Source organism: Actinoplanes sp. NPDC089786 (assembly GCF_040684855.1).
Lineage (GTDB): Bacteria > Actinomycetota > Actinomycetes > Mycobacteriales > Micromonosporaceae > Actinoplanes.
Genome location: NZ_JBFBGU010000001.1, coordinates 989478 through 1045564 on the forward strand (window position 1 = coordinate 989478; position 56087 = coordinate 1045564).

Here is a 56087-nt window from a genome sequence, read left to right on the forward strand (position 1 = left end):
CGTGTAGACGGGGGCTGGCCAGGCAGGTTCACCGGAGTGTCGCGCACCTCGTAAACCTCGTCATCCGGAATACGCACGGTGGGCGTAACGTGAAAGCCGCGCCGCACCATCGGGCGGCGATTGGGCCGTCGGCGGGTCCCGTGCCGACGGCCCTCCTCCGAAGTCTTCTGATGACTTCTGTTACCCGTGCGCAACGCCCTGCGCATAGATTCACTCCATGGCGGATCTATTCGAGGAGTACCGCCTCGGCCCCGGCTGGGACGAGATGTTCGGTGAGCCGGGCATGCCGCGCGAGAGCTACGAGGCGCTGCATGCCACGCTTCAGCCGCTGTCCAGCGCTGAGCTGGGCGTACGCGCCGAGGTGCTGGCCCGCGCCTTCCTCGACCAGGGCATCACGTTTGCCCTCAAGGGCGTCGAGCGTCCGTTTCCGCTGGACATCGTGCCGCGGATCATCGCCGCGGCCGAGTGGCGCGCCGTCGAACGCGGCGTCGCCCAGCGGATCCGCGCGCTCGAGGCGTTCCTGGCCGACGTGTACGGCGCCGGCCAGGTGCTCGCCGACGGGGTGGTGCCGCGCCGCATCATCGCCACCAGCGCCCACTTCCTGCGCCAGGCGGCCGGCATCAACCCGCCCAACGGGGTGCGCATCCACGTCTCCGGGGTCGACCTGATCCGCGACGAGCAGGGCGCCTTCCGGGTGCTCGAGGACAACGTACGCATCCCGTCCGGGGTGAGCTACGTGATGGAGAACCGGCGGGCGATGGCCCAGGTGCTGCCCGAGGTGTTCGCGGCGACCCGGATCCTGCCGGTCGAGTCGTACCCGGCGATGCTGCTGCGGGCGTTGCGGGCGGCCGCGCCGATCGGGGTCAACGACCCGACCGTGGTCGTGCTGAGCCCCGGCGTCTTCAACTCGGCCTACTTCGAACACGCGCTGATCGCCCGCGAGATGGGCGTCGAGCTGGTCGAGGGGCGCGACCTGGTGTGCGTGGGCAACGACGTGGCCATGCGTACGACGGCCGGCGAGCAACGCGTCGACGTGATCTACCGGCGCATCGACGACGACTTCCTCGACCCGGTGCACTTCCGGGCCGACTCGGTGATCGGGGTGGCCGGGCTGCTGAACGCCGCGCGGGCCGGTCGGGTGACGATCGCCAACGCGGTCGGCAACGGGGTCGCCGACGACAAGCTGCTCTACACGTACGTGCCGGACCTGATCCGGTACTACCTGAACGAGGAGCCGCTGCTGCCGAACGTGGAGACCTACCGGCTCGACGAGGACGGCGTACTCGATCATGTCCTGTCCCGCCTCGACGAACTGGTGCTGAAGCCGGTGGACGGGGCCGGGGGCGCGGGCATCGTGATCGGGTCTCAGGCCACGTCCGCCTCACTTGCCGCCGTGGCCGCCGAGATCAAGGCGAATCCGCGGGGCTGGATCGCCCAGCGCGAGGTCAAGCTGTCGATGGTGCCCACGCTGATCGGGAACCGGCTGCGCGGCCGGCACGTCGACCTGCGGCCGTTCGCGGTGAACGACGGCTCGAACATCTGGGTGCTGCCGGGCGGGCTGACCCGGGTGGCGCTGCCCGAGGGCGCGCTGGTGGTCAACTCCAGCCAGGGCGGCGGGTCCAAGGACACCTGGGTGTTGGCCGACGCCTCCGACGCCTTCTACGAGACGCCCCACCTGCCCGCCGAGCCGGCCCCGCTGCCCGCCGCGGCCAGCCCCGACCTGGGCCCCGGCGCCACGGCCGCCGAGGAGCAGCAGCAACAGCAACAGCAGGGGGTGGCCGAGCCGTGCTGAGCCGGATCGCCGAGTCGCTCTACTGGATCGGCCGGTACGTCGAACGGGCCGAGGACACCGCCCGCATCCTCGACGTGCACCTCCAGCGCATGCTGGCCGACCCGTGGACCCAGGAAGACTCCGCCTGCCGGTCGCTGCTCGGGGTGATGGGCAAGCCCATCCCGGACGGACTGGTCACCTCGGCCGAGGTGATCAACCTGCTCGGCCTCGACGACCGGAACGCCAGCTCGGTGGTGGGCTCGCTGGCCGCCGCCCGCGAGAACGCCCGCGGCGCCCGCGAGACGGTGTCGTCGGAGATGTGGGAGTGCCTCAACGCCACCTGGCACGGGCTGCCCAACGCGCGCCGGCGGGTCGAGCAGCAGGGGGTGCACTCGTTCTTCCGCTGGGTGCGCGAGCGCTGCGCGGTGATGGCCGGGCTGACCGACGCCACGATGAGCCGGGACGAGGGGTGGCTCTTCCTGGTGCTCGGCCGCAGCGTCGAGCGGGTCGACATGACGGCAAGGCTGCTGCGTACGCACGAGCGCGCCGGCGGCAGCATCCCGTCCTGGCTGACGCTGCTGCGATCATCCGGCGCCTGGGAAACCTTCCTGCGTACCTATCGGGGCGCTCTCGACGATCGACACGCGGCCGAGTTCCTGCTGCTCGACCGCCTCTTCCCACGCTCGGTCTTCGCCGCCCTCTCCACCGCCGAGGGCTGCCTCACCGACCTCGAGCCCGACCCCGGCCGCGCGGGCGTGGCCACCGACGCCCAGCGGATCGTCGGCCGGGCCCGCACCAACCTCGAGTTCCGCGGCGCCGACGAGCTCATCGACGACCTGTCGCCGGTGCTCACCAGCCTGGAACGCACCTGCTCGCAGGTCAACGAGGCGGTGTCCCGGCGCTACTTCCGGCAGACCTCGGCGGTCAACTGGGTCCGGGGAGTGGTGGCCTGATGGACAGCTGGCGGCTCCGGCTGCAACACAAGACCGGGTACGACTACGCCGGGCCGGTGTCGTCGTCGTACAACGAGGCCCGGATGTGGCCGCGCAACGACGCCCGGCAGGCCGTCCTGGACGCGCGGGTCGAGGTGTGGCCGCCGGCGCGCACCTACCGGTACGAGGACTACTGGGGCACCGTGGTCACCGCGTTCGACGTGCACGCCCCGCACGAGGCGCTGACCGTGACCGCCACCTCCACGGTCGAGACCCTCCCGCCCGGCGACCTGGTCGACACCGGCTCCTCCTGGGAGGACATCGCGGTGCCGGACGTCGTCGACCGCTGGTACGAGCTGCTGCTGCCCACCACACGGACGACCATCGACCAGTCGCTGACCGAGATCGCCGCGGACATCCGCGCGGCCCACGCCACCCCGCACGCGGCCGCGCTGGCCGCCTGCGAGTTCGTCCGGGCCGAGGTCACCTACGAGACCGGGTCGACCGGCGTGCAGTCCGACGCGATGCACGCGTGGCGCCAGCGCAAGGGCGTCTGCCAGGACATCAGCCACCTCACGATCGGGCTGCTGCGCTCGATGGGGATGCCGGCCCGGTACGTCTCGGGCTACCTGCACCCGCGGCCCAGCGCGGCGATCGGCGAGAGCGTGGTCGGGCAGAGTCACGCCTGGGTGCAGTGGTGGGTCGGCCGGTGGACCGCGTTCGACCCGACCAACGGCGTCCCGGTCGGCGAACGGCACGTGGTGGTCGGCCGCGGTCGCGAGTACGGCGACGTACCGCCGCTCAAGGGTGTCTACGCCGGACCGAAGAGCACCGGGCAGGGCGTCGAGGTCACCATCACCCGCTTGCGCTGACTCGCCGGCCACGCCGGCTCGGGTTCTGTTTCGCTGGTCACGTTGGCTCGGGTTCTGTTTCGCTGGCTACGCTGACTCCGGTGACCACCAAGCCCTACCACCACGGCGACCTGCGGCGGGCGCTGCTGACCGAGGCGGCCGTCGCGATCGAGGAGAGCGGCGTCGCCAAGCTCAGCCTGCGTGACCTGGCCCGCCGGGCCGGGGTGTCGCACGCGGCGCCGACGCACCACTTCGGCGACAAGGCCGGGCTGCTCACCGCGCTGGCCGTTGAGGGCTACCACCGGCTGGCGGCCGAGCTCGGCGCGGCCGAGAGCTTCCTCGACGGCGGGGTCGCGTACGTGCGGTTCGCCGTCACCCACCGTGCACACTTCGAGGTGATGTTCCGGCCCGACCTGTACCACGCCTCCGACCCCGCGGTGGTGTCGTCCATGGGCGGCCCGTCCCCTTCAGCCGCTTCGGCCGCTCCATCGGCTTCAGCTGCTTCGTCGGCCTCGGCCGCTCCATCAGCCTTGGCCGCTGTCGGCTTCGTCGGCTTCGTCGGCTTCGTCGGCGGCGGAGGAGGCGGCGCGCAGGGTGCTGCGGCAGCTCAATCAATAGTGCAGATCGTGGCGCCGGCCGTGATCGTGGCTCCCACCTCGACCGACAGGCCGTTCACGGTGCCGGCCTTGTGGGCGGTCAGCGGCTGTTCCATCTTCATCGCCTCGACGACCACGATGACGTCACCCTCGGCCACCTCGTCGCCGTTCTGGGCGGCGACCTTGACGATCGTGCCCTGCATCGGGGCGGTCAGCGCTGCTTTGCTGACGGCACCGGCCGCGGCCGCGGCGCCCGCCCGCCGGGCCGGCTTCCGGGCCGCCGCCGGGCCCGGCGCCCCGCTCGTGAAGGCCGGCAGTGTCACCTCGAGCCGCTTGCCGCCGACCTCGACCACGATCGTCTCGCGCTCCGGCTCATCGGCCCCTTCGGCCGGCGCGGCCTGGAACGGCGGCACCTCGTTGGCCCACTCGGTCTCGATCCAGCGGGTGTGCACGGTGAACTCGTCGGCGAAGGCCGGGTCGCGCACCACCGCCCGGTGGAACGGCAGCACCGTCGCGATGCCCTCGACCACGGTCTCGTCCAGCACCCGGCGGGCCCGCTCGATCGCCTCCGGCCGCGTCGCGCCGACAACGATGATCTTGGCCAGCATCGAGTCGAAGTTTCCGCCGATCACACTGCCGTTCACCACCCCCGAGTCCACCCGTACGCCCGGACCGGACGGCCAGCTCAGCGCGGTGACCGTGCCCGGGGCGGGCAGGAAGTTGCGCCCCGCGTCCTCGCCGTTGATCCGGAACTCGATCGCATGCCCGCGCGGTTCCGGATCGTCGGTGATGGTGAGTTCCTGACCGTCGGCGATCCGGAACTGCTCGCGTACCAGGTCGAGCCCCGTGGTCTCCTCGCTGACCGGGTGTTCCACCTGGAGCCGGGTGTTGACCTCGAGGAACGAGATCGTCCCGTCCGGCCCGACCAGGTATTCCACCGTGCCGGCCCCGTGGTAGCCGGCCTCCCGGCAGATCGCCTTCGCGCTGTCGTGGATCTGGGCGCGCTGCTCGTCGCTGAGGAACGGCGCCGGCGCTTCCTCGACCAGCTTCTGGTGGCGGCGCTGCAACGAGCAGTCGCGGGTCCCGACCACCACGACGTTGCCCCGCGTGTCGGCCAGCACCTGCGCCTCGACGTGCCGCGGCCGGTCCAGGTAGCGCTCGACGAAGCACTCACCCCGCCCGAACGCCGCGACCGCCTCCCGTGTCGCCGACTCGAACAGCGCCGGGATCTCCTCGATCGTCCGGGCCACCTTGAGCCCCCGGCCGCCCCCGCCGAACGCCGCCTTGATCGCCACCGGCAGCCCGTGCTCCTCGGCGAACGCCACGATCTCCGCGGCGCCACCCACCGGTTCGGCGGTCCCCGGCACCAGCGGCGCGCCGGCCCGCTGAGCGATGTGCCGGGCGGTCACCTTGTCCCCGAGATCGCGAATGGCCTGCGGCGTCGGCCCGATCCAGATCAGATTCGCGTCGAGTACGGCCTGAGCGAAGTCGGCGTTCTCCGACAGGAACCCGTAGCCCGGGTGAACGGCATCGGCCCCGCTGCGACCCGCCACGTCGAGAAGCTTGTCGATGCGCAGGTAGGTGTCGGCCGCGGTCTCGCCCCCCAGCGAGTACGCCTCATCGGCCAGCCGGGCATGAGGCGAATCCCGATCACTGTCGGCATAGACGGCGACACTGCCCAGCCCCGCATCCCGGCAGGCTCGAATGACGCGGACCGCGATCTCGCCCCGATTGGCGACCAATACCTTGCGCACGTGCCGAGCCTAGATGAGCTTTCCTCGCGGTGCGCCGCGGCTGTGGACGTGGCGTTGGCTGTGCCTGTGGACAGGCCAACAGGGGCTGTGCCTGTGGACAGCCAACAGAAACGTCACATTCGACGGCTACCGTGACGCCCACCCAGTGCCGGGGTGGGGGAGGCGGCGGCCCGTCTCGCAGCGCAGCCCACCCCCCGGCGAGGTGGGCCGCGCGAGCGGCCGGAGGTGGGCCGCGTCAGCGGCCGGAGGGTGACCGCTTACGCAGGTGGAGCGGAGCGACCCTCGGCGGGAGCAGCGGTCTGCACCACCCACCCGGCTGCGACCGGCCCTTGATCTTGGTGTTTGGTCAAACTTGTCTAATAAACTTGTCGGCATGTCGGCAACTCGCATGATGATCCTCGGGCTGGTGCAGTGGATGCAGCCGGTGCACGGCTATGACGTGCGGCGGGAGCTGCTGAGCTGGAGTGCCGACAAGTGGGCGAATGTGCAGCCGGGGTCGATTTATCACGCTCTGCGCAAGTTGGCTGATGAGGGGCTGCTGCATGAGGTGGCCACCGAGCAGGTGGGGGCGCGGCCGGCTCGGACCACGTATGGCATCACGGAGCGGGGGGCGGCGGAGTTTCAGGCGTTGCTGCGGAACGAGTGGTGGAACCTGACCGGGCCGGCCGATCCGTTCATGGCGGCGTTCTCGTTTCTGCCGGCGCTGCCGCGTGATGAGGCTGCGGCTGCGCTGCGTAATCGGGCGACTCAGTTGCGGGCCGGGATCGAGCAGCTTCGGGCGGCCAACGAGGCCGACTGGGTGAAGACCAAGCCGGTCTTCGTGAGCTGGATGTGGGAGCGGTCGATCGACATGGGTGAGGCGGAAATTCGCTGGTGCGAGCGTACGGCGAAGCTGATCGAGGACGGGACGCCGTACGTGCCGGAGAGCTTCACGCCGCAGCGGCCGGGCGAGGCGCCGGCGGGCTGGGTCGAATAATCAAGTTTGACTAGTCCAGCTTGAGAGGCCTAGCCTCCTTCGTATGATCCAGACGAAGGGGCTACGTAAGTCGTTCACGTCCCGGCAAGGCCGGGAGAAGAAGGTGGTCGAGGCCGTCCGCGGCGTCGATCTCGAGGTCGCCGCGGGGGAGATCTTCGGCTTCCTCGGCCCGAACGGCGCCGGCAAGACCACCACCCTGCGGATGCTCGCCACGCTCATCGAGCCGGACGGCGGCTCCGCCACGATCAACGGCGTCGACCTGCTGCGGGACCCGGGCGAGGTGCGCCGGCGGATCGGGTACGTCGCGCAGGGCGGCAGCACCTGGGACGAGTCGACCGCGCGCGAGGAGCTGGTTCTTCAGGCGCGGCTGTACGGGGCTTCGAAAAGCGCCGCCCTCGAACGGGCGGCCCGGGTGCTGGACGGCTTCCAGCTCGCCGAGTACGCCGACCGCAAGTGCAAGACGTACTCCGGCGGCCAGCGGCGCCGGGTCGACATCGCGCTCGGGATCATCCACGAGCCGAAGGTCGTGTTCCTCGACGAGCCGACGACCGGGCTCGACCCGCAGAGCCGGGCCCACATGTGGGACGAGGTGCGCCGGCTCCGGGACGAGGGGATGACCATCTTCATCACCACGCACTACCTCGACGAGGCGGACGCGCTCTGTGACCGGATCTCCATCATGGATCACGGAGTGGTGGTCGCCTCCGGGTCACCGGCCTGGCTGAAGCGTGACATTTCCGGCGACGTGGTGCGGGTGTCCACGCCGGTCGTCTCGGCGGCCGCCGAAGCCCTCGACTCGGCCCCGTTCGTGACCAAGATCGAGACGCATGACGACAGCGTGCGGCTCTACGTCGACGACGGGGCCGCCGCGATCCCGCTCATCCTCCGGGCCCTCGACGCCGCGTCGGTCGAGCTCAGAACCATCGAGCTGCACCGGCCCAGCCTCGACGACGTGTTCCTGACCAAGACCGGCCGATCGCTGCGGGAGAGCTGAGCGATGAAACTGCTGCGCGACATCTCACTGATCTTCAACCGTCAGATGCAGCTGCTGCTGCGGAACCCGGTGTGGATCGCGGTCGGGCTCTTCCAGCCGGTGATGTATCTGCTGCTGTTCGCCCCGCTGCTCAAGCCGGCGCTGGGCGTGCGCACGGACGCTGAGGCGTACGAGATCTTCGTGCCCGGCCTGCTGGTGCTGCTCGCCATCTTCGGCGGGCTGTTTCAGGGCTTCGGCCTGATCGCCGAGTTGCGGGCCGGGGTGATCGAGCGCTCCCGGGTCACCCCCGTCAGCCGGCTCGCCCTGCTGCTCGGGCGCTCGTTGCGGGACACCGTGTCGCTGATCGCCCAGGCGGTGATCATCACCCTGCTGGCGTTGGCCTTCGACCTGCGGGTGTTCATCGGGAACCTGCTGTTGGCGTACCTCATGCTCGCGCTCATATCACTTATGACGTCGGCAGTGAGCTATGGCGTTGCATTGGCCGTGAAGAGCGAGGACGCGCTGGCGCCGCTGATGAACACGGTGGCCCAGCCGGTGCTGCTGCTGTCCGGCATTCTGCTGCCGCTGACGTACGCCCCCGGCTGGCTCCAGGGCATCGCGAACTGGAACCCGTTCTCCTGGGCGGTCGACGGGACGCGGGCGCTGTTCCGAGGCGATCTGGGCTCACCCGACGTGTGGCAGGGGCTGCTCATCATGGCGCTGCTGGCGGTGCTGGCCGTGACCTGGGCGGCGCGGCTGTTCGCCCGCTCGGTCCGCTAGAGGTTCCGGGCCGGTTCCGCTAGAGCTTCCGGGCCATCGTGATGCCGTCTCCGATGGGGACGATCACCAGCTCGACCCGTGTGTCCGCCACCGCCGCGGCGTTGAAGTCGACGACGCCCCGGTCACGCTGGTCCCGCGGGTCGAGCACGCGGCCGCTCCACAGGACGTTGTCGACCAGGACAAGGCCGCCCCGGCGCATCCGTGGCACGAGCGCGTTCCAATAGGTCGTGTAGTTCTCCTTGTCGGCGTCGATGAACACCAGGTCCAGGTGTTCCTCGGCCGGCAAGGCGGTGATCCCGTCGGCCGCCGGCCCGATGCGTAGCTCGATGCGGTCCTGCACGCCGGCCCGCCGCCAGTAGCGCTGGGCGATGTCGGTCCACTCGGTGGAGACGTCGAAGCAGATCAGCTTGCCGCCCTCGGCCATTCCCCGGGCGATGGCCAGCGACGACAGCCCCGTGAAGGTGCCGATCTCGACGGCGTTCCGGGCCTGCGTGACCGCGGCCAGGATCTTGAGGAAGGCGGCCTGCTCCGGTGCGACCTGCATGCCGGCCGCGTCGGGCAGGTTGGCCCGCGTCTCGGCGATCAGATCGGCCGTGATGGCGTCGGGCGGCGTCGAATGGGCCAGGAGGTAGGCGTGCAGGTCCGGGGTGAGCTGAAGCGGTTCGTACGTCACTCTTAGTCTCTCCACAGCTGCGTGATGGACACGTTGAGTTCGCCGAGCAGGCGGCGCATCAGCGGCAGCGACAGCCCGACCACGTTGCCCGGGTCACCTTCGATCCGCTCCACGAAGGCCCCGCCACGCCCGTCGATCGTGAACGAGCCGGCCACGTGCAACGGTTCCTCGGTCGCCACGTACGCCTCGATCTCCGCGTCGGTGATGTCCGCGAAGTGCACCACAGTCGTGCCGACATCCTCGGCCTGCCGCCCCGTGACCAGGTCGGTCAGGTGATGCCCCGTGTGCAGCACCCCCGACTTGCCCCGCATGGCCTGCCACCGCTCAACCGCCTCACCCGCGTCGGCCGGCTTGCCGAGAATCTGCCCTTCGAACGCCAGCACCGAGTCACACCCCAGCACCAGCACCCCCGGGTCAGCCTGCATCCGCGCCGCGACGGTGCGAGCCTTCATCCGAGCCAGAGCCAAACTCAGCGTGTACGCGTCCTCGGCCTCGACAACAGACTCGTCCACGCCGCTGACCAGCACATCAACGTCAATCCCGGCAGCCTTGAGCAGAGCGCGGCGGGCCGGGCTGGCAGAGGCGAGAACAAGACGGTACGAAATGTCGGTCAGCACAGCCTGCACGCTACAGACCACAGCTCACAGTGACCCCCCACTGCACCGATGTGTCTCCGAACTTCACCGCACACGCCGCCGCCGAGCGACAAGCAGAGCGATCAGCCCTCCGACGAGCACCACGCCGCCCCCGACAACGGCGGCAATTGCTCCGACGGGTACCCCGTAAGAGTCCGTCTCGGGCGAGGCTTGACCGGTGCCGGTGCCGGTGCCGGTGCCGGTGCCGGTGCCGGCGGTGGACGTGGCCGGGGGAGCGTCACTGGCCTGACCGGTGGCGGGGGCGTCGGCAGTCAATGCTTTGACGATATTGAGCACCCCAAACCCACACTCATCATCCCGCCCGGATGGACCGATGTCAGTCGCAGTTGACGTAAGTCGCTCTACGACCTGTTGCGCTGACAGATCCGGGAACTTTGCTCGAACGAGCGCAGCAGCCCCTGACACGATTGCCGTCGCAGGCGATGTCCCGTCGAAGGTTGCATAGCGGTCTTTGGGCTCAGTGCTGGTGATGTCCATTCCTGGGGCACAGATCTGGACAGGCGATCCCTTCATTGAGATCGCGGCGTGTTTACCGCTTTTGTCGATCGCGCCGACCGCTAAGACGCCGTCTAGGGATGCGGGATTTCCAAAGGTGACCATCCGCGGCCGATTCCCGCTGCCGGCGACGATAAGTTTATCACTGGCGAGCGCCTTCTGGACGGCGTCTTCGAGCGCGATTGAAGGGCCGGCCGCTGACGATATGTTAATGACCTGCACCTCTTGGGAAGAAAGCCAATCGAGGCCCTTGGCGATCGTCGCGCTGTTACCGTTGTCCTCCGCGTTGGATTCCTTGACGGGCAAGATTTTCGCTTCGGGCGCGATGCCGACCACGCCCGCTTCACCGGACCGGCCGTGTCCCGCGATTAGCCCAGCCATCTCTGTTCCGTGTCCGTCAGTATCGGTCCTGCCCGTGCTGTCGCCTCCGGATACCACATCGTGGCCCGACAGCAAGTTACGGCGCAGGTCGGGGTGAGGCGCGACGCCCGTGTCAATGACGCCAACCGTCACACCTTTGCCGGTGCTGATCGCGTTGGCTTGGGCAATGTTGAGATAGCCGAGATGCCACATCGACTTGCGAATGTCATCTGCCCGCGCGGGTGTTGAGGGTAAAGTGATCGTGCCGGCCAGAGCGGCTATGGCGGCGATAGTTAGAGCTTTTCGCATGACTTCTAGTCGAGTCCGATTGCAGGGCCGGGATCGACAGGCTGCTCTTTCGAAGGCATCAGGACAGGTGGTACTCCCTCGGCCGTAGCCCATGGGTTATCGGGATCCCAACGCCGACCCTGCGAGCCCGAATTATCATCGGCCGAGTTGGGTGATCCCATCGGCATAACCGAGTTCCCGGCACTCTGTCCAATTACGCCCCCAACGGGATTCACGCGCTGCGGCGCAGTCCGCGAGACCGGCCCCTGAGGTGCGCCAATGACTCCGCCCGGCGGGATTGCGCCGCGCGGCCCCGCTGGCGCTGCACGTGACAATCCAGAGCTAACACCGCCTTGCGCGCCACCGATCGGACCTGGTCCTGCGGGGGCTTTCCCGATAGGCCGGATCGGTGCACCGGGCAAGCCAGGTACTGCGCCGATTGTCGGACCGGGGAGGCCCGGTGACGGCGTTACGATTGGTGACTGAGGCTGTGGTCCAACAAGGGGCGGCTGGTTCCCCCCGAGCACAAGCCCAGGATGACCGGGTGCCGTCGGTGTCACGCTGCCCACACTGGCCGGAAACTGCTGACTAGGTCTCGCGAGGTGAGACGGAGACGACTGCGCGCCTGTGTCAGGGTCGAACGGGACGACAGGAGGAAGCGGAGGTGCGGAATATTCGCTGCCGTTCCTAATCTCTTTGTCGTCACTGACGCTCTTGGACGGGTCATATGGCTTCGGCTGGCGGAGTTGGGACTTTGCTTCGATTAGGTCGATGCTCAGGTTGGACATTAGGCCGCGGGCGCGGGTCTCCAGTTCGGCCTGGCGGCCTGTGGGCACCGGGTTCCTCGGTGTGGGACGCGGCATTGCGCCTTTGCCGCCGACCGGCATGGCCGCGACTTCTTTAGCGTGTTCGTAGTCGACGAGCTTGGACTCGTTGGCCAGGTACTCGGTGACCACCCGCTCCAGCTCGGTGCGGGTCGAGCTGATCGACAGGGTCGCGCTGCTCAGGGCGCTGTGGTTGGCGATCGCCGCATCGTAGGTTTCCTTCAGGTGGCCCAGCAGCTCGTCCAGCCGGGCGACATACGCGGCGGCCGCCGGGCTCTTGCCGGGCGGCCACGCCGTGGCGAGGTTCTCCCGGTAGCTCCGGACTGCCGACATGTGCTGCAACGTCAGCTCGTAGGACTTGCGCCAGCCGTCGACCAGCTGCCAATGCGGCGTGGTGTCCTGGTTCTGCAGGGTCATCCACATGTCGACCATTGACGCGTTGGCCCAGTTCGTGCCGCCGTAGCCGCCGCCTCCGCCGGGATCAAGCATCGGGGGCCACCTCGCCCATCGGGGTCACCGCGCTGTGGAAGGCGTTGTCGACGTCCTTGACGCGGGCCTGGGCGAACGCGTCGCTGCCGTCGTACTCCCGGCTGATCTCCTGCGCCGCCGTCGCGAAGGTGTTCGTGCCGTTGGCGAAGTTGTAGACGTTGATGTGGGTCGCGTCCTGGACCCTCAGGTGCTCCTCCATGAAGCCGACGAGCTCGGGGAACGTTGCCGCCGGTGGGGGCAGCTCGGTGAGCATCTTGTCGGTCACGCTCGTGAGGTGGGGGACGTAGTTGGTCTCCACATCGGTTCGGAGTTTTTTCGCGAACTCCTCCATGGCCGCGATGTCGGCCTCGATCGTGCCGAAATCTGTGTAGCCGTAGTCGCGGAGCCAACCTGGCCCGCGGTCCTCCTCCGCCAGCATCGCCGCTCCCTCCCCGGACGGAACACCGTGAAGATCCGTTCACGTACGTCGATGTGTTCGGATCCACCGCGAGAGTAGCGGCTCCGAGCGCCCCTCAGGACGCCCTGTGGACAAAGCCCGACGCGCGCCAGGAGGAGGGCCCTTTTACCGGGCGGGCGCTGCGGGCCCACTCCGACCGGGGCGGATGTGAGACCGCGTACATGGAGGATCTTGAGGCCCGGGCGGCGACCACCGCGAGCAGCGCGGCCAGCTCTTCTTCGGTCGGTGTGCCTCGGACGACGCTGACCTGCGGTTCCGCATCCATCGACAGAGCCTACGACAATCTCGGGGAGGGCTCGGTGACACGAATCCCACACTCGGCTGATCGATTAGCTGCGCCTAGACATGACCGGGTATTTTCTGCGTGATGTCTACTTCCCCCCCGCTCATTGTCGCTGACCGTTACCGGCTCATCGCGCCGCTCGGTCAGGGCGGGATGGGTCGTGTCTGGCGGGCGAACGACGTGGTGCTTCACCGCGAGGTCGCCATCAAGGAGCTCGTGCCGCCGCCGGGGTTGACCCATGACGAGCGGCAGGAGATGCGCGAGCGGTCGCTGCGTGAGGCGCGTGCGATCGCCCGGCTCAACAACGTCAACGTGGTGCGCGTCTTCGACGTGCTGCGTACCGACGCCGACCCCTGGATCGTGATGGAGTACGTCCCGTCACGTTCGCTCCAGGACAAGCTGGCCGCCGACGGGCCCTACCCGGCCGTACGCGCCGCTGAGATCGGTCTTGGGGTTCTCAACGCCCTGCGCGCGGCGCACCGCAACGGCGTCGTGCACCGCGACGTGAAGCCCGGCAACGTGCTGATCGGGTTGGACGGCCGGGTCGTGCTCACCGACTTCGGGCTGGCCACGCTGCCCGGCAACCCCGATGTCACCCGGACCGGCCTGGTGCTGGGCTCGCCGGCGTACATCGCTCCGGAGCGCGCCCGCGACGGCACCGCCGGCCCGGCCGCCGACCTGTGGTCGCTGGGCGCCACGCTGTACGCCGCGGTGGAGGGCTCGTCGCCGTTCGCGCGGCCGTCCGCGATCGCCACGCTGGCCGCCCTGGCCACCGAGAACCCGCCGCCCGCCCGCAACGCCGGCCCGCTCAAGCCGGTGCTCAACGGCCTGCTGCGCAAAGATCCCGCCCACCGCATCGACGCCATCGAGGCCGAGCGCCTGCTCCAGCGGGCCACCGGCCGCCGCTCGAAGCTGTCGTTCCCGATGAGCCCCACGATGCGCCGCCCCGGCGTCGGCCGTGAGCGCTCCGGCCCGCCGGTCGTCCCCGGCCCCACCACCGGCGCGGCTCCGGTCGTCCCCGGTCCGCGCCCGCCGGTCTCCCGCCCGCAACAGCCGCCGGCCGCCTCGGGTGGCACTCCGCCCCGTGGCCGCCCCGTGCCGCCTCCCGTCACTCCCGGTCCGCCGCCGGCTACGGGCCGCCCGGTCTTCGCGCCCGGCAAGGCCTCGGTCGGCCGCCCCACGCCCGAAACTCCCACGCGCCTTGACACCCCGCCGGTAAGAGAAGATCAAATTCCAGGCGGGGGTACGCGCTCACGAGGCTCGACAGGCGCAACAACGGGGCGAGATGGCTCTGCGGCGACACCGGGTCCCGACCCGTCGAGCGCAAATGGCGCGCTTGCTCACGGCACCCGGGGCACGTACGGAACGGTCCCCGGCCCGCAGAGTCCCGCCCACCCCGGTTCCCCGCAGCCCTCGGCGGCCCAGGGTTTCGCCCCCGCGCCGAACCCCGCCGACCAGACCAGCAGCGGCCCACCCCTCTCCGAGGCTGAGGCCGAGGCCCGTCTGGCCGCCGCCTCCCAGCAGTACCTGGCCGCCCAGGAGGCCCGCCGAGCCGCCCGCGGACTCCCACCGTCCCGCCAGCGCCCGACCGCCGAACCGACCACGGTCGTCCACCCCACCCCGTCCCCGCCGGCCACCCCGCAGAGCGCTGCCACGGCCCCCGCGCCCGCAGCCCCGCAGAGCGCCCCCGCGGCCCCGCAGCGCCCGTCGTCGGCCCAGCCGCCGCTGACCACGTCGCCAGCCGGCGCATCAGTCGACACCGGCGCCACCTCAGTGGTGCGCCGCCGCCCCGAGGCGACCCCCACCGACGACCGCACCGCGGTGGTCAGCAGCAGGCCGCCCACCCGCAAAACTCCCGCGAGGGGCGCAGGCGGCCCTCTGGCCGACGAGCCCAACACCCCCGTGGCACAGCCCTCAGAAGCCGCCACGCCCACCAAGCCCGAATCCGCGGACAAGCCCGGCCACCCCGACCCGTCGACCGGCCGAGCCGCAACGCCCGAAGCCAAATCCGCCGCTCCTGCTGCCGACACGGCCGCCCCGGCCGCTCCCGCCGAGACGGCCGCTCCCGCCGAGACGGCCGCTCCCGCCAATAGGGTCGCTCCCACCGTCGGGGCGGAAAGTCCCGGAGTTGAGTCGGCTGCTCCTGCCGCCGAGATGGACGGTCCCGGAGCCAAGTCGGCGGGTTCTGCCGTCGAGGCCGCCGTCGAGGCAGAGGCGAAGCCCGCCGCGGCGACCAAGGCCGATCAGGCAAAAGCGACCACAGCCAGCGCTCAGCCGGCGGCCGAGACGAGCACGAGGTCGGACGCCGACGCGCTCACCGAGACCAGCGGCAAGGTGGCGGGTAAGGCTGGGCCAGCTGCTGCGACCAGCGCCGAGCCAGCTGCTGCGACCAGTGCCGAGCCGGTGGCCGCGACGGCGGCGGATGTCGTCGATGCGAAGGGCTCGTCGAAGGCCGGCACTCCGACCAAGGACACATCTGAGGCGACAGCGGGCGCTAGCTCAACGACGGAGGCCCCGTCGGAGGGTGTTGTTGGGTCGGAGGGCGTGACTGAAGCGGCATCGCAGGACGTGGCTGGGTCGCAGGGCGGCGGGTCCGCCTTGGCGGGTCAGGCTCAGTCCACGGATGAGGCCTTGTCGGCCAAGGCTGCGATCGACCCCAAGACTGCCGACGCCAAGACGACCGGCCCAAAGGCGACTGACGCCAAGACGACCGGCCCTGAGACGACCGCCCCCACGACGACCGACGCTGAGACGACCGGCGCGGAGCAGCTCGGTGCCAAGGCGACCGGCGCCAAGACGACCGAGACTACGGGCGCTGACGAGGGCGGCGTCGGTGCTGCCGGCTCATCGCAGGTCACCAGCGGCGCCCAGGCGGCGAAGGTCCCCGAGACGGCGACGGCCGGCTCGACGACGGCCAAGGGCGCTCGGGCGAAGAAGGGGCGTGGCCGCACCGCCGCGGCGAAGGCTGCCGCCACCGCCGGGGCGGCCGGATCCGACGCGACCAGAACGCCCGCCAGCGACAGTGACGTGGCGCAGACGGGCGAGCAGGGCACGGTCGCCGCCGATCCCGCGAAGGCTGCCGCGACCAAGGCAGACAGTGACGGCTCGCCGACGGCCGAAGCGGGCGGGAAGGCTTCTGCCCCCGCGGAGTCCAGGCCGTCCGCAGCCGCGCAGACCGACGCGACGTCGGCCGCTGCATCAGCGGCCGCCGAGCTCGAGACCGCCGAATCCAAGGCGGACCAGTCTGACGCAGCGCAGACCGATGCCGACCTGTCCGACGCGGCGCAGACCAAGGCCGACCAGTCCGACAAGGCGCAGGCCAAGGCCCAGCAGGCCAACGCTGGGGAGACCAAGGCAAATCACGCCGAATCGGATGCGGGGTTGGCCGACACGCCCGGCACGGCGGCCGAAACCGAGCCGACCACGCACGCCGCTTCAGCGGCCGGGCCAGCGGTGGCAGCGGGCGCGACGACCGAGAGTCCGACGGCAGGTCAGACCGGCACGGACCAGGCCAAAACGAAAGCCGAGCCGGGGACGGCGAGTACCCCTCAAACGCCCGCCGATACCAACGCCAGGCTGGCCGCCGCCGAGGTCGCCGCTCAGATCAACGAGCGGAGTGGCGCCCAATCCGAGATCTCCGTGCCCGCCGCCCGCAAGCCCGCGTCGGCCGTTGATGGCAAGACGACCGGCAAGCCCGGGTCGGCCGTTGATGGCAAGACGACCAGCGGGCCCGCGTCGGGCGCCGATGACGCGACCACCCGCACGCCGGTGTCCAACACCGAGGACAAGACGGCCCGGGTCACCACCGCCGCGCTGGCCAACGCCACGCGTAGTGATCTGAGCGGGCTTCCGGATGAGCCGGGTAGCGCGAAGACCGCCGCCGGCACCGCCGTCATCGGGGTGCGGCCGGATCAGACCAGTGACACGCCCTCGTTCCCGCGGTCGAACCGGCCGGCCTGGCAGCCGCTGGTTCCGCCGACGATGCGGTCGCGAGGGGTGACGATCTTCGGCACCACGTTGACGCGGAAGCAGACCGCGATCGGCATCGCCATTCTGGCCGTGATTCTGCTGCTGGTCGTCGTACTCGTGCCGCTTGCCATGGCTGGTGACGAGGAGCCGACCGGAGCGCCGGAGCCGCCCGCGGCGACGGGGAACGTGGCGCCGCCGGCCGGGAACGACGGTGACGCCGAGAACAAGACGCCGCCGGCCACCGGGAAGCCGAGCACACCGCCCGCCACCAAGCCGTCGGCGCAGGTCGTGGTGCCGGCGGGCTGGACCGTCTACAACGGCGACGGGTTCTCGGTGGCGTTGCCCAAGGGGTTCAAGGCGCAGCAGCGTGGCTCCGAGGTCTACTTCCAGGACGACACCGAGCACCGCCTGCTGATCATCGACCAGACCGATCAGCCGAAGCCCGACCCGGTCAAGGACTGGGAGGAGCAGGAGGAGGACCGCCGCGGCAACCAGTACCGCGACTACCAGCGGATCCGGCTGGGCGCGATCTCGGGCTACTTCCAGAAGGCGGCCGACTGGGAGTTCACGTACACGACCACGTCGGGGAACCCGCAGCACGCCCAGAAGCGCGGCATCATCGTGAACTCGAAGAAGGCGTTCGGGATCTCGTACTACACGTCGCCGGACAACTGGGACGCCAACAAGGCCGTGCTCCAGCAGATCTACAAGGGGTTCAAGCCGGCGTGATGCGAGTGAACGTCCGATTCAAGGGGTACTGATCCGTCCGGACACGGATGGAGGTGCACCATGGTTCGCAGAAAACACGGCAGCATGCCCACACTCGCGTTGTGGATGCTCGTCGCCGTGGCCGACGTGGCAGTGCTTGCCGCGGCTGCCAGTCCGCTGGTGACCGTCCTGGTCATCGCCGCTCTGGTGATCGTGGCCGGCGGCTTCGCCGCTATGCGGTTGATCGGCAATCGCGAAGCCAGCGTGCGCTTGATCGGCAGTCGCGAGACCGGCGTGCGGTTGATCGGCAGTCGCGAGACCGGCGTGCGGTTGATCGGCAGTCGCGAAGCCGGTATGCGGATGATCGGCAACCGCGAACCGGCGAGGGCCGTGGCCCGGAGGCGAGCCTGACCCCACCGCGTCGGAGCCGACACCCAAAAAGGTGGGAAGCGGTCAGAAAGTGGATAGCGGTCAGAAGGTCGCACAGCTGGGACCCGGACAGATCGACTACGCTCGCGGGCTGTGTCGATCGACGGTGTGACAAGCATCTGGGACGAGCTGTTCAGCGCCCAGCCCGACCCGCCCGCCCTGCTGGCGCTGATCACCGCGCTGGTGGCGTTGGCCGCGGTGGCCATTCGTCCGGTGTGGCGGATCGCCCGCAACGCGGTGACCATCGCGCACGAGGGTGGCCATGCGCTGGCCGCGTTGCTCACGGGGCGCCGGCTGCGGGGGATCCGGCTGGAGTTCGACACCTCCGGCCTCACGCTGTCGGCGGGGCGGCCGACCGGGCCGGGCATGATCTTCACGCTGCTGGCCGGTTACATCGCGCCGTCGCTGGTGGGGCTGGCCGGCGCCTGGATCCTGGGTGGGAACCGGATCACGCTGCTGCTGTGGCTGGCCATCGTGCTGCTGCTGCTCATGCTGATCAACATCCGGAATGTGTTCGGCGTGATCTCGCTCCTGGTCACCGGCGCGATCGTGTTCGCCGTGTCCTGGTACGCGTCGCCCCAGGTGCAGGCCGCGTTCGCCTACGTGGGGGTGTGGTTCCTGCTGGTCGGGGGCGTGCGGCCGGTCGGTGAGCTGCAGAAGTTGCGGCGGCGGGGGCGGATGCCCGAGTCCGACGCCGATCAGCTGGCGCATCTCACGCGCGTACCCGCGGTCATGTGGGTCGGGTTCTTCTATCTGGTGACGATCGCGGTGCTGGTGGTCGGGGCGTTCATGCTGGCCGGGCAGTGGTTGCCGGAGCTATCGGCGAGCTGAGGGGGACGGTGACGGCGCCGGCCTCTCGGACGATGCCGGCGCGTCGCGGGCGCTCCAGGTGACCAGCACGAAGAGGATCGCGGCGGCCACGACGCCCCACTTGATCAGCTTGCCGAGGTTTCCCCAGTAGAGGGCGCGCGCCTTGGGGACGCTACCCTTCGCTCCCTTGAGGAGGACACGCGATGCGCGGAAGCCGCTCCACACGTAGCCGAGTCCGAACACCGCGATGCCCACGAGGATGGCCGTGAGCAGGGACATCGAGCTCAAAGACATGCGGTATAGGGTGCGCGCGTCCTAACGCATTGTCACTAGCCCGAATGGTCGGTCACAGTGGGATGTTTCCATGTTTCTTCGGCGGTAGCGTCTCGCGCTTGGTCCGGAGGGCCCGCAGCGCCCGGGTGACCTGAGCGCGCGTCCGGGCCGGGGCGATGACCGCGTCCACATAGCCGCGTTCGGCCGCGATGTAGGGGTTGGCCAGCGTGTCCTCGTACTCCTGGATGAGCTCGGCGCGCCGGGAGGCGGGGTCGTCGGCGGCGGCCAGCGTGGAACGGTAGAGGATGTTCACCGCGCCCTGGGCGCCCATCACGGCGATCTGCGCGGTCGGCCAGGCGAAGTTCATGTCGGCACCGAGGTGCTTGGAACCCATCACGTCGTACGCGCCGCCGTACGCCTTCCGGGTGATGACGGTGACCTTGGGGACCGTCGCCTCGGCATACGCGTAGATCAATTTGGCCCCGCGCCGGATGATGCCGTCCCACTCCTGGCCGGTCCCGGGCAGGAAGCCGGGCACGTCCACGAAGGTCAGCACGGGCAGGTTGAACGCGTCGCAGGTGCGCACGAACCGCGCCGCCTTCTCGGACGCCGCGATGTCCAGCGTGCCGGCCAGGTGCATGGGCTGGTTGGCCACGACGCCGACCGGTCGCCCCTCGACCCGCCCGAAGCCGACCACGATGTTCTGCGCGTACAGCGGCTGCACCTCGAGGAAGTCTTCCACCACCGCCTCGATCACGGTCTTGATCTCGTAGGGCTGGTTGGCCGAGTCGGGGATCAGGGTGTCGAGGGCGAGGTCGGCGGGGGACGGGTCGAGGTCGGCGTCGAGGGGGTAGGTGGTCGGTTCGTCCAGGTTGTTGCTGGGCAGGTACGACAGGAGCGCGCGCACGTAGTCGATGGCGTCCTCTTCGTCCGACGCCAGATAGTGCGCGTTGCCGCTGCGGCTGTTGTGGGTACGCCCGCCGCCCAGTTCCTCCATGCCGACGTCCTCGCCGGTGACCGTGCGGATCACGTCGGGACCGGTGATGAACATGTGCGAGGTCTGGTCGACCATCACGGTGAAGTCGGTGATCGCCGGCGAGTAGACCGCGCCGCCCGCGCAGGGGCCCATGATCAGGGAGATCTGCGGGATGACACCGCTGGCCCGTACGTTGCGGAAGAAGATGTCGGCGTACAGCCCGAGCGCGACCACCCCCTCCTGGATGCGCGCGCCGCCCGAGTCGTTGATCCCGATGATCGGGCAGCCGATCTTCATGGCCAGGTCGAGCACCTTGACGATCTTCTCGCCGAAGACCTCGCCGAGCGAGCCGCCGAAGACCGTGAAGTCCTGGGAGAACACGCACACCTGCCGGCCGTCGATGGTGCCGTGGCCGGTGACCACGCCGTCGCCGTACGGCCGGTTCTGCTCGAGCCCGAAGGCGGTCGACCGGTGCCGGGCCAGCTCGTCCAGTTCCACGAAGGAACCCTCGTCGAGCAGCAGCGCGATGCGTTCGCGGGCGGTCTTCTTGCCGCGGGCGTGCTGTTTCTCGATCGCGCGTTCCGAACCGGCGTTCGCCGCCTCCTGGATGCGCCGGTCGAGGTCGGCGAGCTTGCCGGCCGTGGTGTGCACGTCGATCTGCTGCTCGCCCGGGGTGGGGGCGTCCTGCTGGAGGGTCACGAGGTGATCGTATCCAGACCGTTCGGAGGATGGGACGGTGGCGTTTCGTACCGAATGCCCTATTCGTTACTCCACCCGTGACGAACTGGATGACCACGGCCGGCCTCGCCCTGATCGCCGGGGGAATCGCCACCCTGATCGGGTTCCGGCACGTCCTCTGGGGTGGCGGCGGGGTCGAGGCCCGGGGCGAGCGGCGACGGGGCGGGTCGACGATCACGGTGCCGGCGCAGATCCGGGCCCGCCGCCGGCGGCAGGTGCTGGCCGCCCTGCCCGCGGCGCCCACCCGAGCCGCGATCGAAGCGCCGCCGGCCCCGATCGACGTGCCGAGAGTCCCGATCGAGCTGCCGCGGGAGGGAAAGCGGGAGGGAAAGCGGCCGGGAGTCCCGACCGGGCTGCCGCGGGAGGCAAAGCGGGAGGGAAAGCGGGAGGGAAAGCGGCCGGGGAAGGACGGACCGACCCACGCCGTCAAGGGCCGCTTCCGGCCGCGCAACGGGGTGGTCGACGAGCCGACCAGCGCGTTGGCCGCCATGCCCGCCGCCGAGCAATCGGCGCCGAAGCAGCGCCCGATCCGCGAGGGCGACCGGATCGAGGGCTGGGTGCGCCCGGAGTACCAGGACGAGGAGCCGGCGTCGGGCGACTACTGGACGCCGATCCCGGACGAGTCGTACGGCTGGCCGACCCCGGTCGAGCGCCTGCCCCAGGCCCCGGTGCACCCGTCCCGCTTCGACCCGATCGACGAACCGGAGCCGACCGGAAGCCTGCGGTTCGGCCCCGTCGACCAGCCGGAGCAGCCGGAGCAGCCGAGGGTCGTGCCGCAGTGGCCGCCGGCGCAACCGGCCGGTCGCATCGAGCTGCCGCGCCACTGGTCCACGCACAACGTCCAGCCCCGGGCGGTAAGGCGGGCCGGAACTGAGCCGGGCGAGCCGGAGACCCCGCCACGCAGCCGCCCGCGGCCCCGGCCCCGCCCGTCGGCGAACACCCAGCCGGAGCGCAGCAACGTCTACCGGAGCAGGCACGCCGCCGACCCGGGCTGAGCCGGCGACGCCCCGGAGCTAGCCTGAGCGGATGTCCTCGCCGTACCGGGATCTGGAGCGCCCGCCGCTCAGCCAGCGCAGCCTCGAGCGCGCGCTCGTCGTGCCCGGCGGCCTGTGGCGCCGCCTGGACATCCGGGCCCGGACCGGGTCGACCAACGCCGACGCCACCGAGGCCGCCCTGGCCGGCGAGCCGGAGGGCCTGGTCGTGGTGGCCGAGGAGCAGACCGCCGGGCGTGGCCGGCGGGACCGGGGCTGGGTCTCACCGCCGCGGGCCGGGCTCACGCTCAGCGTGCTGCTGCGCCCGGGCGACGTGCCCAGCCGCAGCTGGGGCTGGCTGCCGCTGCTGGCCGGGGTCGCGCTGCGCGAGGCGGTCCACCGGATCACCGAGCTGGACGCCGACCTGAAGTGGCCGAACGACCTGCTGGTGCATGATGCGAAGTGCGCCGGGATCCTGGCCGAGGTGGCCGGCGACGCGGTCGTGGTCGGCCTCGGGCTGAACGTGACCACCCGGGTCGACGAGTTGCCGCCGGTCACCGGGCTGCCGGCCACCTCCCTGCAGATCGCCGGGGCCAAGAGCGCCGACCGCGATCCGCTGCTCAAGGCCCTGCTGCGGAGCCTGGCCCAGTGGTATTCGGGCTGGCGCGAGGCCGGTGGCGACGCCGAGATGTGCGGGCTGCTGGCCGCGTACCGCCGAGGGTGTTCGACGATCGGGCGGGACGTCCGGGTGTCCCGGCCGGCCGGGGGCGACCTGGTCGGCGCCGCGGTGGACGTGGACGCCGACGGGCAGTTGGTGGTCCGTTCGGCTGACGGCGCCGAGAACCGTGTCTCGGCCGGTGACGTGCGACACGTACGCTGACCGCGTGCCTTTCCCGGACGACGTCCTGACCGAGGAGGAAGAGGTCGTCCTCCACCTCCGCCCCCATGCCAAGGCGGCCGTGCCACCGGCCCTCGCGCTGCTGTTCTCGCTGGCCGTGACCATCGTCGCGTGGGTGATGCTGCCCGACAACAACGGCGGGCTGATCGGCGTCTGCGTGGTCGGCGCGCTGGCCCTCTTCATCGCCCTGACCAAGGGCGTCGCGCCGCTGGTGGTCTGGCGGTGCACGCATTACGTGTTCACCGACGAGCGGGTGCTCACCCAGGAGGGCGTGCTGACCCGGGAGCGGCGGGACGTGCCCCTGGCCCGCGTGAACGACCACGTGGTGCGGCAATCACTGTGGGACCGCATGTTCGGGTGCGGCACGATGACCGTCGACTCGATCGGCGACACCGCGCTGGTGCTGAAGTCGGTGCCGCGGGTGCAGGAGTTGCAGACCACCCTCTACGAGCTGATCGAAGAGGACCACCTGCGCGAGGACGAGGAGGACGACGAGCTCAGCGACGCTCCGCCCGCTCCTGCTCCTCCAGCTCAGAAAGCTGCGCGTCGAAGTCTTCCTCGGCGCTGAGCTCGGCCAGCCCGGCGGCCACGTCCATCTCGGCGATCGCGGCCTCGTGGCCGTCCACCGGCGGCTTCAGGAACACGAACGTGCGGTACGCCCAGAAGCGGAACAGCGTCGCCACCCCGGCCGCGAACAGGGTCACACCCATGAGCAGCCACCGGTGGTCGGTCTCGGTGAGCCCGAAGCCGTACTTGGCCACCGCCACCGACCCCGACTGGATCACCATGCCGACCAGGTTGAAGCCGAAGAACAGCGCGTACTCACGCCGGAGCGCGGTCTTCGTGTGGTGGCGGTAGGTCCAGTACCGGTTGGCGAAGTAGGCCAGCGTGGTGGTGACCACGGTGGCGATGACGGTCGCCTTGACGGCGCCGATCGGCATCGCGACATAGGTGATCGCGAAATACAGGGCGGCGTTGGCCGCGCCGATGACCCCGAAGGCGAAGGCCTCGGGAGCGATCCGGCGCAGTCGTTCCGTCAGCATGCGGGCTGAAGGCATTCGGCAACCTTACGGGGAAGGGGACGCGGGAGAGGGGTCACGATCGCGTGACTGAAGCCGAAGTCACAGGCGAGGCGCCGTCATCGACATCGGCCGGGAAGACGAAACGGCGGTACGACCAGAAGCGGAACAGGGTGCCCAGCGCCGTGCCGACCAGCTGGCCGGAGATGTTGTCGGCGGCCTGGGTCCGCAGAACCGGCCAGACGTCGCCGAGCAGGTTGTGGGTGATCGTCAGGCAGGCCAGGCTGATGCCCAGCCCGACGCCGTTGATCACGAAGAACAGGGTGTATTGCCGGGCCATGTGGGTGTGCCGGCTGTTCCGCCAGGTCCAGAACCGGTTGCCCAGGAACGCGACGGTCGTGGCGACCAGCATCGAGATCGTCTTGGCGACTCGGCTCTCGGTGTCGGCGCTGAGCAGCAGGTTGAAGATCGCCAGGTCGATCAGGAACGCGACGCCGCCCACCGCGCCGAACTTGCCCACCTCGCGGATCAGGCCGAGCAGCCGTTCTCGCAGCGTGTACTGCGGCTGCGGCGAGGTCTCGGGCACGCGTTCGAGAGTACCGGCGGTCGTCAGGGGTCGCCGTTGTCGTGAGCGACTCTTAACAGGTCGGTGCTGAATGGTGACGTTGCCTATACGGGGGGTAGCGAACCGTGTCCACCTCTGTCAGTTCGGCGGCCTTCGATCGGCACGACGCGCAGCCGTTCAGATGGGCAGCGACCCGCACCGCCTCGCGGGGTGCGAGCCGCCCGCGGACGTGCCCGCTGAGCCGTTCGCCGGTGAACCGGCACTGCGGATGATCGGCGACCGCGACGTGTTGTTGCAGGTAGAGGCCGCGCAAGCCCTCGCGGGCACGGTGCGCCAGGACGGCCACGGCATTCGGGGTGAGGCCGAGCCGGGGAGCGATCTCGGCCGGGCCGGCGCCCTCGACCTCGGTCATCCATAGCACGTCCCGCCAGCGCGCGGGCAGCTGCTGGAAGGCCTGGGCGGCGTAGGTGCGCTCCAGCCGTTCCAGGGTCGGGTCGAGGAACGGCTCGCCGGCGTCGTACCGGGTCAGGTCGTCGGTGAACTCGAGGCGGCGGTCGCGCCGGGCGCGGTGGTAGCAGACGTGCCTGAGGGTGGTGGCCAGGTACGCGCGGAAGGCGGCGAGCGGGCCACGGCCGGCCCGCAGGGTGGCGAAGACCCGGGCGAAGGTCTCGGCGACCAGATCGTCGGCCTCGGCCGGATCGCGGGTCAGCGAGTACGCGAGTTGCCGGGCCGCGTCGCGGTGCCGCTGGTAGAGCGTCCCGTACGCCGCGGTGTCGCCACCCCGCACCGCCGCGAGCAGATCGGAGTCCGTGTCGTCCATGCCCGCGATCGTCATTCCTGCCTCCTGAGCCGGGAGCGAGAGGAAAGCCCGATTAGCAGACAGCTTAGGGCGTTAAGTCCGATTTGTGAAAGTGCCCTCGGCGAGGCGAAATGAACGGCTTGTTGCGCGGAACTGCGCTCAGCATTGAAGGAACGATAGGTAACGAGCACGGACGCCGAAGATTGTGTGGTTATCCACAGCTACAGCCGATGAACTGAACGTGTTAGCGGCTTAGTCTGACGTGACTCCAAGAACGCGGCCGCCCACACGGCCCGCTTCGCCATTGGTCAGAGCCGACCGAAGGAGATCACGTGCCTGATGCGCCGACCGCCCACAAGAGACTCCTGAGCTGGATCGACGAGGTAGCCGCCCGCACCACCCCCGACCGAGTGGTCTGGTGTGACGGCTCCGACGCCGAATGGACGAGGATCACCGACGAGCTGGTCGAGAGCGGCGCGCTGGTGCGGCTCGACCCGAGCAAGAAAGAACGTTCTTTCTGGGCCCGCACCGACCCCGGTGACGTCGCCCGGGTCGAGGAGCGCACGTTCATCTGCTCCGCCGACGAGGCGGACGCCGGGCCGACCAACAACTGGATGGCGCCGGCCGAGATGAAGTCGGCGATGACCGAGCTCTACACCGGCTCCATGACCGGCCGGACGATGTACGTCGTCCCGTTCTGCATGGGCCCGCTGGACGCGCCCAACCCGATGTTCGGCGTCGAGCTGACCGACAGCCCGTACGTGGTCGCCTCGATGAAGATCATGACCCGGATGGGCAGCGCGGTGCTGGAAGCGATGGGCGACGACGCGCCGTTCGTCCCGGCGCTGCACTCGGTCGGCGCACCGCTCGCGCCCGACCAGCAAGACGTGCCCTGGCCCTGCAACGAGACGAAGTACATCTCGCACTTCCCGGAGACGCGGGAGATCTGGTCGTACGGATCGGGCTACGGCGGCAACTCGCTGCTCGGCAAGAAGTGCTTCGCGCTGCGGATCGCCAGCGTGGCCGCCCGGGACGAGGGCTGGCTGGCCGAGCACATGCTGATCATGAAGCTGACCTCGCCCGAGGGCCGGGTCCGGTACATCGCCGGCGCCTTCCCCTCGGCCTGCGGCAAGACCAACCTGGCCATGCTCGAACCGACGCTGCCGGGCTGGAAGGTGGAGACGGTCGGCGACGACATCGCCTGGATGCGGTTCGGCGCCGACGGCCGGCTGTGGGCCACCAACCCGGAGTACGGGCTGTTCGGCGTCGCCCCGGGCACCGACTTCCACACCAACCCGAACGCGATGCGGACGCTGGCCCGCGGCAACTCGGTCTTCACCAACGTCGCCCTGACCGACGACGGCGACATCTGGTGGGAGGGCATGGGCGAGCCGCCGGCCCACCTCACCGACTGGCGTGGCCAGGACTGGACGCCCGCCTCGGACGCGCCGTCCAGCCACCCCAACAGCCGGTTCTGCACGCCGATCGAGCAGTGCCCGATCCTCGCGCCGGAATACGACGACCCGCGCGGCGTACCCATCGACGCGATCCTCTTCGGCGGGCGCCGCCGCACCACGATCCCGCTGGTCAGCGAGGCCCGCGACTGGACCCACGGGGTCTACCTGGGCGCGACGCTGTCGTCCGAGACCACCGCCGCCGCGGTCGGGCGGACCGGCGTGGTGCGCCGCGACCCGATGGCCATGCTGCCGTTCATCGGCTACCACGCCGGCGACTACTTCCAGCACTGGCTGGACATGGCCAAGGGCGCGTCCGGCGACGAGGCCAAGCTGCCCAAGGTGTTCTACGTCAACTGGTTCCGGCGCGGCGACGACGGCCGCTTCCTGTGGCCCGGCTTCGGCGAGAACACCCGGGTCCTGAAGTGGATCTGCGAGCGGCTCGACGGCGGCGGCGAGGCGGTCGAGACCCCGGTCGGCCACGTGCCCACGCCCGAGGCGCTCGACCTGACCGGCCTCGACGTCCCGCGCGCCGACGTGGCGGCCGCGCTGGCCGTGGACCGGGCCGAGTGGGAGGCCGAGCTGCCCCAGATCACCGAGTGGTTCGAGCGCTTCGGCGACAAGCTGCCGGCCGTGCTGTGGTCCGAGTTGGACGCGCTGCGCGCCCGGCTCGCCTAACCAGCAGTGGTAGCCCAGGGCGGCTTTCGCTCGCCGAATACCGCTCTGGGCTACCACTACTTACGCTGGCGGGCATGACGGTCGAGAGCAGCGTGCGCCCGGTCGCGGTCCGTGCGCTGACCTGGTTGCTGGCGGCGACGGCGGCGGCCACGGTGGTGGTCGAGCTGCTCAACTTCTGGTACGCCCCGGAGCCCGGCCTCGGGCTCTGGGTGCGGACCGGGTGGGCGCTGCTGCGTACCCTCGGATGGTTGATCTTGATCGCGCAGGTCCGCCGGGGCCGGGCCGGCGCCCGGCCGTTCGGGCTGATCCTGGCCGTCACGACCATCTTCGCGGTGGGCCGGCTGGTGGTGCCCCAGACCGGCGCCCCGGTGTTCGCGGGCGTCGTCGGGTTCGGCGTGCTCGTGGTGCTCTGCGTGAGCGTGGTGGCGCTGCTCTACCGGCATCCCGCGGTCGGCGAGCACCTGGTGCGGCACCCGCGCAAGGTGACGTTCGGGCGCGACGGCCTCACCTGGGACGAGGGCGCGCCACGCCGGGAGGTCAGCGGCTGGCTGATGACCGCGCGGGTGTCGGCCTTCACCTACAGCCCGCTGATGCTGGTGCCGTGCCTGATCTCGGTCGGTGAGCTGGGCGACAAGCCGGAATACCTGCTGGCCGTGATCTTCTGGTTCGTGGCCGGGTTCGGTGTCAGCTACGTCGTGCTGCTGACCACGTTCTTCCTGCTCCGGGGCAAGCGGTTCGCGCGGGTGGTGCTGGCCTGGGCCGGCGCCGCGGTGCTGCTGATCGACCTGCCGCTGTGCTACCTGCTGCTCGGCCTGGACGGGCTGGTCCGCGACGGCGCGCCCCTCGTGGTGGCGGTCGCCCTGTCCTCGTACGCCTTGATCCGGACGAGAAACGACCGGCCCTAGACCCGGAAGGTCCCGACCAGGTTCTGCAGCTCGGCCGACATCCGGGCCAGCTCCTCGGCGGCGGTCTGGGTCTCGGACACGCTCTCGGTGGTGACCCGGGTGGTGGTGGCCAGCGTGTCGATGCCGGTGGCGATCTCGCCGACGCTGGTGGCCGCCTCGCCGACGCCACGGTTCATCTCGGCCGTCGTGGCGGTCTGCTCCTCCACGGCCGCCGCGATCGTGGTCTGGTAGTCGCTGATCTTGGTGATCACCATGTCGATCTCGCCGATCGCGGTGATCGCCGTGCCGGTGTCGGCCTGGATCGCGGTGACCCGGGCGCCGATGTCCTCGGTCGCCCGCGCGGTCTCCTGGGCCAGGTCCTTCACCTCGGACGCCACCACCGCGAAACCCTTGCCCGCGTCGCCGGCCCGGGCCGCCTCGATGGTGGCGTTCAGGGCGAGCAGGTTGGTCTGTTCGGCGATCGCGGTGATCAGCTTGATCACGTTGCCGATCTCGGCCGACGACTCGCCCAGCTTGGTGACCGTCTCGTTGGTGGTCTGAGCCATCTGCACCGCCTGACCGGCGACCGCGGCGGCCTGGTTGGCGTTCTCCGCGATCTCCCGGATCGACGCGCCCATCTCCTCGGCGCCGGCCGAGACCGTGTCGACGTTGCGGCGGATCTCCTCGGCCGCGGTCGCGATCCGGGTCGCCTGGTCGCTGGCCCGGCCCGCGCTGCCGCCGATCTGCGTGCTGGTGGCCGAGAGCTGGGTCGCCGCGCTGGACAGCGACTGCGACGCGGTGCCGAGCGTCTGCACGGTCTCGCGCATGCTGCTCGTGGCCCGGTTCAGCGAGCCGGCCATCCGGCCCACCTCGTCGTTCGAGCGCACCTCGACGACGCCGGTCAGGTCGCCGTCGGCCACCTCGGCCAGCGTGGAGTTGACCTCGCTCAGCGGCCGGGTGATCCGGATGATGGTCAGCGCGCCGAGCCCGACGGCGAGCAGCAGGCCGGCGAGCATGCTGATGATCACCAGGTTGCGGCTCACCGTGTAGGTGCGGTGCGCGCTGGCCGCGGCGTCCGACGCGTACGACTCCTCGATCGACCGCAGGTCGGCGAATGCCTGCTTGACCCCGACGACCAGCGGCGCCGCGCTCTCGTTGTAGGCCCGCTCGAACCGGGGGTGGTCACTGTCCAGGGCGGCCGGGATGAGCTGGTCATCGCGGACCTGACGGTACGACTGAAGGGCCTGCCGCAGCCGGTTCACCGCGCCCTCCTGGGCGGGCTCCAGCCCGAGCGCCCGATAGGCCGCCATGCCGGCGTCGACCTGCTTGGCCGCCGCCAGGGAGGCGTCCCGCTGCCGCTCGGCGCCGGCCCTCGTGGTCGCGATGTTCGACAACGCCAGCGCGAAGAGCGCGTCGTCGAACGACCCCTGGGTCGCCGCCAGCTGCATCGCCGGCTGGAGATTCTCGGCATAGATGGCGTTGGCGTTGGTGTCGACCCGGCTCAGGCCGACGATGCCGAACGTGCCGGCCGCCAGCCCGGCGAGCAGGGCCAGGCCCAGGGCCAGGCCGATCTTGACGCCGACCCGGAGGTTCCCGAACCATCGACCACCAGTCAAAGAAGCCACCGATCAACTATCGGACAAGGGCCGGGTGGGACGGGGCGATATGGCGATGATTCGTGGGTATCCGAGGCGGGTGGACTTCGACGTGGTGGTGGTCGGCGCCGGACCGGCCGGCGCCACCGCGGCGATCGCCGCCCGCCGGCGCGGCGCCGGCGTGCTCCTGCTGGACCGGGCCGATTTCCCGCGGGACAAGCCGTGCGGGGACGGCATCGCCGCCGAGGCGCTCGACGTGCTGGCCGGCCTCGGCGTCACCGGCCTGGACGAGGGCTATTCGCCGGTCGAGCGGCTGCGGCTGATCGGGCCGGGCGGCGCGGCGGTGGAGCGGCCCCTGCCCCGGCCGGCGCACACCGTGCCGCGCCTGGTCTTCGACGAGCGGCTGGTGCGGGCGGCGGTGGCGGCGGGCGTCGAGTTCCGCCGGCACACCGTGCGTGAGCTGCGGCGGGAGGGCGGCCGCACGGTGCTCGACGGGCTGATAACGGCCGGGACGGTGATCGGGGCGGACGGCGCCGGCTCGACCGTGCGGCGGCTGTGCGGGCGGCGGCCCAACCCGCCGGGACACGTGGCGTTCGCGATCCGCGGCTACGCGCCGGCGACCGGCGCCGAACAGGTGATCATGACCACGGAGGCGCGCTGGCCGGCGTACGCGTGGTCGTTCCCGATCGGCGACGGCACCGCCAACGTCGGGTACGGCGAGGTCCTGCGCGGGGCGCCGCTCAGCCGCGCATACCTCCTGGACCGCCTGGCGACGATGCTCGGCGTGACCGGAGCACAGCACGTGCGCGCCCACCACCTGCCGCTGTCGACCCATCGGCCGCCGCCCGCCGACGGCCGGGTGCTGCTGGCCGGCGACGCCCTCTCGCTGATCAACCCGCTGACCGGCGAGGGCATCTTCTACGCCGTGCTCTCCGGCGCGCTGGCCGGCGCGGCCGCCACCACCGCCGACCCGGGCCGCGCCTACACCCGCGCCCTGCGCGCCCGGCTCGGCCGTCACCTGCGTCACTCCGGCTTCGCGACCTTCCTCACCCGGCGGCCGTCGATGGTCGACGCGGCGGTCCGGGCGGCGGCCAAGGACCAGGCGGTCTTCGCCCGGATGACCGATCTGGGACTCGCTGACGGTCTTTTCGACTTTCGCACGATCGGTCGGATCGGCCGGGAACTGTACCGCCCCACTTGAGCGCTGGCGCGGGATGACTAGGCTTTGGGGCGATGAATCTGCGGTCCCTCATCTACTCGTTCTACGAACGGCGGCTGGCCAGGAAGCTGGCAGGCATGCCGGTGCCGCAGCATGTCGGCGTCATGTGCGACGGCAACCGTCGCTGGGCCCGCGAGATGGGCTTCGTCGACCCCAACGACGGCCACCGGGTCGGCGCGTCCCGCATCAAGGAGCTGCTCGCGTGGTGTGACCAGGCGACCATCAAGCACGTCACGCTCTACCTGCTCGCCACCGACAACATGCGCCGGCCGGCGGCCGAGCTCGACCCGCTGCTGACCATCATCGAAGACCTCGCCACCGAGCTGGCCGAAGAGGGCAACCCCTGGCGGTTGCGGATGGTGGGGGCGCTCGACGTGCTGCCCGCCACCACGGCCGCGGCGATGAAGGCGGCGCAGGAGAAGACCCGCAAGCGCACCGGCGGCGTCGAGGTGAACATGGCGGTCGGCTACGGCGGCCGGCGCGAGATCGCCGACGCCGTGCGGTCGCTGCTGCACGAGCAGGCGGCGGCCGGCCGGACCATCGAGGAGATGGCCGAGATCCTCGACGTCGAACACATCGCCGAACACCTCTACACCCGCGGTCAGCCCGACCCTGACCTGGTCATCCGCACCAGCGGCGAGCAGCGGTTGTCCGGCTTCCTGCTCTGGCAGTCGGCGCACTCGGAGTTCTACTTCCACGACGCCAACTGGCCCGACTTCCGCCGCATCGACTTCCTGCGGGCCCTGCGGTCCTACGGCACCCGCCAGCGCCGCTACGGCGCTTAGCCCGATCTAGAAGTGCCGCAGGCCCTCGCGGAGGAAGTCGGCCACCGCGACCGGTGACTCCAGCGTCAGGTCGGCCGCGCTGGACACCTCGGCGCCCGTCTCGGGGTTGGCCACGGCCACACACATGCCGAAGAAGCCGGGGTCGACCGCCTCGCGCGCGCGCAGCGCGTCGAACGCCTTGATGTCGCTCATGTCGTCGCCGAAATACCAGGCGCAGCCGGCCGCCTTGACACCCTCGCTGATCACCATGCCCTTGTCCTGGTCGACCGGGGGCTTCAGCTCGGACACCATGCGCCCGCCCTGGATCCGCAGGCCCAGCGCCTCGGCCTGCTCGTGGGCCCAGCGCCCGACCGCGGTCGCGAGCTGGGGCGCCGTGCGGTAATGCAGGGCGACCGAGAGCCGCTTGTACTCGACCAGGATCTGCGCCGGAAGCTCGGTTCGCGCGCGCTCGGCCAGGTCGGACATGGCCGGCACCCAGGGCAGGGCGGCCGGCTCGGTGACCACCTCGCCCTCGTGCCACACCTCGAGCCCGTAGAGCCCGTAGAGGTCGACCCGAGCCAGCCGCTCGAAGCGGGACCGCAGGAAGCTCACCGGGCGGGCGGACACGATGGCCACCCGGTCGACCACCCCGGCCAGGTCGTCGAGCACCGCCAGGACGGAGGGGACCGGCTGGGAGGCGTCGGGGTCGTCGGTGACGGGGGAGAGGACACCGTCGAAGTCGAAGAAGAAGGTGGAGTCCTTGGCGCGCTCGGCGGTGAAGCGCCAGGCATCGTCGGGGGCTGGTGGATGAGAGGGACGTGCGGTCTCTGCCACGACCCTCAGACTACCCGTACAGCCGGGTGGTTCATGCACGTGAAGTTCTCAACATCCACCGTCCGGCGCGGCGTGTGATCGTGCCACTACCGCGTTGCGCGGATGGACGCTAGCGTTTCAGGTATGGCCGGGGGTCAACCCCAGCCAGCCGGCCGCCCGGACCTGCGACAGAGAGCGCCACGGGGCCCGCATCCCGACCCCGTGCTTAGGCGATGGGCGCCGGAGGTGGCGGACCGCGGGCGTACCGGGTTGCACGCCCGCTGGAGCAGGCCTGTGACATCTCGCCGTACTGACGCCGGGAGCCCCTCCCTCGACCCGGCCGCCAAAGTCTCCGGCACTCGAGCCGCATCGGGCCGACGTAGGGCCCGTGACCGGCACACCGACCAGGAACCCGCCCCCACCGGGCGGGTTTTTGTGCTGGACACCTCGGTCCTGCTGTCCGACCCGGCGGCGTTCCGCCGGTTCACCGACCACGAGGTGGTCATCCCGCTCGTGGTGATCTCCGAACTGGAGGACAAACGGCACCACCCCGAGCTCGGCTGGTTCGCCCGTCAGTCCCTGCGCATGCTGGACGAGCTGCGCATCAAGCACGGCCGGCTCGACCAGCCGGTCCTCTGCAACGACGAGGGCGGCACGCTGCGCGTCGAGCTCAACCACGCCGACCAGAGCGTGCTCCCGCTGGGGTTCCGCAACGACTCGAACGACACCCGGATCCTCTCGGTGGCGCTCGGGCTGGCCGCCGAGGGCCGCGAGGTCACGCTGGTCAGCAAGGACATGCCGCTGCGGGTGAAGGCCGCCTCGGTGGGCCTGACCGCGGACGAGTACCGGCACGGGCAGGCGAGTGACCCGACCTGGACCGGCATGGCCGACCTGAAGCTGGCCGAGGACGACGTGAGCCGGCTCTACGGCGGCGACGAGCTCCAGCTGGAGGAGGCCGAGAACCTCCCGTGCCACACCGGCCTGGTCATCCACTCGTCCAAGGGGTCGGCGCTGGCCCGGGTCAACCCCGACAAGACCGTCAAGCTGGTACGCGGTGACCGCGAGGCGTTCGGCCTCCGTGGCCGCTCGGCCGAGCAGCGCATCGCGCTCGACCTGCTGCTGGACGAGTCGATCGGGATCGTGTCGCTGGGCGGCCGGGCCGGCACCGGCAAGTCGGCGCTGGCGCTCTGCGCCGGCCTGGAGGCGACGATGGAGCGCAACCGCCACAAGAAGGTGGTCGTGTTCCGCCCGCTCTACGCGGTCGGCGGCCAGGAGCTCGGCTATCTGCCGGGCAGCGAGGCCGAGAAGATGTCGCCGTGGGCGCAGGCGGTCTTCGACACCCTGGGCGCGGTGGTACACGCCAACGTGATGGAAGAGGTCATGGCCCGCGGGATGCTCGAGGTGCTGCCGCTGACCCACATCCGCGGCCGGAGCCTGCACGACGCCTTCGTCATCGTGGACGAGGCGCAGTCGCTCGAGCGGAACGTGCTGCTGACCGTGCTCTCCCGGATCGGCCAGGGGTCACGCGTCGTGCTCACCCATGACGTGGCGCAGCGGGACAATCTGCGGGTCGGCCGGCACGACGGTGTGACCGCGGTCATCGAGGCGCTCAAGGGCCACCCGATCTTCGCCCACGTGACGCTGACCCGATCGGAGCGTTCGCCGATCGCCGAGGTGGTCACCGATCTGTTGGAGGACATCCCTCAGTAGGCGGGTCTGTGCTCTCGGTAGTGACCCTCGAATGGGGGAATCTGCCCGCTTTTGATGCGTAACGACCTGTGAGCTACTTCACAAGAGCGCGCCGTCGTTTCACATCGACTTCACCTTGGGCCATGGTGTCTGGCGAGCGCCATCGCGTGGCCCACCTGGTTGAGATCGACTTCGTGGCCACCGCCTCGATCGACCCTGGTCGAGGCGACGGCCCTGGAGGGGGTCGCGGTGCTCGCGGCACGGTCCGCCACCGACGTGCGTCGTCGGTGACTCTCCGTGTCGCGCCATTGCCCCCTACGAAGGGATCCACTTCGTGAATCGGCTCTGGAGCCGGGTCGGAGTTCGCGTCATCTCGGTCGGACTGCTCGTCCTGGGCATCGTCGGCGGCGTGTACTTCGGGCAGAACCGGGTCACCCAGCAGCAGGGTTCGAAGGCGCGCCTCGTCGTCCAGGCGACCGTGGACGAAGAGCACCTGCTGAAGCAACGCCAGTCCCAGCACGCCGCCGCCCGCGCGTGGCAGCGCCAGGCCGAGAGCGACGCCGCCGCCAAGGCCGCCGCCGAGGCCAAGATCGCCGCCGGCAAGGCGCGGACGCTGGAGAAGAAGGCGATCGACAAGAAGGCGGCCGACAAGAAGGCCGACGAGGAGAAGGCCGCCGAGAAGGAGTCGTCGTCGTCCGGCGGCAGCGGCAAGGAAGTGCCGTTCACCGGCGACATCCCCGCTTCCTGTGACGAGTTCTCCGGCAACCGCGCGATCGGCTGCGCGCTGATGCTCGACAAGGGCTTCAAGATCGACCAGTTCCCCTGCCTGAACAAGCTGTGGCAGAAGGAGAGCGGCTGGAGCGTCAAGGCCTACAACTCGAGCTCCGGCGCCACGGGCATCCCGCAGGCGCTGCCGGGCAACAAGATGGCCTCCGAGGGCGCGGACTGGAAGACCAACGCGGCGACCCAGATCAAGTGGGGCCTCGGCTACATCAAGGGCCGCTGGAACACCCCGTGCGGCGCCTGGTCCCACTCGCAGAGCGCGGGCTGGTACTAAACACTCGACACGGAGAGGGAGGTACGCGGGCGCGTACCTCCCTCGTTTCTGCCCGGACTTTGGTCAAATGTCCACATGGTCCGGAAATTGATGGTGCTCCTGGTCGCCCTGCTCCTCGCCCCCGCCCCGGCGTCGGCCGCCGATGTGGTCGTCGGTGGTGACGCCGCGCCGCAGGGCAGATTCCCGTGGATGGTCCGGCTCTCGATGGGCTGCGGCGGCGCCCTGATCGCGCGGCAGGTGGTGCTCACCGCCGGGCACTGCGTCACCGGCAGTGGGCCGAACACCGACATCAAGGTCACCGCGGGCGCCACCGACCTCAAGTCGTCCAAGGCGGTCACCGCGCGATCGGTCCGGGTGATCCGCGCGGCCGGCTTCAAGGGCGAGACCAAGGGCGACGACTGGGCCGTGATCAAGCTGGACCGGGCGCTCGACCTGCCGACGCTCGAGCTGGCCGGCGTGGCGACGCCGGACGGACCGTACACGGTCATGGGCTGGGGTCTGACCAGCGAGGACGCCGACAAGCAGCAGCGGAAGCTGCGCTATGCGACCGTGCCGTTCATCTCGGACGACGCGTGTGCCAAGGCGTACCAGAAGGCCGACGTCGACCTGGTCAAGGACGAGTCGATCTGCGCCGGGCGCAAGGGCGTCGACACCTGTCAGGGTGATTCCGGCGGTCCGATGGTCGCCAAGTCCGGCGGCAAGTGGGTCCAGGTCGGCATCGTGAGCTGGGGCTACGGCTGCGCCCGCGAGGGCTATCCGGGCGTCTACACCCAGGTCGGAACCTTCCGTGCCGCGATCGGCGCGGCCGTCCACAAGCTGGGCTGAGCGGTGGCCGTCCGTGCGACGGCCTGTCACCATGGGCGACATGGCTATCGGGTGGGGCGACACGACCGACGACGCCGCCGCGACCAGATTCGGCACGGTGGCGTTCTACGCGTCGCTGGGCCGCGCGTTCGTGACGATGTGCGGGGTGATCCCGTTCCTGTTCCTGGTCGAGGTGCTCGACATCGGCATGGGCGGCCAGCTCGACGTGGCCGGCGGCATCATCCCGCACCAGATCGAGGGCCTCGACGGCGTGCTGTTCAGCCCGTTCCTGCACGCGGGCTGGGACCACCTGTACGGCAACGCGGTCCCGCTCATCCTGGTCGGCACGTTCGCGCTGGCCGGCGGGGCCAAGCGGTTCATCTGGTCGACGTTCCTGATCATGCTGATCAGCGGGCTGGGCGTGTGGTTCATCGGCGACCCCGACAGCGTGGTGGTCGGGGCCAGCGGCGTGATCTTCGGCTACCTGGGCCTGCTGGTCGCCCGCGGCTTCGTCGAGCGCAGCTGGTGGAACCTCGGCGTGGCCGCGTTCATCGGGTTGCTCTACTGGTACCAGCTCTACAACGTGTTGCCGACCGACCAGCCGATCTCCTGGCAAGGACACCTGCTCGGCCTGCTCGGCGGCGCGATCGCGGCCGTCGTCTTCCGCCGCCGTCGCCCCCGGGCGGCCCAGCCGCTCCTGCCCGGCCCCAACCTCTACGGCGACTGACTCTCCACAGTCCCGCGATCGGGGTGTGATCTGAACCACGGATCGTGAACCTCGTGAATACACGGGGGAATCGTCTCTGGTCGTGGCTGGGGCATCCGGCCACGCTGATCGCCTTATTGGTGCTGGTCGTCAACGACCATCTGCTCAAGGGCCTCTGGCCCGGCCCGGTCACCGGCAAGCTCAGCGACGCCGCCGGCCTGGTCCTGGCGCCGCCGCTGCTCGCCCTGCTGGTCCGGCGCCCGGCCGCCGCGCTGTGGTCCGTCGGGGTGGGCTTCTTCCTGGTCAAGACTTTCCCGTACGGTGCCGAGCTCGCCTCCGCGGCCTGGAGCCTGGCGCACGGGCCGTCGATCGTCCGGGCCGACCCCACCGACCTGCTGACGCTGCCGTTCCTGGGGGTGGCGTGGTGGGCGTACCGGACAGCCGTTCCGGCCGCGCCCCGATGGCTGCGCGCCTTCCGCGTCGCGGTCGTCCTGCCGCTCGCCCTGGTCGGGGTGGCCGCCACCAGTGCGGTGCAGTGGCCCGAGGCCACGCGGGTGACCAGCGACCCGGACGGCATCCACCTCTACACCGAGGAGACCGTGCCGGCCGAGGTGGTCAGCCGCGACAACGGCCTGACCTGGACGGAAGTGGTTCGCCCGGCGGCCTCGCCGGTGCACGCCCCGGTCACGCCACCGGTGCGGCAGACGCAGAACTGCTCCGGCGCCGAGCCGCTGGTCTGCTACCGGGTGGTGCCGAAGGCGCTGGGGGTCGAGCGCAGCGTGGACGGCGGCCGCACCTGGTCTACCGACTGGTTGGTAACCAAGGACGACCGCGCCCTGCTGGCCCGGCACTACCCGGACCTCGGCCGCCTCGACGACGAGCTGGCGTCGGTGGCGCTCGCGGTGCACGACCGCCGGTCGGGCGGGCACGTGGTGCTGGTGGCCGACGGACGCGACGGCTTCGCGATGCGTGAGCCGGGTGGTCGCTGGCAGCGGATCGGGTTCCCGGCGTCGTCGGCCGACCCGCCGCCGGCCCTGGGCGAGAAGACCGGATCCCAGCGGGTCTTCGAGCTCGGCACCATGATCGCGGTGATCGTCCTGCTCGGCGGCCTGGTGATCCTGACCGGCGGCGCGGTGGCGGCCGGCCGCGGCTCGAACGGCCGCAGCGTCTGGTGGCTGGCGCCGGGACTGGTCGCCGGCGGAGCGGTGATCATGATCGCCTTCGCCTACGCCGGCCTCGAGGAGTGGCCCCTGTCGATCTTCCTGGTGGTCGGCCCGGCGGTGACCGGCGTGGTCACGATCGGCCTGGCGATCACGGTGACGGCCCAGGTGAACGGCCGCGGCCCGGACCGTGGCCGCTGGACGCTGATCACCTGGGCGGCCGGCCTGCTCACGGCCCTGCTGGCGCTGGGGGTGTGGTTGGCGCCGGGATCGGTCGGGTCGCACCTGCTCGTCTCGGCGCTGTGCTGCCTGCCGGGCGCGGTGCTCGCGGTGCTGGCGGCTCGCCGGATCAAACCCGCTCCGCCGATGACCTCGAGCCCGATGCCGTACGGCGAATGGTCGTCCTCCCACTTCAAGGTATAGCGGAGTGCCCGTCTTGCGGCAAGACCCCGGGTTTGGCGCACAATCTCCCGCGTGACCAGCGAAATCATGGATCTGACGGACATCGGCTCGAACCAGATCGCCCGGGCCGGCGGCAAGGGAGCACACCTGGGGGAGCTTTCCCGGATCGAGGGCGTCCGGGTGCCGCCCGGCTTCTGCGTGACCACCGCCGCCTTCGAACGGATCGTCACGCCGCTGATCGGGGAGCAGGCGGGCGCGGAGATCCGCCGGATCGTCGAGGCGGTGGAACTCCCGGACGACCTGGTCGCGGCGATCACCGACCGGCTCTTCGCGCTGGGCGACAAGGCCGCCTGTGCCGTCCGGTCCAGCGCGACCGCCGAGGACCTGCCGACCGCCTCCTTCGCCGGTCAGCACGACTCGTACCTGAACGTGATCGGGGCCGACGCGGTCCTCGACGCCGTCCGGCGGTGCTGGGCCTCCCTGTTCACCGACCGGGCGATCAGCTACCGCGAGCACCAGGGCATCGACCACCGGACCGTGCGGATGGCCGTCGTGGTGCAGCGGATGGTCGTCCCGCGGGCGGCCGGCATCCTGTTCACCGCCGACCCGGTGACCTCGAACCGGACCATCGCCACGGTGGACGCCGCCTTCGGCCTCGGCGAGGCGCTGGTCTCGGGCATCGTGAACGCGGACGTCTACCGGGTGCGGTCCGGCGAGATCATCGCCCGGACGGTGTCGGCCAAGCGACTGGCCGTCCAGGCCCGGCCCGAGGGCGGTACGGAGGAACGGGCGGTCGAGCCGGAGCGTCAGGAACAGCCGGCGTTGACCGACGCCGAGGTGCTCCGACTCGTCCGGCTGGGCCGGCACATCGAAGCGCACTTCGGCCGGCCCCAGGACATCGAGTGGTGCCTGGCCGGTGACGAGTTCCAGATCGTGCAGAGCCGCCCGATCACCACGCTGTTCCCGGTGCCGGTGGCCGGCGACGACGGGAACCACGTCTACGTCTCGGTCGGCCATCAGCAGATGATGACCGACCCGCTGAAACCCCTCGGGCTGGCGTTCTGGCAGATGACCACGCCCCGGCCGATGGCCGAGGCCGGCGGGCGGCTGTTCGTCGACGTCACCCCGATCCTGGCCGTGCCCGCGTCCCGGGACGCGCTCATCGACGGCCTCGGCACCCGGTCGGACCCGCTGATCGGCGACGCGCTGCGGACCATCGTCGAGCGCGAGGGCTTCCTGCCGCCGCCGCCGGCCGAGGGCTCGCCGTGGACGCCGCCCGGCAGCACCGCGGCCGACCCCATCGAGGACGGTCCGGCCCTGGTCACCGAGCTGACCGAGCGGGTCCGGGCGTCGCTGGCCGAGCTGGCGCGCGACATCCGTACCCGGACCGGGGTTGATCTGCTCGACTTCATCCGGGCCGACGTCCAGGAGCTGCGCCGGATCCAGGCCGAACCGCGCAACATGCAGGCGATCATGGCCGGGATGGAGGCCAACTGGTGGCTGAACGACCACCTGCTGGAGTGGCTGGGTGAGAAGAACACGGCCGACACGTTGAGCCAGTCGGTGGCCGGCAACGTCACCTCGGAGATGGGGCTGGCGCTGCTCGACGTGGCCGACGCGATCCGGCCGTACCCGGACGCGGTGAACGCCCTGGAGCGCGGGTCGATCGAGGAGCTGCCGACGGTGGTCCGTGACGCCGTGCGGGCCTACCTGGACCGGTACGGCATGCGCTGCGCCGGCGAGATCGACATCACCCGGCCGCGGTGGAGCGAGCGACCGGCCGAGCTGGCGCCGATGATCCTCAGCAACATCCGGAACTTCGAGCCCGGCGCCCATCAGCGGCTCTTCGAGGAGGGCCGGCGGCAGGCCGAGGAGAAGCGCCGGGAGCTGGTGGCGCGGCTCCGGGAGCTGCCCGACGGGGAGAGCAAGGCGGCCGAGACCGAGCGGATGATCGACCGGGTACGCACGTTCAGCGGCTACCGCGAGTTCCCGAAGTACCACATGATCAGCCGCTACTTCCTCTACAAGCAGGCCCTGCTCGAGGAGGCCGACCGCCTGGTGCGGGCCGGGGTGCTGGCCGACCGCGAGGACATCTACCACCTGCGGTTCGACGAGCTCCGCGAGGTCGTGGCGACGCGGACGGTGGACGACCGGCTGATCGGCGAGCGCAAGGACGCCTTCGCGACCTACCGGACGCTCACCCCGCCCCGGGTGCTCACCTCGGACGGTGAGGTCGTGACCGGCAGCTACCGGCGCGGCGACCTGCCGCCCGGCGCGCTGGTCGGGCTGCCCGTCTCGGCCGGAACCGTCGAGGGCCGGGCCCGGGTCGTCCTGGACATGGCCGGTGCCGACCTCGAACCCGGGGACATCCTGGTCACCGCCTACACCGATCCCAGCTGGACGCCCGCCTTCCTGGCCGTGGCCGGGCTGGTCACCGAGGTGGGCGGCCTGATGACGCATGGCGCGGTGATCGCCCGGGAGTACGGCCTGCCGGCCGTCGTCGGGGTCGAGCACGCGACCCGGCTGATCCGGGACGGGCAGCGGATCCGCGTGCACGGGACCGACGGGTACGTCGAGATCCTCTAGCTGAGGGACGCGGCCAGGGCTTCCAGGTGTTTCGGGTCGGTGTTGCCGGTGACGATGATCGTGCGGGTCGGGTCGCTCAGGACCAGCGCGGTCTCGCCCGGCCGGGCCAGGTAGCTGCGCCAGGCCGCGTTGCCGGCCCGGACCGTGCCACGCGGCTTGGCCTCCTTGCCCAGCTCGGCCGGGAGCAGCTGGGCGGCCGGGACGTTGCTCTCGATCAGCAGGGCCGAGTCGTCGTCGGGCGCCACGTAGCCCAGGCGGAGGGTGGCGCCGTTCGGGTCGTCGCGCCAGGTGGCCGAGATGGTGTGCCAGTCGTCGCCGAGGTCGCCGGGGACCGCCACCGGGAAGACGGCCGCCGTGCGGGCCTGCTGGATGGCGTCGGCCGGGTCGACCGTGACCGGGGAGTCCCCGCCCAGCACCAGGCGGTAGAAGGCGAGCAGCAGCACGATCGGGATCAGCAGGACGATCAGGGAGATGGCCATGTCGCGGGGCGACCGGCCCTCGCGGCGGCCCAGCCGCACCGGCCTGTCCGCCGGCTCGACCGGCTCGGCCGGTCGACCGGCCTGCTCCTCATCCACGGGACCATTGTTAACCATGTCGCGTGCACGGGACTTTGCGGCTCGGCTCGTGTGAGGATCGGGACATCCACAATCGCAGAGTCGCGAGGAGGCCCTCCGTATGCCCGGCGCCCGTGTCCCGCAGGATCTCGACCGCAACATCGCCCTCGATCTGGTCCGGGTCACCGAGGCCGCGGCCATGGCCGCCGGCCGCTGGGTCGGTCGCGGCGACAAGGAGGGCGGTGACGGCGCCGCCGTCGACGCCATGCGCAAGCTGATCAACTCGATCCAGATGAGCGGCGTCGTGGTGATCGGCGAGGGCGAGAAGGACAACGCCCCGATGCTCTACAACGGCGAGCGGGTCGGCGACGGCACCGGGCCCGAGGTCGACGTCGCGGTCGACCCGGTGGACGGCACCACGCTGATGTCCAAGGGCATGCCCGGCGCGGTCGCGGTGCTGGCGGTCGCCGAGCGCGGCGCCATGTTCGACCCGAGCGCCGTCTTCTACATGGAGAAGATCGCGGTCGGCCCCGACTGCGCCGACGTGATCGACATCAACGCCGGGGCGACCGAGAACCTCCGCCGGATCGCCAAGGCGAAGCGCTCCACCATCGCCGACGTGACGGTCTGCATCCTCGACCGCCCGCGGCACGCCGACCTGGTCAAAGAGGTGCGGGACGCCGGGGCGAACATCAGGTTCATCTCGGACGGCGACATCGCCGGCGCGATCTCGGCGGCCCGGCTGGAATCCGACGTCGACGTGCTGATGGGCATCGGCGGCACCCCCGAGGGCATCACGGCGGCGTGCGCGCTCAAGTGCCTCGGCGGCATGATCCAGGCCAAGCTCTGGCCGCTCGACGAGTCGGAGCGCGAGAAGGCCATCGCCGGCGGCCACGACCTCGACCGGGTGCTGACCACCGACGACCTGGTGACCGGCGACAACTGCTTCTTCGTGGCCACCGGGGTCACCTCCGGCGACCTGCTGAAGGGCGTCCGGTACCGGGCCGGCGGCGCACACACCCAGTCGATCGTGATGCGGTCGAAGTCGGGCACCATCCGGGTCATCGACTCGTGGCACCGGCTCGAGAAGCTGGCGCTCTATTCCGCGGTCGACTTCGACGGCCACCTGCCGACCGTGGCCCTCGGCGCCGAGTCGGAGATCCCCTAGCCGGAGATCTCCTAATCGGTGTCGCGGGCGGCCCGCGCTTCCTCGATGCGGGTGCGGGCGCCGTCGAGCCAGGTCTGGCAGACGTCGGCCAGTTTCTCGCCGCGCTCCCACAGGGACAGCGACTCTTCCAGCGAGCTGCCGCCGGTCTCGAGGCGTTCCACCACGCCGGCCAGTTCGGTGCGGGCCTGCTCGTAGGTGAGCTGCTTGTCGTCGGTCATTCGGGCTCTCCCACCGTCACTTGCACCTCGCCGGCGGCCAGGCGTACGCGGAGCTGGTCGTCGGGTTTGACCTCATCGGCCGCGCGGACCACGTGGCCGTCGGCCCGCTGCACGATCGCGTAGCCGCGTTGCAGCGTGGATCTCGGGGACAGCGCGCGCAGCCGGGCCACCGTGTGGCGCAGGTCGTCGTCGGCGCGGCGGAGGCGGTGTTCCAGGCTGCGCACGGCGCGGTCGCGCAACCCGGTCACCTCGGTCGCGCGCTGATCGATCAGGGTCTCGGGGCGGGCCAGGACCGGCCGCGAGCGCCACGCGTCGAGCCGGTGCTGTTCGCGGTCGAGCAGGGTGACCACGGCGCGGTCGAGGCGGCGCCGGGCCGAGGCGATGAGCTGGCGTTCCTCGTCGAGGTCGGGCACCAGCCGCTTGGCCGCGTCGGTCGGGGTGGACGCGCGGGCGTCGGCCACGTAGTCGAGCAGCGGCGCGTCGGTCTCGTGGCCGATCGCGCTGACCACCGGCGTACGCGCGCCGAACACCGCCCGGCACAGCGCCTCGTCGGAGAACGGCAGCAGGTCTTCCACGCTGCCGCCGCCGCGGGCGATGACGATCACGTCGACCGTGTCGTCGCCGTCGAGCACCTTGAGCGCGTCGATGATCTGTGGCACCGCGGTCGGGCCCTGCACCGGCACGTTGATCACCCGGAAGTCGACGGCGGGCCAGCGCCGGCGGGTGTTCATCAGCACGTCACGCTCGGCGGCCGACGCCCGGCCGGTGATCAGCCCGATGCGTTGGGGCAGGAACGGCAGCCGCCGCTTGCGTTCCCGGGCGAACAGGCCCTCGGCCCCGAGCAGCTTCTTCAGCCGTTCCAGCCGGGCCAGCAGCTCGCCCAGGCCGACCTGGCGGATCTCGTCGGCGCGCAGGCTCAGCGTGCCCCGGGCCGGATAGAACTCGGGCTTGGCGTGCAGCGTGACCCGGGCGCCCTCGGCCAGCTCGGGGGCGCCGGCGTCGAGCACGTCGCGGTGGGAGGTGACGGTCAGGCTGAGGTCGGCCGACGGGTCGCGCAGGGTGAGGAAGACCACCGTGGACCCGGGCCGGCGGCTGATCTGGGCGACCTGGCCGTCGACCCAGACCCAGCCCAGCTTGGCCACCCAGGCGCCGACCTTCTGGCTGACCACGCGCACGGGCCACGGCTCGTCGGCGGTGCTCCTGGGCTCCTGGGTCACGGCATCAGGGTACGGAAGTGGTCCGACAGTTCCGCGCGCCCCGGGTTCGGTCATACTTCGTCGATGGCTGACGCGGCACCGGACGAACGGGAACAACCCGGCGATACCGCCCCTGGAGACGACGAGCGCGGCGGTGGCGGCCGGTTCTGGAGCTGGGTGCTGGGCGCGGTGAGCCTGGTCGGCGGCCTGACCTGGATCCTGCTCAACCTGGGCGCGCCGATCCCGCCGGTCGACATCGCGGTGGGCGCGGTGGTCGCGCTGGGCGGTCTGGTCCTGCTCATGCCCCATCGGGTACGCCTACCGCTCCGTCCCGCCGGGCTGACCGGGCTGGGTGCGGGCGTGGCGGGCACGGTGGCCGGTCTGGCGGTGTCGGCGACGGCGGTCTGCTGCCGGTACGCGTACGTCGAGGGCCGGGGTTTCCCCTTCAAGTGGCTGTCCCGCGGTGGGGCGGCCGACGACCCCGAGACGGCCCGCCGGGTCGCCACGGGCGCGGGCTGGGACGTGGACTGGCCGACGCTGCTGATGAGCGTGTTCGTCTGGGCGTACGCCGGCCTCCTGATCCTGACCGTGATCACGCTGGTCCGGCGCAGGCGGTAAGTCCGTTTCGCCCCATAGCTTGGCTCTTCGGGGCGATACTCGGGCCGTGAGCAGCGCGGCGAACACCCAGGTGGACGAGTTCGAGGACGAGGCGCCCGGGCTCTGGACGTCCTTCGCGACCGCGCTGCGCCTGATCGTCGGCTGGTTCTGCCTCGCCATCGGGGTGCTGAACCTGCTGGTCGAGGTGGACCGCAATATCGGCGACCCGCCGGACACGGCGTACTTCTTCTTCCACGTGATGCTCATCGTGGGCGGGATCACCCTGCTCGCGGTCAGCTGGCTGGGACGCAGCCCGGGCCTGTCCGGTTACCTCACCGGTGGCCTGGTCCTGGTCGCGGGCATGGTCGTGTCCGGGGTGCCCGTCTCGTCGTCGGTGTGCTGCATGACCGCCTTCGACATCCGGCACGGCTGGCCGTTCACCTTCGTGGCCCGGGACGAGGGCGTGGGCGCGGCGGCCGGCTGGCACATCGACAGCCAGCACCTGCTCGCCGACCTGCTGTTCTGGGGGTACGTCGGGCTGATCGCCCTGGTCATCGTCGCCCTGATCGGCCGGGCCGGGTCGCCCGAGCCCGACCCGGCCGGCGCCGAGCCCGCCTCGGCCCCGCCCACCCACGCCGAGCACCGCGCGCTGGCCACCGAGGCCGTCGACGACCCGGCCGAGCCCCGGCCGGGCGCTCAGTAGGCCGGTCCTGTGCAGGCTGTGTGCAGGCCTGTGGACAACCAGGCTCCGTACCACCAGGTCTGGCTACCATGGTCGGGTGACCGAATCTCGTAAGCGTGTGCTGCTGGCCAAGCCCCGGGGCTACTGCGCCGGCGTCGACCGGGCCGTGCAGACGGTCGAAGAGGCGCTGAAGCTCTACGGCGCGCCTGTCTACGTGCGCAAGCAGATCGTGCACAACAAACACGTGGTGACCACGCTCGAGGCGGCCGGCGCGATCTTCGTGGAGGAGAACGAGGAGGTCCCCGAGGGGTCGACCGTCGTGTTCTCCGCCCACGGGGTGGCCCCCGAGGTGCACGAGCAGGCCCGCGAGCGCAACCTCAAGTCGATCGACGCGACCTGCCCCCTGGTGACCAAGGTCCACCAGGAGGCGAAGCGATATGCCGCCGACGACTACGACATCCTGCTCATCGGCCACGAGGGCCACGAAGAGGTGGTCGGCACGGCGGGCGAGGCGCCGGCCCACATCCAGCTGGTCGACGGGCCCGACGGGGTCGACCAGGTGACGGTTCGCGACCCGAACAAGGTCGTGTGGCTGTCGCAGACCACGCTGTCGGTCGACGAGACGATGGAGACCGTGGCCCGGCTCCGCACCAAGCTGCCGATGCTCCAGTCGCCGCCGAGCGACGACATCTGTTACGCCACGTCGAACCGCCAGCAGGTGGTGAAGCAGATCGCCCCGGAGTGTGACGTGGTGATCGTCGTGGGCTCGACGAACTCGTCCAACTCGGTGCGCCTGGTCGAGGTCGCGCTGGGCGCCGGGGCGCGGGCCGGCCACCTGGTCGACTTCGCCTCGGAGATCCAGGACGAGTGGCTCGCCGGGGCGACCACGGTCGGGGTGTCGTCCGGCGCGAGCGTCCCCGAAGACCTGGTCATGGAGGTGCTGGTCCATCTGGCCGAGCGTGGCTTCGGCGAGGTGACCGAGTTCACCACGGTCGAGGAGCGCCTGACCTTCTCGCTGCCCAAGGAGCTGCGGCGCGACATGAAGGCGGCCGCGGCGGCGGCCCAGGGCTAACCGCTGACCAGTTTCTCCAGGTGGGGCACGATCGCGGCCGGTGCGGGCATGGCCGCGATCTCGGCCGCGACCTCTTGCGCCGCGGTGCGCACGGACTGGTCGGTCAGCAGGCGGTTCAGGTGGTCCGCGGTGATGGCGTCGGCGGGCACGGCCAGGCCCGCGCCACTCCGCGCCAGCATCTCGGCGTTGTGCTTGCGGTCGCCCGCTCCGGGCACGGCCAGCTGGGGCACGCCCGCGGCGAGACCGCCCAGCACACTTCCCGCGCCCGCGTGATGGATGAAGGCCGCGGCCCGCGGCAGCAGCTCGTCGAGCGGCACGCGGTCGACGGCCCGCACGTTCGGCGGCAGCCCGCGGGTGCCGGCCGGCCGGACCAGCACGAACTCGGCGTCGATCCCGCCGGCCGCGGCGATCACGGCCGGGCCCGGATCACCGTCGTTGGGCCCGGTCAGGGTGCTGCGGCTGACCAGCACCCGCGGCTTGCCGGCCGGTTCCCGGAGCCAGCCGGGAATGGCGCCGCCACCCGAGAAGGGGACCGGCCGCATCGGCAGGGCGCCGGCCGGGGCCGGGCGCATCGAGGGCGGCGTCACCGCGATGGTCAGCTCGGGCGCCGGGACGTCGAGGCCGGCCAGGGCCGAGCTGGTGATCACCGCCTGGAACAGGTCGGGCGCCGGCCACAGCGTGTTCTCCTGGAGCACGGACGGGATGGCGAGCCGCCCGGCCACGATCGCGCCGGCCTCGCTCAGTGACTCGAAGACGATCAGGTCGGGGCGTTCCCGCCGGGCCAGCTCCATCAGCGGGTCGACCAGGGCCAGGTTGGCCCGGCCGAAGAGCTCGCCGACGAAGCCGTGCCCGGCGGTGCCCTTCATCTCGGACCGGGCCAGGCCGGGGCGTCGCAGCGAGACCCGGATGGCCGCGCGGGCCAGGCTGAACGACCCGCCGATGTCGGCGGTGCGCAGGCCCCGCACGTCGGGCACGTCGACGCCGCTGGCCAGGATCACCTCGTGCCCGGCGTCGCGGCAGGCCGCGGCGAGCGGGATCAACGGCAGGAGATGGCCCTGGAGCGGGGCGGCGACGAACACGATGCGCATGGACGCGTTGTATCACGGGGTGACTGAGCGGTCGCTGAGGTTGGCGACCGGCTCCAGAAGCTCGGGGGCCTGCGGCTGGCGCGGAGTCAGCTCGACCTGCGCGGGCGTGGCGATGTCACGCTCGGCCACGCCCATCTCGGCCAGCTTGCGCGCGCTCACCAGCACCCGCGACTCGAGCGAGCCGACCGCCTTGTTGTACGACGTGACCGCGCTGCCCAGCGCCGCCCCGAGCTTGCCGACGTGATCGCCCAGAGTGGACAGTCGCCCGTACAGCTCACGGGCCAGCCCGTGCACGGCCACGGCGTTGCGGGCCAGCGATTCCTGGCGCCAGCTGAACGCGACCGTACGCAGCAGCGCCACCAGGGTGGCCGGCGTCGCCAGCACCACGTTGCGCCGGAAGGAGTGTTCCATCAGCGTCGGATCGTGTTGCAGGGCCGCGTCCATGAACGCGTCGGCCGGCACGAACAGCACCACGAAGTCGGGTGTGGACTCGAAGGCGGTCCAGTAGCGCTTGGCCGCGAGCTGGTCGACATGCGTGCGGAGGGCGCGCGCGTGCTGGTCGAGATGATTGTCACGGGTACGTTCGTCACGCGCCTCCATCGCCGACAGATAGGCGTCGAACGGCGCCTTGGCGTCGACGACCAGGCTGCGGCCGCCGTGCAGCCGGACGACCAGGTCGGGGCGTACCCCCTGATCGTCGGTCGTGGCCGTGACCTGCTCGGCGAAGTCGCAGTGTTCGAGCAGCCCGGCCGCCTCGACGATCCGGCGCAGCTGATGTTCGCCCCAGCGCCCGCGCACCTGTGGGGCCCGCAGCGCCGACACGAGCTGGCGGGTCTCGGTGCGGAGTTCGCCGGACACCGCACCCATCGCGCGCACCTGCTCGCGCAGTTCGGAGTAGGCGTCGATCCGCTCGTGTTCCAGCTCGGTGACCCGCTGCTCGTAGCGGCGCAACGCGTCGTGCAACGGCGCGACGGCCCGGGCCACGGCCTCTTGCGACTGCGCGGTCGACTCGTAGGTCAGCGCCCGCATCGACTGTTCGAGCCGGGCCTCGCCGTCCCGCCCGGCCTGCAGCGTCGCCTCCAGCCGGGCGATGTCGGCGGCGGCGCGCAACCGGGCGGCCAGCCAGCCCAGCGCGGCGCCCACCGCCAGGCAGATCACCACCACGGCCAGCGTCGGGAATGTCACGTATAGCACTTTGCCACACGTGTACGACAAGATTTCCCCGGGTACCTTTGTGACATGAAGGCGTTTCTGCTGGTCATCGTCATCCTGATCGCGATCGCCCTGTATTTCACGTGGCGGCGTGGCCAGGCCGGGCAGGTCACCCGTCTGGAGGACGCCCGGGCCGAGGCCCAGCGGTGGTACGAGCGGCTCGGCGGCCAGGTGCTCAACCTGCACGGCGACGACGCGGCGGCCCGGCAGGCCCTGGCCGACGCCGGCGAGCGTTACAACGCGGCCGGCGGCCAGCTCCAACAGGCCCAGTCGATCCGGCAGTACGAGCTGGCCAAGGAGACCGCGCTGGAGGGTCTGGCCTACGTCCGCGCCGCCCGCCTGGCGATGGGCATCGACCCCGGTCCCGAGGTCCCGGCGCCGGCCGGTGCGCAGGGCGTCGGGCAGCTCACCAAGGAGCGTGAGGTCGACGTGCAGGGCACCCACTACAAGGCCGGCCCGCAACCGGGCGCCGACACGCCCTACTACTACCCGGGCGGGCGCGTGCAGGGCCGCCCGGTGCCGGCCGGCTGGTATTCACAGCCGGTGTGGCGTACGGCGCTCGGCGCGGCCGGCGGCGCCCTGGCCGGCATGCTGATCTTCGACGCGCTGTTCTCGCCGGGCTTCGGCGACATGGGCTACGGCGGCGGCGACTTCGGTGGCGACATGGGCGGCGGCGACATGGGCGGCGGGGACTTCGGCGATTTCGGGGGCGATTTCTAGTCCCGGACGGGAGCATGGGGTCATGTCGGTAGAGCCGGACGAGGTCGCCGCCCCGGCGGACGACACGATCGTCTTCCACTCGTCCCCGGTTCGAACCTTCCTGGTCATGACCGGCCTGTTCATGCTCGCCTACCTGGTCGTCTCCCCGCTGGTCGACCTGCTGCTGGGCGCCGACGACGACCCCTGGTGGCTGACGCTGGTCCAGGCGGCCGTGATCTCGCTCGTCGTCGCCGGCGCTTTCGCCTTCTCCTCGAGAGGCTCGCTGTCCACCTGGGTGCGGGTGTCCAGCGCCGGTCTGGAACTCGCCGCCCAGGGCAGCGACCCGGTCTTCCTGACCTGGCCCGACATCGAGCACGTGGTGGTGCGCCGCTCCGGCACCCGCACCGTCCTCGAGGTCACCCCGGTCGACCTCGACCGCGTCCACCCGGTCGAGAACGCGGACGTGGGCGGGCCGGCGATGGACGGCAAGGCGTTCACCGCCGACCTCACCCAGCTCTGGCCTTCGCCCCGCACATTGAGGCGTGAACTGGAGCGCCGGATGCACTAGAACGCGCTGGCTATGACCAACTCAGGCGTCCGCTCGGGCAGGTAGTCGAGCTTGGTGATCCGCCCGGCCGCCTTCAGGTCGCCCTCGATCAGCGCCAGCCGGTCCAGCACCGCCGCCGGGCCCAGCGCCTCGGCCAGCGGCACCTCGGCCTTCATCGACAGCTTCCGGTCCGACTTGGCCCGCCGGATCTGCCGCAGCGCGTCACCGGCCAGGTCGATCAGCTCGGCGTCACCCTCGGGCGCGACCCGGGTCAGCTCGTACTTGGTCGGCCAGGTCGCCTTGTGCACCGACCCGTACCGCCACCACGACCAGACCTCTTCCGTCACGTACGGCAGGAACGGCGCGAACAGCCGCAACTGCACCGACAGCCCGGCCGCCAGCGCCGCGCGGGCCGAACCGGCGGCCGGCCCGTCGGCGTACGCCCGGTCCTTGACCAGCTCGATGTAGTCGTCGCAGAACGTCCAGAAGAACGCCTCGGCCGCCTGCAGCGCGTCGGTGTGCTGGAAGTTGTCCAGCGCCTTGGTCGCCGTCTCGACGACCGTGGCCAGCCGGGCCAGCGCCGCGCGGTCGAGCGGCTCGGTCACCGGCTGTCGTAGCGCCTCCTGCGCGCCCAGCCCGAGCGCGAACTTCGAGGCGTTGAGCAGCTTGGTGCCCAGCCGCCGGCCCACCTTGATCTGCGCCGGGTCGAAGGCCAGGTCGGTGCCGGGGCGCCCGTTCGCGGCCCAGTAGCGGACCGCGTCCGAGCCGTTGTCGACCAGCAGGCCCATCGGCGTGACGACGTTGCCCTTGGACTTGGACATCTTCTTGCGGTCCGGGTCGAGGATCCACCCCGAGAGGATCGCGGTACGCCAGGGCAGGACGCCGCGCCGCAGGTGGCTGCGGACGACCGTGGCGAACAGCCAGGTCCGGATGATCTCCTGGCCCTGCGGCCGCAGGTCCATCGGGAACACCTTGTCGAACAGCTCCGGGTCGGTGCCCCACCCGCCGACGATCTGCGGGGTGAGCGACGACGTGGCCCAGGTGTCCATCACGTCCGGGTCGGCCATGAAGCCGCCCGGCTGGTCGCGCTGCGACTCGTCGTAGCCCGGCGGGCACTCCGAGGACGGGTCGACCGGCAGCGACGACTGGTCGGGGATGAGGAAGTCGTCGTGGATCGGCTCGCCCGCGTCATCCAGCCGGTACCAGACCGGGATCGGCACGCCGAAGAACCGCTGCCGGCTGACCAGCCAGTCCCCGGTCAGCCCGTTCACCCAGTGCTCGTAGCGGTGCTTCATGTGCTCGGGCACCCAGCGCAGCTCGCGGCCCTTGGCCAGCAGCGCCTCACGCAGCTCGGGGTCGCGGCCGCCGTTCCGGATGAACCACTGCCGGCTGGTGACGATCTCCAGCGGGGAGTCGCCGTTCTCGTAGAACTTGACCGGGTGGGTGATCGGCTTCGGCTCGCCGAGCATCCCGCCGGTCTCGGTGAGCAGCCGGACCGTCTCGCGCCGGGCCTGGTTGACGTTGCGGCCGGCCAGTTCGGCGTACAGCTCGGCGGGGACGCCGGCCGGGGCGTCCGGCCGGAAGCGGCCGTCGCGCCCGATGACCACGCGCGTGGGCAGGTTCAGGTCACGCCACCAGACGACGTCGGTCAGGTCGCCGAAGGTGCAGACCATGGCGATGCCCGTGCCCTTGTCCTTCTCGGCGGCCGGGTGGGCGTACACCGGAACCTCGACCCCGAAGACCGGCGTGCGCGCCGAGCGCAACCCGGCGAATCGCTCGTCGTCCGGGTGATGGACCAGGGCGACACAGGCCGGCAGCAGCTCGGGCCGGGTCGTGTCGATCTCGATCGGCCCGTCCGGCCCTTGGAAGATCAGCCGGTGGTACGCGCCGGCACGCTCCCGATCCTCCAGCTCGGCCTGCGCGACCGCGGTCCGGAAGCCGACATCCCACAGCGTCGGCGCCTCGGCCGTGTACGCCTCGCCGCGCAACAGGTTATCCAGAAAGGCGCGCTGCGAGACGAGCTGCGACTTGCGGCCGATCGTGGTGTACGTCATTCCCCAGTCGACCGACAGCCCGAGCCGGACCCACAGCGCCTCGAACGCCTTCTCGTCCTCCTCGGTCAGCTTCCCGCAGAGCTCGATGAAGTTGCGCCTGGAGATGTTGATCGTCTCCTTGGCTTTCACCGACGGCGGTTCCCATGACGGGTCGTAGGGCAGCGATGGATCGCACCGGACCCCGTACACGTTCTGGACCCGCCGCTCGGTCGGCAGCCCGTTGTCGTCCCAGCCCATCGGGTAGAAGACCGACCTGCCGCGCATCCGCTGGAACCGCGCGATCAGGTCGGTGTGCGTGTACGAGAAGACGTGACCCATGTGCAGCTCGCCGGATACGGTGGGCGGCGGCGTGTCGATGCTGAATACATTCGTCCGCTCGGCCTGCCGGTCGAACCGATAGGTTCCGGCCTCCTCCCACCGTGCGGCCCACTTGTCCTCGAGGCCGTCCAGGGAGGGGCGATCCGGCATGCGGCCACGCCCAGGGTCAGTCATGCACCTCAGGGTAGGACCGCGCCGACCTCCCGGGCACCCGACTTACGTCTAACCGCCTTGCCCCGCCTGCGACGATGGCGACGTGAACAAGATCCCCACCGTCTTCCTCCGCGACCCGGCCGACCGGAAGCGCACCCTGCCCGAGGTCAACCCGGTCTGCCAGTGGGTCCTCGACGGCGAGGGCGTGCCCACCCGCAAGTACGACGGCACCTGCGTGCTGCTCGACGAGGACGGCGTGTGGTGGGCGCGCCGCGAGGTCCGGCCCGGCCGCACCCGCCCGCCCGGCTACCGCCCCGTGATGACCGACGAGGCAACCGGAAAGACCGTCGGCTGGGAGCCGATGGCCAATTCCGCCTACGCCCGCTACCACGCCGAAGCCGTCCCGGCCGGCCACCCTCGGGCCCCCGGCACCTACGAGCTGATCGGCCCGAAGGTCAACGGCAACCCCGAGAACGTCCCGGCCCACACCCTGGTGGCCCACGCCGAGGCCGAGGTCTTCGACACCCCGCGCGACTTCGAGGGCCTGCGCTCCTGGCTCCTGGCCCACCCCGCCTACGAGGGCATCGTCTGGCACCACCCCGACGGCCGCCGAGCCAAGCTCAAGCACCGCGACTTCGCCCCGTGACGCTCGCCCGCGAGAAGTCGGGCGAGCGTCACGGAATGCTACGGTGAGGTCATGACTGCGGTGCCCGACTGGATGCGGCCGCCCCGCCTGGAGGGGTGGTTTGCCGACGACCTCGACCACCTTCCTGAAGCGCCGCGGCACACCGAGCTGATCGATGGAGCACTCGTCTTCATGATGTCCCCCCAGCGTTCCTGGCACGGTCGGATTGTCACCGCGTTGGTGGTCGCCCTCAACGAACAGACGCCATCGGGTATCGAGGTTGAAAGAGAGATGACGATCAGGCTCGACGAGCGGAACCGCCCCGAGCCAGACCTCGTCGCGACGACGGCGCCTTATGAGCCGGACCGCACCTTTTACGTCCCTGACGAGGTTCTTCTGGTCGTCGAAGTCGTCTCGCCCGAGTCGGCGCACCGCGACCGGACGGTGAAACTGCGCAAGTACGCGGACGCCGGCATCGCGCACTACTGGCGGATCGAGGACGAGGACGGATCGCCGGTAGTCCACGCCTACGAGCTCGACCAGCCCACTAGGTCGTACGTACCGACCGGAATCCATCGACACGAGCTGGACATCACGATGCCGTTCGCCATCAAGCTCGATCTGGATGGGCTGGTGCCCGGCCGCAAGAGCTGACCGGGCGCCACTTTCCGTGATCAGACGTTGAAGCGGAACTCCACCACGTCGCCGTCCTTCATGATGTAGTCCTTGCCCTCGATGCGGACCTTGCCGGCGGCCTTGGCGGCGGCCATGGAGCCGGCGGTCATCAGGTCGTCGTAGCTGACGATCTCGGCCTTGATGAAGCCGCGCTGGAAGTCGGAGTGGATCACGCCGGCGGCCTCGGGGGCGGTCGCGCCCTTGGAGATCACCCAGGCGCGGGCCTCCTTGGGGCCGGCCGTCAGGTAGGTCTGCAGGCCGAGCGTCTCGAAGCCGACGCGGATCAGCTGGTTGAGGCCGGGCTCGGTCTGGCCGGTCGACTCGAGCAGCTCCTGCGCCTCGTCCGGCGGCAGGTCGATCAGCTCGGACTCGATCTTCGCGTCCATGAAGACGGCGTCGGCCGGCGCCACCAGGGCGCGCATCTCGGCGAGGAAGGCCTCGTTGTTGAGCTCGTCCTCGTCGACGTTGAACACGTAGATGAACGGCTTGATGGTGAGCAGGTGGAGTTCGGCCAGCAGCGCGATGTCGATGCCCGCGGCGGCCGCGCCCTTGTGGAGCGTCACGCCCTCGTCCAGCAGCTTGAACGCGGCCTCGGCGGTGGCCGCCACCGGCGCCCGGTCCTTCTTGAGCTTGGCCTCCTTCTGCAGGCGGGGGATCGCCTTCTCGACCGTCTGCAGGTCGGCCAGGATCAGCTCGGTGTTGATCGTCTCGATGTCGTCGGCGGGCGAGACCTTGCCGTCGACGTGCAGCACGTTCGGGTCGGAGAAGGCGCGGACGACCTGGCAGATGGCCGAGGCGTCGCGGATGTTGGCGAGGAACGCGTTGCCGCGGCCCTGGCCCTTGGACGCGCCGCGGACCAGGCCGGCGATGTCGACGAACGACACCGGCGCCGGGATGATCTTCTCGCTGCTGAACAGCTCGGCGAGCTTCCCCAGCCGATCGTCGGGCAGGCCGACCACGCCGACGTTCGGTTCGATCGTCGCGAACGGGTAGTTCGCGGCGAGAACGTCGTTCTTGGTCAGGGCGTTGAACAGCGTGCTCTTGCCGACGTTGGGCAGGCCGACGATCCCGATGGTGAGGCTCACAGCGGGCCAGTCTACGTGTCGGCCGGCAAGCCCAGCGCGATCATCCGCTCCGCCGGGTTGCGCCACAGCGACCGGACCGTCTTACCACTCATCGCCATGTCCGAATCCCGCCAGCCAGGTGACCCTCGGCCGGGGCAGACTCGGTGTCATGGAGTTGGACTTCGAGCGCTGTTACCGCGCCGTCAGCAGCCGCGACCAGCGGTTCGACGGCTGGTTCTACACCGCCGTGCGTACCACCGGCATCTACTGCCGCCCGTCCTGCCCGGCCGTCACGCCGAAACGCGAGAACGTCGAGTTCCACCCCAGCGCCGCCGCCGCTCAACGGGCCGGCTTCCGGGCCTGCCGCCGCTGCCGCCCCGACGCCGCGCCCGGCTCACCCGAGTGGGACGTGCGCGCCGACGTGGTCGGCCGGGCGATGCGCCTGATCGGCGACGGGGTGGTCGACCGCGAGGGCGTGCCCGGCCTGGCCGGCCGGCTCGGATACACCGAGCGGCACCTGCACCGCATGCTCACCGCCGAGCTGGGCGCCGGACCACTGGCCCTGGCCCGCGCGCAGCGGGCGCAGACCGCCCGGATCCTCATCGAGACCACCGACCTCGGGCTGGCCGAGATCGCGTTCGCCGCCGGTTTCGGCAGCGTGCGGCAGTTCAACGACACGATCCTCGAGGTGTACGCGCGTCCGCCCGGCCAGCTGCGGGAACGGCGGCCGAAGGCGGCCACCGAGGCCGGCACGATCTCGCTGCGGCTCGCCTTCCGGGCGCCGCTGCACATCCCGTCGCTGCTCGGATTCCTGGCCGCCCGCGCGCTGCCCGGCATCGAGGAGGTGACCGGCACCGCGTACCGACGGGGTCTGAACCTGCCCCACGGAAGCGCGACCATCACGCTGCGGCCGGGTGATCGCTGGGTCTCCGCCGCGCTCAAGCTCACCGACGTGCGGGATCTCGCGCCCGCGGTGGCACGCTGCCGGCGGCTCTTCGACCTCGACGCGGACCCGATCGCCGTCGACGGCACGCTGGGTGA

At 70.8% G+C, this 56087-nt stretch carries 52 protein-coding genes and 3 pseudogenes (1 of these 55 only partly in view); 33 read left to right on the top strand and 22 right to left on the bottom strand.

Annotation, left to right across the window (positions count from 1 at the left end; translation table 11 throughout):
• The first annotated feature begins 217 nt into the window (after positions 1 to 217).
• From AB0O15_RS04790 to AB0O15_RS04805, 4 genes and pseudogenes are all read left to right on the top strand, one after another.
• Positions 218 to 1792: a circularly permuted type 2 ATP-grasp protein gene (locus AB0O15_RS04790; RefSeq protein WP_364314049.1), complete on the top strand. Its 1575-nt coding sequence runs from the start codon at positions 218 to 220 to the stop codon at positions 1790 to 1792.
• Positions 1786 to 2724: an alpha-E domain-containing protein gene (locus tag AB0O15_RS04795; RefSeq protein WP_364314051.1), complete on the top strand. Its 939-nt coding sequence runs from the start codon at positions 1786 to 1788 to the stop codon at positions 2722 to 2724. The genes AB0O15_RS04790 and AB0O15_RS04795 overlap by 7 nt, the downstream gene beginning before the upstream one ends.
• Positions 2724 to 3575, top strand: coding sequence for a transglutaminase family protein (locus AB0O15_RS04800; protein ID WP_364314054.1), 852 nt, complete (start codon positions 2724 to 2726; stop codon positions 3573 to 3575). Before AB0O15_RS04795 ends, AB0O15_RS04800 begins: the two co-directional genes overlap by 1 nt.
• A gap of 71 nt (positions 3576 to 3646) precedes the next feature.
• Positions 3647 to 4174: pseudogene (locus AB0O15_RS04805) on the top strand (TetR/AcrR family transcriptional regulator); the annotation flags it as partial.
• Here the strand turns inward: AB0O15_RS04805 and AB0O15_RS04810 are convergent.
• A complete protein-coding gene (locus AB0O15_RS04810; RefSeq protein ID WP_364314057.1) occupies positions 4162 to 5904 on the bottom strand; it encodes a biotin carboxylase N-terminal domain-containing protein in 1743 nt (580 codons plus the stop codon). The pseudogene AB0O15_RS04805 and the gene AB0O15_RS04810 sit on opposite strands and share 13 nt — an antisense overlap.
• 373 nt (positions 5905 to 6277) lie before the next feature.
• Here AB0O15_RS04810 and AB0O15_RS04815 point away from each other — a divergent pair, with 373 nt between their 5' ends.
• The 3 genes from AB0O15_RS04815 to AB0O15_RS04825 are packed head-to-tail and all read left to right on the top strand — an operon-like array spanning position 6278 to position 8633.
• Positions 6278 to 6880, top strand: coding sequence for a PadR family transcriptional regulator (locus AB0O15_RS04815; RefSeq protein ID WP_364314060.1), 603 nt, complete (start codon positions 6278 to 6280; stop codon positions 6878 to 6880).
• 43 nt (positions 6881 to 6923) lie between these two features.
• A complete protein-coding gene (locus AB0O15_RS04820) occupies positions 6924 to 7874 on the top strand; it encodes an ATP-binding cassette domain-containing protein (protein WP_364314062.1) in 951 nt (316 codons plus the stop codon).
• A 3-nt stretch (positions 7875 to 7877) separates the two neighbouring features.
• The gene (locus tag AB0O15_RS04825; RefSeq protein WP_364314064.1) at positions 7878 to 8633 is read left to right on the top strand and encodes an ABC transporter permease; all 756 of its coding nucleotides are present in this window, start codon (positions 7878 to 7880) and stop codon (positions 8631 to 8633) included.
• 19 nt (positions 8634 to 8652) lie between these two features.
• Here AB0O15_RS04825 and AB0O15_RS04830 read toward each other — a convergent pair whose 3' ends face one another.
• The 6 genes from AB0O15_RS04830 to AB0O15_RS04855 form a co-directional block, all read right to left on the bottom strand.
• The gene (locus AB0O15_RS04830) at positions 8653 to 9306 is read right to left on the bottom strand and encodes an O-methyltransferase (protein WP_364314067.1); all 654 of its coding nucleotides are present in this window, start codon (positions 9304 to 9306) and stop codon (positions 8653 to 8655) included.
• A gap of 2 nt (positions 9307 to 9308) precedes the next feature.
• On the bottom strand, positions 9309 to 9923 hold the full coding sequence (locus AB0O15_RS04835) for a Maf family protein (protein ID WP_364314070.1): 615 nt from the start codon (positions 9921 to 9923) through the stop codon (positions 9309 to 9311).
• Between the two features lie 63 nt (positions 9924 to 9986).
• Entirely contained in the window at positions 9987 to 11126 is a 1140-nt protein-coding gene (locus AB0O15_RS04840; protein ID WP_364314073.1) for a S8 family serine peptidase, read from the bottom strand.
• Positions 11127 to 11131: 5 nt separating this feature from the next.
• Complete coding sequence (locus AB0O15_RS04845) at positions 11132 to 12418, bottom strand: hypothetical protein (RefSeq protein WP_364314075.1); 1287 nt, start codon at positions 12416 to 12418, stop codon at positions 11132 to 11134.
• A complete protein-coding gene (locus AB0O15_RS04850) occupies positions 12411 to 12836 on the bottom strand; it encodes a hypothetical protein (RefSeq protein WP_364314078.1) in 426 nt (141 codons plus the stop codon). Before AB0O15_RS04850 ends, AB0O15_RS04845 begins: the two co-directional genes overlap by 8 nt.
• Before the next feature lie 94 nt (positions 12837 to 12930).
• Entirely contained in the window at positions 12931 to 13140 is a 210-nt protein-coding gene (locus tag AB0O15_RS04855; RefSeq protein WP_364314081.1) for an acyl-CoA carboxylase epsilon subunit, read from the bottom strand.
• 102 nt (positions 13141 to 13242) lie between these two features.
• On the opposite strand from AB0O15_RS04855, the pseudogene AB0O15_RS04860 reads away from it, so the two are divergent.
• A pseudogene (locus AB0O15_RS04860) lies at positions 13243 to 14666 on the top strand (protein kinase); the annotation flags it as partial.
• A gap of 762 nt (positions 14667 to 15428) precedes the next feature.
• Here the strand turns inward: AB0O15_RS04860 and AB0O15_RS04865 are convergent.
• Positions 15429 to 15617: a hypothetical protein gene (locus AB0O15_RS04865; RefSeq protein WP_364314083.1), complete on the bottom strand. Its 189-nt coding sequence runs from the start codon at positions 15615 to 15617 to the stop codon at positions 15429 to 15431.
• Positions 15618 to 15789: 172 nt separating this feature from the next.
• On the opposite strand from AB0O15_RS04865, the gene AB0O15_RS04870 reads away from it, so the two are divergent.
• From AB0O15_RS04870 to AB0O15_RS04880, 3 genes are all read left to right on the top strand, one after another.
• Complete coding sequence (locus tag AB0O15_RS04870) at positions 15790 to 17856, top strand: hypothetical protein (protein ID WP_364314086.1); 2067 nt, start codon at positions 15790 to 15792, stop codon at positions 17854 to 17856.
• Between the two features lie 60 nt (positions 17857 to 17916).
• On the top strand, positions 17917 to 18246 hold the full coding sequence (locus AB0O15_RS04875; RefSeq protein ID WP_364314088.1) for a hypothetical protein: 330 nt from the start codon (positions 17917 to 17919) through the stop codon (positions 18244 to 18246).
• A 111-nt stretch (positions 18247 to 18357) separates the two neighbouring features.
• Positions 18358 to 19095 (top strand): M50 family metallopeptidase, encoded by a 738-nt coding sequence (locus tag AB0O15_RS04880; RefSeq protein ID WP_364314091.1) that lies wholly within the window; start codon positions 18358 to 18360, stop codon positions 19093 to 19095.
• Here the strand turns inward: AB0O15_RS04880 and AB0O15_RS04885 are convergent.
• On the bottom strand, positions 19081 to 19368 hold the full coding sequence (locus AB0O15_RS04885; RefSeq protein ID WP_364314093.1) for a hypothetical protein: 288 nt from the start codon (positions 19366 to 19368) through the stop codon (positions 19081 to 19083). The two genes, AB0O15_RS04880 and AB0O15_RS04885, sit on opposite strands and share 15 nt — an antisense overlap.
• A gap of 52 nt (positions 19369 to 19420) precedes the next feature.
• Entirely contained in the window at positions 19421 to 21022 is a 1602-nt protein-coding gene (locus tag AB0O15_RS04890) for an acyl-CoA carboxylase subunit beta (RefSeq protein ID WP_364314096.1), read from the bottom strand.
• 77 nt (positions 21023 to 21099) lie between these two features.
• Between AB0O15_RS04890 and AB0O15_RS04895 the strand changes: the two genes are divergently transcribed.
• From AB0O15_RS04895 to AB0O15_RS04905, 3 genes are read left to right on the top strand one after another with little or no spacing between them, the layout of a single operon-like run.
• Positions 21100 to 22056 carry a hypothetical protein gene (locus tag AB0O15_RS04895; RefSeq protein WP_364314099.1) on the top strand — a complete coding sequence of 319 codons (957 nt, stop codon included), beginning with the start codon at positions 21100 to 21102 and terminating at the stop codon, positions 22054 to 22056.
• A gap of 31 nt (positions 22057 to 22087) precedes the next feature.
• Positions 22088 to 22912, top strand: coding sequence for a biotin--[acetyl-CoA-carboxylase] ligase (locus tag AB0O15_RS04900; protein WP_364314102.1), 825 nt, complete (start codon positions 22088 to 22090; stop codon positions 22910 to 22912).
• A gap of 4 nt (positions 22913 to 22916) precedes the next feature.
• Entirely contained in the window at positions 22917 to 23498 is a 582-nt protein-coding gene (locus AB0O15_RS04905) for a PH domain-containing protein (RefSeq protein WP_364314105.1), read from the top strand.
• On the opposite strand, the gene AB0O15_RS04910 is transcribed toward AB0O15_RS04905, so the two are convergent.
• The 3 genes from AB0O15_RS04910 to AB0O15_RS04920 are packed head-to-tail and all read right to left on the bottom strand — an operon-like array spanning position 23428 to position 25334.
• On the bottom strand, positions 23428 to 23988 hold the full coding sequence (locus AB0O15_RS04910; protein ID WP_364314108.1) for a GtrA family protein: 561 nt from the start codon (positions 23986 to 23988) through the stop codon (positions 23428 to 23430). The two genes, AB0O15_RS04905 and AB0O15_RS04910, sit on opposite strands and share 71 nt — an antisense overlap.
• A gap of 37 nt (positions 23989 to 24025) precedes the next feature.
• Positions 24026 to 24535, bottom strand: coding sequence for a GtrA family protein (locus AB0O15_RS04915; RefSeq protein WP_364314111.1), 510 nt, complete (start codon positions 24533 to 24535; stop codon positions 24026 to 24028).
• Positions 24536 to 24587: 52 nt separating this feature from the next.
• Positions 24588 to 25334 carry a sigma-70 family RNA polymerase sigma factor gene (locus AB0O15_RS04920; protein WP_364314114.1) on the bottom strand — a complete coding sequence of 249 codons (747 nt, stop codon included), beginning with the start codon at positions 25332 to 25334 and terminating at the stop codon, positions 24588 to 24590.
• Positions 25335 to 25645: 311 nt separating this feature from the next.
• Between AB0O15_RS04920 and AB0O15_RS04925 the strand changes: the two genes are divergently transcribed.
• Together AB0O15_RS04925 and AB0O15_RS04930 are read left to right on the top strand one after the other, a co-directional pair.
• Positions 25646 to 27445: a phosphoenolpyruvate carboxykinase (GTP) gene (locus tag AB0O15_RS04925; RefSeq protein WP_364314117.1), complete on the top strand. Its 1800-nt coding sequence runs from the start codon at positions 25646 to 25648 to the stop codon at positions 27443 to 27445.
• Between the two features lie 74 nt (positions 27446 to 27519).
• Positions 27520 to 28350 (top strand): hypothetical protein, encoded by an 831-nt coding sequence (locus AB0O15_RS04930; protein WP_364314119.1) that lies wholly within the window; start codon positions 27520 to 27522, stop codon positions 28348 to 28350.
• Here AB0O15_RS04930 and AB0O15_RS04935 read toward each other — a convergent pair.
• Positions 28347 to 29954, bottom strand: coding sequence for a methyl-accepting chemotaxis protein (locus AB0O15_RS04935; protein ID WP_364314122.1), 1608 nt, complete (start codon positions 29952 to 29954; stop codon positions 28347 to 28349). The two genes, AB0O15_RS04930 and AB0O15_RS04935, sit on opposite strands and share 4 nt — an antisense overlap.
• A 70-nt stretch (positions 29955 to 30024) precedes the next feature.
• Between AB0O15_RS04935 and AB0O15_RS04940 the strand changes: the two genes are divergently transcribed.
• On the top strand, positions 30025 to 31125 hold the full coding sequence (locus AB0O15_RS04940) for an NAD(P)/FAD-dependent oxidoreductase (protein ID WP_364314124.1): 1101 nt from the start codon (positions 30025 to 30027) through the stop codon (positions 31123 to 31125).
• Between the two features lie 32 nt (positions 31126 to 31157).
• Complete coding sequence (locus AB0O15_RS04945) at positions 31158 to 31928, top strand: isoprenyl transferase (protein ID WP_364314127.1); 771 nt, start codon at positions 31158 to 31160, stop codon at positions 31926 to 31928.
• 6 nt (positions 31929 to 31934) lie between these two features.
• Here AB0O15_RS04945 and otsB read toward each other — a convergent pair whose 3' ends face one another.
• Positions 31935 to 32741: a trehalose-phosphatase gene (gene otsB, locus AB0O15_RS04950; protein ID WP_364314129.1), complete on the bottom strand. Its 807-nt coding sequence runs from the start codon at positions 32739 to 32741 to the stop codon at positions 31935 to 31937.
• Positions 32742 to 33014: 273 nt separating this feature from the next.
• On the opposite strand from otsB, the gene AB0O15_RS04955 reads away from it, so the two are divergent.
• From AB0O15_RS04955 to rph, 6 genes are all read left to right on the top strand, one after another.
• On the top strand, positions 33015 to 34430 hold the full coding sequence (locus tag AB0O15_RS04955) for a PhoH family protein (protein ID WP_364314132.1): 1416 nt from the start codon (positions 33015 to 33017) through the stop codon (positions 34428 to 34430).
• A gap of 313 nt (positions 34431 to 34743) precedes the next feature.
• A complete protein-coding gene (locus AB0O15_RS04960) occupies positions 34744 to 35466 on the top strand; it encodes a lytic transglycosylase domain-containing protein (protein ID WP_364314134.1) in 723 nt (240 codons plus the stop codon).
• Positions 35467 to 35541: 75 nt separating this feature from the next.
• Positions 35542 to 36291, top strand: coding sequence for a serine protease (locus AB0O15_RS04965; RefSeq protein WP_364314137.1), 750 nt, complete (start codon positions 35542 to 35544; stop codon positions 36289 to 36291).
• Positions 36292 to 36331: 40 nt separating this feature from the next.
• Positions 36332 to 36997, top strand: a complete 666-nt coding sequence (locus AB0O15_RS04970; RefSeq protein WP_364314140.1) for a rhomboid family intramembrane serine protease — start codon at positions 36332 to 36334, stop codon at positions 36995 to 36997.
• 53 nt (positions 36998 to 37050) lie between these two features.
• Entirely contained in the window at positions 37051 to 38559 is a 1509-nt protein-coding gene (locus tag AB0O15_RS04975) for a hypothetical protein (RefSeq protein WP_364314143.1), read from the top strand.
• 66 nt (positions 38560 to 38625) lie between these two features.
• Positions 38626 to 41124 carry a rifamycin-inactivating phosphotransferase gene (gene rph, locus AB0O15_RS04980; RefSeq protein WP_364317054.1) on the top strand — a complete coding sequence of 833 codons (2499 nt, stop codon included), beginning with the start codon at positions 38626 to 38628 and terminating at the stop codon, positions 41122 to 41124.
• On the opposite strand, the gene AB0O15_RS04985 is transcribed toward rph, so the two are convergent.
• Entirely contained in the window at positions 41121 to 41699 is a 579-nt protein-coding gene (locus AB0O15_RS04985) for a DUF4245 domain-containing protein (RefSeq protein ID WP_364314145.1), read from the bottom strand. The two genes, rph and AB0O15_RS04985, sit on opposite strands and share 4 nt — an antisense overlap.
• Positions 41700 to 41799: 100 nt before the next feature.
• Between AB0O15_RS04985 and glpX the strand changes: the two genes are divergently transcribed.
• The gene (gene glpX / locus AB0O15_RS04990; protein WP_364314148.1) at positions 41800 to 42846 is read left to right on the top strand and encodes a class II fructose-bisphosphatase; all 1047 of its coding nucleotides are present in this window, start codon (positions 41800 to 41802) and stop codon (positions 42844 to 42846) included.
• Between the two features lie 11 nt (positions 42847 to 42857).
• On the opposite strand, the gene AB0O15_RS04995 is transcribed toward glpX, so the two are convergent.
• Both AB0O15_RS04995 and xseA read right to left on the bottom strand, forming a co-directional pair.
• On the bottom strand, positions 42858 to 43064 hold the full coding sequence (locus AB0O15_RS04995; protein ID WP_364314150.1) for an exodeoxyribonuclease VII small subunit: 207 nt from the start codon (positions 43062 to 43064) through the stop codon (positions 42858 to 42860).
• Positions 43061 to 44281, bottom strand: coding sequence for an exodeoxyribonuclease VII large subunit (gene xseA / locus AB0O15_RS05000; RefSeq protein ID WP_364314153.1), 1221 nt, complete (start codon positions 44279 to 44281; stop codon positions 43061 to 43063). The genes AB0O15_RS04995 and xseA overlap by 4 nt, the downstream gene beginning before the upstream one ends.
• A gap of 63 nt (positions 44282 to 44344) precedes the next feature.
• Here xseA and AB0O15_RS05005 point away from each other — a divergent pair, with 63 nt between their 5' ends.
• From AB0O15_RS05005 to AB0O15_RS05015, 3 genes are all read left to right on the top strand, one after another.
• A complete protein-coding gene (locus AB0O15_RS05005; protein ID WP_364314156.1) occupies positions 44345 to 44878 on the top strand; it encodes a hypothetical protein in 534 nt (177 codons plus the stop codon).
• 46 nt (positions 44879 to 44924) lie between these two features.
• Positions 44925 to 45560, top strand: a complete 636-nt coding sequence (locus tag AB0O15_RS05010; RefSeq protein WP_364314158.1) for a hypothetical protein — start codon at positions 44925 to 44927, stop codon at positions 45558 to 45560.
• Between the two features lie 76 nt (positions 45561 to 45636).
• Entirely contained in the window at positions 45637 to 46611 is a 975-nt protein-coding gene (locus AB0O15_RS05015) for a 4-hydroxy-3-methylbut-2-enyl diphosphate reductase (protein ID WP_364314160.1), read from the top strand.
• Here the strand turns inward: AB0O15_RS05015 and AB0O15_RS05020 are convergent.
• Both AB0O15_RS05020 and AB0O15_RS05025 read right to left on the bottom strand, forming a co-directional pair.
• Positions 46608 to 47699 (bottom strand): nucleotide disphospho-sugar-binding domain-containing protein, encoded by a 1092-nt coding sequence (locus AB0O15_RS05020; protein WP_364314163.1) that lies wholly within the window; start codon positions 47697 to 47699, stop codon positions 46608 to 46610. The two genes, AB0O15_RS05015 and AB0O15_RS05020, sit on opposite strands and share 4 nt — an antisense overlap.
• Before the next feature lie 12 nt (positions 47700 to 47711).
• Positions 47712 to 48884, bottom strand: coding sequence for a DNA recombination protein RmuC (locus tag AB0O15_RS05025; RefSeq protein WP_364314166.1), 1173 nt, complete (start codon positions 48882 to 48884; stop codon positions 47712 to 47714).
• A gap of 54 nt (positions 48885 to 48938) precedes the next feature.
• Here AB0O15_RS05025 and AB0O15_RS05030 point away from each other — a divergent pair, with 54 nt between their 5' ends.
• Positions 48939 to 49631 (top strand): hypothetical protein, encoded by a 693-nt coding sequence (locus AB0O15_RS05030; protein WP_364314169.1) that lies wholly within the window; start codon positions 48939 to 48941, stop codon positions 49629 to 49631.
• Positions 49632 to 49653: 22 nt separating this feature from the next.
• Entirely contained in the window at positions 49654 to 50178 is a 525-nt protein-coding gene (locus AB0O15_RS05035; protein WP_364314172.1) for a hypothetical protein, read from the top strand.
• On the opposite strand, the gene valS is transcribed toward AB0O15_RS05035, so the two are convergent.
• Positions 50175 to 52703, bottom strand: a complete 2529-nt coding sequence (gene valS, locus AB0O15_RS05040) for a valine--tRNA ligase (RefSeq protein ID WP_364314174.1) — start codon at positions 52701 to 52703, stop codon at positions 50175 to 50177. The two genes, AB0O15_RS05035 and valS, sit on opposite strands and share 4 nt — an antisense overlap.
• Positions 52704 to 52785: 82 nt before the next feature.
• On the opposite strand from valS, the gene AB0O15_RS05045 reads away from it, so the two are divergent.
• Positions 52786 to 53328: a DUF5565 family protein gene (locus AB0O15_RS05045; RefSeq protein ID WP_364314177.1), complete on the top strand. Its 543-nt coding sequence runs from the start codon at positions 52786 to 52788 to the stop codon at positions 53326 to 53328.
• 51 nt (positions 53329 to 53379) lie between these two features.
• Positions 53380 to 53961 carry a Uma2 family endonuclease gene (locus AB0O15_RS05050; protein WP_364314179.1) on the top strand — a complete coding sequence of 194 codons (582 nt, stop codon included), beginning with the start codon at positions 53380 to 53382 and terminating at the stop codon, positions 53959 to 53961.
• Between the two features lie 20 nt (positions 53962 to 53981).
• On the opposite strand, the gene ychF is transcribed toward AB0O15_RS05050, so the two are convergent.
• Positions 53982 to 55067: a redox-regulated ATPase YchF gene (gene ychF, locus AB0O15_RS05055; protein ID WP_364314182.1), complete on the bottom strand. Its 1086-nt coding sequence runs from the start codon at positions 55065 to 55067 to the stop codon at positions 53982 to 53984.
• Between the two features lie 148 nt (positions 55068 to 55215).
• Between ychF and AB0O15_RS05060 the strand changes: the two are divergent.
• Positions 55216 to 56087: pseudogene (locus tag AB0O15_RS05060) on the top strand (AlkA N-terminal domain-containing protein) (its annotated part continues 649 nt past the right edge of the window); the annotation flags it as partial.

Bases quoted from the DNA above. Each gene is read 5' to 3' on its own strand.
- AB0O15_RS04885 (WP_364314093.1), bottom strand. From the start codon at position 19,368: ATGTCTTTGAGCTCGATGTCCCTGCTCACGGCCATCCTCGTGGGCATC.
- AB0O15_RS04910 (WP_364314108.1), bottom strand. From the start codon at position 23,988: ATGCCTTCAGCCCGCATGCTGACGGAACGACTGCGCCGGATCGCTCCC.
- rph (WP_364317054.1), top strand. From the start codon at position 38,626: ATGGATCTGACGGACATCGGCTCGAACCAGATCGCCCGGGCCGGCGGC.
- AB0O15_RS05030 (WP_364314169.1), top strand. From the start codon at position 48,939: ATGAAGGCGTTTCTGCTGGTCATCGTCATCCTGATCGCGATCGCCCTG.
- AB0O15_RS04970 (WP_364314140.1), top strand. From the start codon at position 36,332: ATGGCTATCGGGTGGGGCGACACGACCGACGACGCCGCCGCGACCAGA.
- AB0O15_RS04840 (WP_364314073.1), bottom strand. From the start codon at position 11,126: ATGCGAAAAGCTCTAACTATCGCCGCCATAGCCGCTCTGGCCGGCACG.
- AB0O15_RS04825 (WP_364314064.1), top strand. From the start codon at position 7,878: ATGAAACTGCTGCGCGACATCTCACTGATCTTCAACCGTCAGATGCAG.
- AB0O15_RS04945 (WP_364314127.1), top strand. From the start codon at position 31,158: ATGAATCTGCGGTCCCTCATCTACTCGTTCTACGAACGGCGGCTGGCC.
- AB0O15_RS05035 (WP_364314172.1), top strand. From the start codon at position 49,654: ATGTCGGTAGAGCCGGACGAGGTCGCCGCCCCGGCGGACGACACGATC.
- AB0O15_RS05020 (WP_364314163.1), bottom strand. From the start codon at position 47,699: ATGCGCATCGTGTTCGTCGCCGCCCCGCTCCAGGGCCATCTCCTGCCG.
- AB0O15_RS04800 (WP_364314054.1), top strand. From the start codon at position 2,724: ATGGACAGCTGGCGGCTCCGGCTGCAACACAAGACCGGGTACGACTAC.
- valS (WP_364314174.1), bottom strand. From the start codon at position 52,703: ATGACTGACCCTGGGCGTGGCCGCATGCCGGATCGCCCCTCCCTGGAC.
- AB0O15_RS05050 (WP_364314179.1), top strand. From the start codon at position 53,380: ATGACTGCGGTGCCCGACTGGATGCGGCCGCCCCGCCTGGAGGGGTGG.
- AB0O15_RS04875 (WP_364314088.1), top strand. From the start codon at position 17,917: ATGGTTCGCAGAAAACACGGCAGCATGCCCACACTCGCGTTGTGGATG.
- AB0O15_RS04920 (WP_364314114.1), bottom strand. From the start codon at position 25,334: ATGGACGACACGGACTCCGATCTGCTCGCGGCGGTGCGGGGTGGCGAC.
- AB0O15_RS04845 (WP_364314075.1), bottom strand. From the start codon at position 12,418: ATGCTTGATCCCGGCGGAGGCGGCGGCTACGGCGGCACGAACTGGGCC.
- glpX (WP_364314148.1), top strand. From the start codon at position 41,800: ATGCCCGGCGCCCGTGTCCCGCAGGATCTCGACCGCAACATCGCCCTC.
- AB0O15_RS04930 (WP_364314119.1), top strand. From the start codon at position 27,520: ATGACGGTCGAGAGCAGCGTGCGCCCGGTCGCGGTCCGTGCGCTGACC.
- AB0O15_RS04965 (WP_364314137.1), top strand. From the start codon at position 35,542: ATGGTCCGGAAATTGATGGTGCTCCTGGTCGCCCTGCTCCTCGCCCCC.
- AB0O15_RS04855 (WP_364314081.1), bottom strand. From the start codon at position 13,140: ATGGATGCGGAACCGCAGGTCAGCGTCGTCCGAGGCACACCGACCGAA.
- AB0O15_RS04900 (WP_364314102.1), top strand. From the start codon at position 22,088: ATGTCCTCGCCGTACCGGGATCTGGAGCGCCCGCCGCTCAGCCAGCGC.
- AB0O15_RS04995 (WP_364314150.1), bottom strand. From the start codon at position 43,064: ATGACCGACGACAAGCAGCTCACCTACGAGCAGGCCCGCACCGAACTG.
- AB0O15_RS04850 (WP_364314078.1), bottom strand. From the start codon at position 12,836: ATGCTGGCGGAGGAGGACCGCGGGCCAGGTTGGCTCCGCGACTACGGC.
- AB0O15_RS04820 (WP_364314062.1), top strand. From the start codon at position 6,924: ATGATCCAGACGAAGGGGCTACGTAAGTCGTTCACGTCCCGGCAAGGC.
- AB0O15_RS04790 (WP_364314049.1), top strand. From the start codon at position 218: ATGGCGGATCTATTCGAGGAGTACCGCCTCGGCCCCGGCTGGGACGAG.
- AB0O15_RS04815 (WP_364314060.1), top strand. From the start codon at position 6,278: ATGTCGGCAACTCGCATGATGATCCTCGGGCTGGTGCAGTGGATGCAG.
- AB0O15_RS05005 (WP_364314156.1), top strand. From the start codon at position 44,345: ATGGCTGACGCGGCACCGGACGAACGGGAACAACCCGGCGATACCGCC.